Annotated in this window: 53 protein-coding genes, 1 tRNA gene and 1 pseudogene (1 of these 55 cut by a window edge); 27 read left to right on the top strand and 28 right to left on the bottom strand. The window is 62.7% G+C overall.

Annotated features, from left to right (window positions below; genetic code table 11):
- The 3 genes from BMX61_RS17250 to BMX61_RS17240 all read left to right on the top strand — a co-directional run.
- On the top strand, window positions 1-96 hold the 3' end of the coding sequence (locus BMX61_RS17250) for an acetyl-CoA carboxylase carboxyltransferase subunit alpha (RefSeq protein WP_075625865.1). It extends 858 nt beyond the left edge of the window; 96 of the gene's 954 nt are visible here — the last part of the coding sequence; the start codon falls outside the window, past its left edge; the stop codon is at window positions 94-96.
- A 344-nt stretch (window positions 97-440) separates the two neighbouring features.
- Window positions 441-1,985 carry a L,D-transpeptidase family protein gene (locus BMX61_RS17245; protein ID WP_075625935.1) on the top strand — a complete coding sequence of 515 codons (1,545 nt, stop codon included), beginning with the start codon at window positions 441-443 and terminating at the stop codon, window positions 1,983-1,985.
- A 38-nt stretch (window positions 1,986-2,023) separates the two neighbouring features.
- Complete coding sequence (locus BMX61_RS17240; protein WP_267890819.1) at window positions 2,024-2,287, top strand: sulfurtransferase TusA family protein; 264 nt, start codon at window positions 2,024-2,026, stop codon at window positions 2,285-2,287.
- Between the two features lie 81 nt (window positions 2,288-2,368).
- Here the strand turns inward: BMX61_RS17240 and BMX61_RS17235 are convergent, their stop codons facing one another.
- Window positions 2,369-3,532, bottom strand: coding sequence for a CobW family GTP-binding protein (locus BMX61_RS17235; protein ID WP_075625864.1), 1,164 nt, complete (start codon window positions 3,530-3,532; stop codon window positions 2,369-2,371).
- An 88-nt stretch (window positions 3,533-3,620) separates the two neighbouring features.
- Window positions 3,621-4,682 (bottom strand): D-alanyl-D-alanine carboxypeptidase family protein, encoded by a 1,062-nt coding sequence (locus BMX61_RS17230; RefSeq protein WP_075625863.1) that lies wholly within the window; start codon window positions 4,680-4,682, stop codon window positions 3,621-3,623.
- Window positions 4,683-4,941: 259 nt separating this feature from the next.
- Here BMX61_RS17230 and BMX61_RS17225 point away from each other — a divergent pair, with 259 nt between their 5' ends.
- The gene (locus BMX61_RS17225; protein WP_075625862.1) at window positions 4,942-6,108 is read left to right on the top strand and encodes a M20 aminoacylase family protein; all 1,167 of its coding nucleotides are present in this window, start codon (window positions 4,942-4,944) and stop codon (window positions 6,106-6,108) included.
- Complete coding sequence (locus BMX61_RS17220) at window positions 6,105-6,575, top strand: Lrp/AsnC ligand binding domain-containing protein (protein WP_075625861.1); 471 nt, start codon at window positions 6,105-6,107, stop codon at window positions 6,573-6,575. The genes BMX61_RS17225 and BMX61_RS17220 overlap by 4 nt, the downstream gene beginning before the upstream one ends.
- A gap of 72 nt (window positions 6,576-6,647) precedes the next feature.
- On the opposite strand, the gene BMX61_RS17215 is transcribed toward BMX61_RS17220, so the two are convergent.
- Complete coding sequence (locus BMX61_RS17215) at window positions 6,648-7,685, bottom strand: NAD(P)-dependent alcohol dehydrogenase (protein WP_075625860.1); 1,038 nt, start codon at window positions 7,683-7,685, stop codon at window positions 6,648-6,650.
- 304 nt (window positions 7,686-7,989) lie between these two features.
- Here BMX61_RS17215 and BMX61_RS17210 point away from each other — a divergent pair, with 304 nt between their 5' ends.
- Window positions 7,990-8,235 (top strand): BrnT family toxin, encoded by a 246-nt coding sequence (locus BMX61_RS17210; RefSeq protein ID WP_075625859.1) that lies wholly within the window; start codon window positions 7,990-7,992, stop codon window positions 8,233-8,235.
- Window positions 8,232-8,522 carry a BrnA antitoxin family protein gene (locus tag BMX61_RS17205; protein WP_075625858.1) on the top strand — a complete coding sequence of 97 codons (291 nt, stop codon included), beginning with the start codon at window positions 8,232-8,234 and terminating at the stop codon, window positions 8,520-8,522. The genes BMX61_RS17210 and BMX61_RS17205 overlap by 4 nt, the downstream gene beginning before the upstream one ends.
- A gap of 15 nt (window positions 8,523-8,537) precedes the next feature.
- Here the strand turns inward: BMX61_RS17205 and BMX61_RS17200 are convergent, their stop codons facing one another.
- Window positions 8,538-9,569 (bottom strand): trans-3-hydroxy-L-proline dehydratase, encoded by a 1,032-nt coding sequence (locus BMX61_RS17200; RefSeq protein ID WP_075625857.1) that lies wholly within the window; start codon window positions 9,567-9,569, stop codon window positions 8,538-8,540.
- A gap of 20 nt (window positions 9,570-9,589) precedes the next feature.
- Entirely contained in the window at window positions 9,590-10,291 is a 702-nt protein-coding gene (locus BMX61_RS17195; RefSeq protein ID WP_075625856.1) for a GntR family transcriptional regulator, read from the bottom strand.
- Between the two features lie 109 nt (window positions 10,292-10,400).
- Between BMX61_RS17195 and BMX61_RS17190 the strand changes: the two genes are divergently transcribed.
- Complete coding sequence (locus BMX61_RS17190) at window positions 10,401-11,330, top strand: dihydrodipicolinate synthase family protein (RefSeq protein ID WP_075625855.1); 930 nt, start codon at window positions 10,401-10,403, stop codon at window positions 11,328-11,330.
- A 226-nt stretch (window positions 11,331-11,556) separates the two neighbouring features.
- The gene (locus BMX61_RS17185; protein ID WP_075625854.1) at window positions 11,557-12,570 is read left to right on the top strand and encodes an Ldh family oxidoreductase; all 1,014 of its coding nucleotides are present in this window, start codon (window positions 11,557-11,559) and stop codon (window positions 12,568-12,570) included.
- A gap of 93 nt (window positions 12,571-12,663) precedes the next feature.
- Here the strand turns inward: BMX61_RS17185 and BMX61_RS17180 are convergent, their stop codons facing one another.
- From BMX61_RS17180 to cyoA, 5 genes are all read right to left on the bottom strand, one after another.
- The gene (locus BMX61_RS17180; RefSeq protein WP_075625853.1) at window positions 12,664-13,392 is read right to left on the bottom strand and encodes an SURF1 family protein; all 729 of its coding nucleotides are present in this window, start codon (window positions 13,390-13,392) and stop codon (window positions 12,664-12,666) included.
- Window positions 13,382-13,783 (bottom strand): cytochrome o ubiquinol oxidase subunit IV, encoded by a 402-nt coding sequence (cyoD, locus tag BMX61_RS17175; protein ID WP_075625852.1) that lies wholly within the window; start codon window positions 13,781-13,783, stop codon window positions 13,382-13,384. Before cyoD ends, BMX61_RS17180 begins: the two co-directional genes overlap by 11 nt.
- Window positions 13,780-14,400 (bottom strand): cytochrome o ubiquinol oxidase subunit III, encoded by a 621-nt coding sequence (gene cyoC / locus BMX61_RS17170; RefSeq protein ID WP_075625851.1) that lies wholly within the window; start codon window positions 14,398-14,400, stop codon window positions 13,780-13,782. The genes cyoD and cyoC overlap by 4 nt, the downstream gene beginning before the upstream one ends.
- Window positions 14,401-14,404: 4 nt before the next feature.
- Window positions 14,405-16,408 (bottom strand): cytochrome o ubiquinol oxidase subunit I, encoded by a 2,004-nt coding sequence (gene cyoB, locus BMX61_RS17165; protein WP_075625850.1) that lies wholly within the window; start codon window positions 16,406-16,408, stop codon window positions 14,405-14,407.
- Window positions 16,409-16,469: 61 nt separating this feature from the next.
- Entirely contained in the window at window positions 16,470-17,660 is a 1,191-nt protein-coding gene (cyoA, locus tag BMX61_RS17160; RefSeq protein ID WP_075625849.1) for a ubiquinol oxidase subunit II, read from the bottom strand.
- 343 nt (window positions 17,661-18,003) lie between these two features.
- On the opposite strand from cyoA, the gene BMX61_RS17155 reads away from it, so the two are divergent.
- On the top strand, window positions 18,004-19,338 hold the full coding sequence (locus BMX61_RS17155; RefSeq protein ID WP_075625933.1) for an MFS transporter: 1,335 nt from the start codon (window positions 18,004-18,006) through the stop codon (window positions 19,336-19,338).
- Window positions 19,339-19,533: 195 nt separating this feature from the next.
- Here BMX61_RS17155 and BMX61_RS17150 read toward each other — a convergent pair whose 3' ends face one another.
- The 7 genes from BMX61_RS17150 to BMX61_RS17120 form a co-directional block, all read right to left on the bottom strand.
- Window positions 19,534-20,565 (bottom strand): UDP-glucuronic acid decarboxylase family protein, encoded by a 1,032-nt coding sequence (locus tag BMX61_RS17150; RefSeq protein ID WP_075625848.1) that lies wholly within the window; start codon window positions 20,563-20,565, stop codon window positions 19,534-19,536.
- 86 nt (window positions 20,566-20,651) lie between these two features.
- Window positions 20,652-21,752 carry a CgeB family protein gene (locus BMX61_RS17145; protein ID WP_075625847.1) on the bottom strand — a complete coding sequence of 367 codons (1,101 nt, stop codon included), beginning with the start codon at window positions 21,750-21,752 and terminating at the stop codon, window positions 20,652-20,654.
- Window positions 21,749-22,849, bottom strand: coding sequence for a CgeB family protein (locus BMX61_RS17140; protein WP_075625846.1), 1,101 nt, complete (start codon window positions 22,847-22,849; stop codon window positions 21,749-21,751). The genes BMX61_RS17145 and BMX61_RS17140 overlap by 4 nt, the downstream gene beginning before the upstream one ends.
- Window positions 22,846-23,994, bottom strand: coding sequence for a CgeB family protein (locus BMX61_RS17135; RefSeq protein ID WP_075625845.1), 1,149 nt, complete (start codon window positions 23,992-23,994; stop codon window positions 22,846-22,848). Before BMX61_RS17135 ends, BMX61_RS17140 begins: the two co-directional genes overlap by 4 nt.
- A gap of 6 nt (window positions 23,995-24,000) precedes the next feature.
- Window positions 24,001-25,197, bottom strand: coding sequence for a glycosyltransferase family 4 protein (locus BMX61_RS17130; RefSeq protein WP_075625844.1), 1,197 nt, complete (start codon window positions 25,195-25,197; stop codon window positions 24,001-24,003).
- Complete coding sequence (locus BMX61_RS17125; RefSeq protein ID WP_075625843.1) at window positions 25,194-27,221, bottom strand: NAD-dependent epimerase/dehydratase family protein; 2,028 nt, start codon at window positions 27,219-27,221, stop codon at window positions 25,194-25,196. Before BMX61_RS17125 ends, BMX61_RS17130 begins: the two co-directional genes overlap by 4 nt.
- Window positions 27,218-28,324 (bottom strand): NAD-dependent epimerase/dehydratase family protein, encoded by a 1,107-nt coding sequence (locus BMX61_RS17120; RefSeq protein WP_075625842.1) that lies wholly within the window; start codon window positions 28,322-28,324, stop codon window positions 27,218-27,220. Before BMX61_RS17120 ends, BMX61_RS17125 begins: the two co-directional genes overlap by 4 nt.
- Window positions 28,325-28,679: 355 nt before the next feature.
- Here BMX61_RS17120 and BMX61_RS17115 point away from each other — a divergent pair, with 355 nt between their 5' ends.
- Window positions 28,680-29,690 (top strand): MDR/zinc-dependent alcohol dehydrogenase-like family protein, encoded by a 1,011-nt coding sequence (locus BMX61_RS17115; RefSeq protein ID WP_075625841.1) that lies wholly within the window; start codon window positions 28,680-28,682, stop codon window positions 29,688-29,690.
- Entirely contained in the window at window positions 29,687-30,742 is a 1,056-nt protein-coding gene (locus tag BMX61_RS17110) for a Gfo/Idh/MocA family protein (protein ID WP_075625840.1), read from the top strand. Before BMX61_RS17115 ends, BMX61_RS17110 begins: the two co-directional genes overlap by 4 nt.
- A 191-nt stretch (window positions 30,743-30,933) precedes the next feature.
- Here BMX61_RS17110 and BMX61_RS17105 read toward each other — a convergent pair whose 3' ends face one another.
- Window positions 30,934-31,824, bottom strand: coding sequence for a BON domain-containing protein (locus tag BMX61_RS17105; RefSeq protein WP_075625839.1), 891 nt, complete (start codon window positions 31,822-31,824; stop codon window positions 30,934-30,936).
- Window positions 31,825-31,954: 130 nt separating this feature from the next.
- On the bottom strand, window positions 31,955-32,764 hold the full coding sequence (locus tag BMX61_RS17100) for an SDR family NAD(P)-dependent oxidoreductase (RefSeq protein WP_075625838.1): 810 nt from the start codon (window positions 32,762-32,764) through the stop codon (window positions 31,955-31,957).
- 244 nt (window positions 32,765-33,008) lie between these two features.
- On the opposite strand from BMX61_RS17100, the gene BMX61_RS17095 reads away from it, so the two are divergent.
- From BMX61_RS17095 to BMX61_RS17070, 6 genes are all read left to right on the top strand, one after another.
- The gene (locus BMX61_RS17095) at window positions 33,009-33,515 is read left to right on the top strand and encodes a (2Fe-2S)-binding protein (protein ID WP_075625837.1); all 507 of its coding nucleotides are present in this window, start codon (window positions 33,009-33,011) and stop codon (window positions 33,513-33,515) included.
- The gene (locus BMX61_RS17090; protein ID WP_075625836.1) at window positions 33,512-34,525 is read left to right on the top strand and encodes an FAD binding domain-containing protein; all 1,014 of its coding nucleotides are present in this window, start codon (window positions 33,512-33,514) and stop codon (window positions 34,523-34,525) included. The genes BMX61_RS17095 and BMX61_RS17090 overlap by 4 nt, the downstream gene beginning before the upstream one ends.
- 20 nt (window positions 34,526-34,545) lie before the next feature.
- On the top strand, window positions 34,546-36,810 hold the full coding sequence (locus BMX61_RS17085) for a xanthine dehydrogenase family protein molybdopterin-binding subunit (protein WP_075625835.1): 2,265 nt from the start codon (window positions 34,546-34,548) through the stop codon (window positions 36,808-36,810).
- Window positions 36,811-36,828: 18 nt separating this feature from the next.
- Window positions 36,829-38,001, top strand: a complete 1,173-nt coding sequence (locus BMX61_RS17080) for a catalase family protein (RefSeq protein ID WP_075625834.1) — start codon at window positions 36,829-36,831, stop codon at window positions 37,999-38,001.
- A 120-nt stretch (window positions 38,002-38,121) separates the two neighbouring features.
- Entirely contained in the window at window positions 38,122-39,222 is a 1,101-nt protein-coding gene (locus BMX61_RS17075) for a D-TA family PLP-dependent enzyme (RefSeq protein WP_075625833.1), read from the top strand.
- Window positions 39,223-39,562: 340 nt separating this feature from the next.
- Window positions 39,563-39,748 carry a hypothetical protein gene (locus BMX61_RS17070; RefSeq protein ID WP_075625832.1) on the top strand — a complete coding sequence of 62 codons (186 nt, stop codon included), beginning with the start codon at window positions 39,563-39,565 and terminating at the stop codon, window positions 39,746-39,748.
- Window positions 39,749-40,283: 535 nt separating this feature from the next.
- Here BMX61_RS17070 and BMX61_RS17065 read toward each other — a convergent pair.
- The 4 genes from BMX61_RS17065 to BMX61_RS17050 form a co-directional block, all read right to left on the bottom strand.
- Window positions 40,284-40,484, bottom strand: a complete 201-nt coding sequence (locus BMX61_RS17065; protein ID WP_075625831.1) for a hypothetical protein — start codon at window positions 40,482-40,484, stop codon at window positions 40,284-40,286.
- A 419-nt stretch (window positions 40,485-40,903) separates the two neighbouring features.
- Window positions 40,904-40,980 (bottom strand) — tRNA-Met (locus tag BMX61_RS17060).
- A 243-nt stretch (window positions 40,981-41,223) separates the two neighbouring features.
- The gene (gene mnmA / locus BMX61_RS17055) at window positions 41,224-42,420 is read right to left on the bottom strand and encodes a tRNA 2-thiouridine(34) synthase MnmA (protein ID WP_075625830.1); all 1,197 of its coding nucleotides are present in this window, start codon (window positions 42,418-42,420) and stop codon (window positions 41,224-41,226) included.
- Window positions 42,421-42,651: 231 nt separating this feature from the next.
- Window positions 42,652-43,392, bottom strand: a complete 741-nt coding sequence (locus tag BMX61_RS17050; protein ID WP_075625829.1) for a helix-turn-helix transcriptional regulator — start codon at window positions 43,390-43,392, stop codon at window positions 42,652-42,654.
- Between the two features lie 386 nt (window positions 43,393-43,778).
- On the opposite strand from BMX61_RS17050, the gene sciP reads away from it, so the two are divergent.
- Window positions 43,779-44,054, top strand: a complete 276-nt coding sequence (gene sciP, locus BMX61_RS17045) for a CtrA inhibitor SciP (RefSeq protein ID WP_075625828.1) — start codon at window positions 43,779-43,781, stop codon at window positions 44,052-44,054.
- 1,028 nt (window positions 44,055-45,082) lie between these two features.
- Here the strand turns inward: sciP and BMX61_RS17040 are convergent.
- The gene (locus BMX61_RS17040) at window positions 45,083-45,433 is read right to left on the bottom strand and encodes a flagellar export protein FliJ (protein WP_075625827.1); all 351 of its coding nucleotides are present in this window, start codon (window positions 45,431-45,433) and stop codon (window positions 45,083-45,085) included.
- Window positions 45,434-45,871: 438 nt separating this feature from the next.
- Here BMX61_RS17040 and ctrA point away from each other — a divergent pair, with 438 nt between their 5' ends.
- Window positions 45,872-46,570, top strand: a complete 699-nt coding sequence (ctrA, locus tag BMX61_RS17035; RefSeq protein WP_075625826.1) for a response regulator transcription factor CtrA — start codon at window positions 45,872-45,874, stop codon at window positions 46,568-46,570.
- A 765-nt stretch (window positions 46,571-47,335) separates the two neighbouring features.
- Here ctrA and BMX61_RS17030 read toward each other — a convergent pair.
- Window positions 47,336-47,698: a response regulator gene (locus BMX61_RS17030; RefSeq protein WP_075625825.1), complete on the bottom strand. Its 363-nt coding sequence runs from the start codon at window positions 47,696-47,698 to the stop codon at window positions 47,336-47,338.
- 214 nt (window positions 47,699-47,912) lie between these two features.
- Window positions 47,913-48,566 carry a histidine phosphotransferase ChpT gene (gene chpT / locus BMX61_RS17025; RefSeq protein WP_075625824.1) on the bottom strand — a complete coding sequence of 218 codons (654 nt, stop codon included), beginning with the start codon at window positions 48,564-48,566 and terminating at the stop codon, window positions 47,913-47,915.
- Between the two features lie 450 nt (window positions 48,567-49,016).
- On the opposite strand from chpT, the gene BMX61_RS17020 reads away from it, so the two are divergent.
- Together BMX61_RS17020 and BMX61_RS17015 are read left to right on the top strand one after the other, a co-directional pair.
- Window positions 49,017-49,553, top strand: coding sequence for a DUF1134 domain-containing protein (locus tag BMX61_RS17020; protein ID WP_075625932.1), 537 nt, complete (start codon window positions 49,017-49,019; stop codon window positions 49,551-49,553).
- Between the two features lie 276 nt (window positions 49,554-49,829).
- On the top strand, window positions 49,830-50,804 hold the full coding sequence (locus BMX61_RS17015; RefSeq protein WP_075625823.1) for a DUF4200 domain-containing protein: 975 nt from the start codon (window positions 49,830-49,832) through the stop codon (window positions 50,802-50,804).
- Between the two features lie 108 nt (window positions 50,805-50,912).
- Here the strand turns inward: BMX61_RS17015 and BMX61_RS17010 are convergent, their stop codons facing one another.
- Window positions 50,913-51,737, bottom strand: coding sequence for a TrmH family RNA methyltransferase (locus BMX61_RS17010; protein ID WP_075625822.1), 825 nt, complete (start codon window positions 51,735-51,737; stop codon window positions 50,913-50,915).
- Window positions 51,738-51,764: 27 nt separating this feature from the next.
- The gene (locus BMX61_RS17005) at window positions 51,765-52,148 is read right to left on the bottom strand and encodes a hypothetical protein (protein WP_075625821.1); all 384 of its coding nucleotides are present in this window, start codon (window positions 52,146-52,148) and stop codon (window positions 51,765-51,767) included.
- 34 nt (window positions 52,149-52,182) lie between these two features.
- Here BMX61_RS17005 and BMX61_RS17000 point away from each other — a divergent pair, with 34 nt between their 5' ends.
- The 5 genes and pseudogenes from BMX61_RS17000 to BMX61_RS16980 all read left to right on the top strand — a co-directional run.
- On the top strand, window positions 52,183-53,205 hold the full coding sequence (locus BMX61_RS17000) for an RluA family pseudouridine synthase (protein WP_075625820.1): 1,023 nt from the start codon (window positions 52,183-52,185) through the stop codon (window positions 53,203-53,205).
- A 135-nt stretch (window positions 53,206-53,340) separates the two neighbouring features.
- A complete protein-coding gene (locus BMX61_RS16995; protein WP_075625819.1) occupies window positions 53,341-53,601 on the top strand; it encodes a DUF2171 domain-containing protein in 261 nt (86 codons plus the stop codon).
- A gap of 219 nt (window positions 53,602-53,820) precedes the next feature.
- Window positions 53,821-54,726: an RNA polymerase sigma factor RpoH gene (gene rpoH / locus BMX61_RS16990; RefSeq protein ID WP_075625931.1), complete on the top strand. Its 906-nt coding sequence runs from the start codon at window positions 53,821-53,823 to the stop codon at window positions 54,724-54,726.
- A gap of 299 nt (window positions 54,727-55,025) precedes the next feature.
- Window positions 55,026-55,964 (top strand): zinc-dependent alcohol dehydrogenase family protein, encoded by a 939-nt coding sequence (locus BMX61_RS16985; RefSeq protein WP_210186290.1) that lies wholly within the window; start codon window positions 55,026-55,028, stop codon window positions 55,962-55,964.
- 182 nt (window positions 55,965-56,146) lie between these two features.
- Window positions 56,147-56,407, top strand: a pseudogene (locus BMX61_RS16980) (IS630 family transposase); the annotation flags it as partial.

The following is a 56,407-nucleotide window of genomic DNA, read 5'->3' as shown; positions in this document are numbered from 1 at the left end:
ATCGCTGCGGCCCTTGCCGATCTTCTGCCGGTCGAGCGCGCAACGCTGCGCAAGAATCGCCGGGAAAAATATCTGGCAATCGGCCGCTCGCTCTGAACCAGGCCTAGAAGCAGGCAGGAACCGGTCAGCAGACGGTATTTCCCGCATTCGGCGCTCGATACGACACGAGCGTCGAACGTCCTGCAGCTGCAAGTAAGGAAGCTATTCCTTACATTTTTAGTCGGAGCCCCGCTCCGGGCATCGAAACATCTGGTCAGATGCCGCAAGCTTGGTTAAAACCACGCTGTCATGCGCCTGCATGGAGGGCCGGCACGATCGGATGCGGGCATTGACGGTTAAGTTTGCGTAAAGCTTAACGATCTATTGATGGAGCGGCTGCGCTTGCGTCTTGCCGACACCGCGCATGCGCTACCCACGTGGATGATGATGGGCTTTTCTCGATGCGCCTGACCAATCTTGCCGCCACCGCCGCCGTTGCGCTCCTGCTTGCGGGCTGCACCAATGAGACGCTCGATACGGTCGACAAGGCCGATGTCGACCTGCGCACGGTCAAGAGCAAGACCGGCTACGAACTGTCCGGCCGCATTGTCGACAAGATGCGCACGCTCGATATGCCGCGCACCTCGCCGATCATGCTGCGCATTCTCAAGGAAGAGGGGCTGCTGGAGGTCTGGAAGGCCGATAGCGCCAACCGCTTCCAGAAGCTGCGCCAATACGCCATCTGCGCCTGGTCCGGCAAGCTGGGACCGAAGGTCAAGGAAGGCGACCGGCAGGCGCCCGAAGGCTTCTATCCCCTTGCGCCGGGGCAGATGAACCCCAATTCCAGCTATTACCTGGCGATCAACACCGGCTTTCCCAACGCCTTCGACCGCGCCAATGGCCGTTTCGGCACCAATCTGATGATCCACGGCGCCTGCTCCTCCTCCGGCTGTTATTCGATGACGGACGAGCAGATGCAGGAAATCTTCGCGCTGGCGCGTGACGCCTTCAAGGGCGGACAGAAGACCATCCAGCTTCAGGCTTTGCCCTTCCGCATGACGGCGGAAAACATGGCGCGCCACAAGGACAATCCGAACTACGACTTCTGGAAGAACCTCAAGGCCGGCTACGATCAGTTCGAGATCACCAAGCGTCCGCCCGAGATCGGCTTTTGCGACCGCAAATATGTCTTCAACCAGCAGGGCAGCGTCATGAATCCGACCGGCGCCTGCCCGGCGGATATGTCGACGCCGCCGGCGCTGAGCGCCGCGCTCTCGGCCTATAACCGGAAATATGACGAGGATTACGCCAAGGCACTGAGCAAGTTCAAAGGCATGGCTTGGTACGAGCCGAGTGAGGCGGAGCGCAAGGCCGTTGTCGCCAAGACGCGCGAGGGCCGTGACCTTGCCTATGCGCCCACCGGCAGTTCGCTGGCAGCCGGCAAGCTGATGAAGGTCACCGAGCTTGAAAAGAAGGAGAGCCTGCGCGCCGAGATCGAGGAAGCCCGCAAGGCGGCCGAGGTGCAGAAGGCCGAGCTGGACAAAATCTCCAAGAGCGGACGGGCGGTTCCCGTTCCTGCCGCCAATCCCCTGCCCCGTCCCGAATTGCCATCGACCATGACCGCCGCCGCGCCGCCGGCCAAGACCGGCAGCCTGTTTGCCGCGCTGTTCAAGCGCACCGAACCGGAGGCGCCGCCTGTCGATCCCAAGATCACCGAGGTGTCACCAGACCCGGCCGCCCAGGCAACCGCCTCGACCCCGGTGCATAAGCCTGCCCCTCATGGCACGCAGCCTGTCGCCGCTCGTGGCATGCCGCTGGGCGGCGCCCAGGGCTCGACCCCGCCGCCGGCGTCCGGCAAGTCGGCGCGCGCGGGCGCAACGGCTGCGGCCCCGGTTCCGACGCCGAACCCGGCCGAGGTTGCCGCTTCGCCGAATGGCGATGCCCCGGCAGGCGAAGCGCCAGCCGACAAGCCGAAAAAGCCGTTCTGGAAGATCTGGGCCAATTGAGCGGCAAGACGAAGGATCTGTCTGAGGCATCGACAGGCGTGGACGCGCCCGCAGCGACGCCTGACGGCGACGTGCTCCACTACGACCTGCGCGGCCTGAAATGCCCGTTGCCGGCCATGAAGACCCGGCGGCGGCTAAAGGATTTGTCGCCTGGTGCGTTGATCGCCGTGACCACGAGCGATCCGCTCGCCATTATCGACATTCCGCATCTCTGCCGCGAGGATGGCCATTTGCTTGTGAAACAGGATGCGCTGCCGGATACGCCCGGCCAGCACCGCTTTCTCATTCGCAAAGGCGGCTGACCGCTCTCAAACAACCGAGAAATCGCGCCTGCGCAGCATGTCCCGATAGCCTTGGTCAAACGGACAAATGCCCGCGCTTGATCAGAAGCGCATTCCCGGCACCGCCAGCGGATTGTCCGAAAGAGCGGCGGCATCTGGTCGGTCTAGAACCGGGCGGCCGGTGAAGGCGTCGAAGAGATCGCGCACGAAGTGCTCCTCCAGCCCCTTGGTGATCAGCACCATGCGCGTACGGCGATCGGTCGGATCAGGCCAGGCGGCGAGCCGCTGCGGCGGGTGAAAGATCGATTGCACGCCATGCAGGATCAAGGGCCGCTCCGGGCGGTCCGTCGTGCAGACGATGCCCTTCATCCGCAGGAGCTTGTCGCCATGTGCCGAGCGCAAGAGGTCGATGAACATGGAGATCGCCGCCGGGGCCACCGGCTGGTCGTGCAGGATCGAAAAGCTGCGAATATCGTCCGCATGGCGATGCCCGTCATGGTGGCCATGGTGATGGGCGTGGCCGCGATGGTCGTCGGCATGGGCGTGATCGTGGTCATGACCATGATGGTGGTGTTCATGGGACGCATCATGGCCCGCTTCGTCCTGCAGCCAGCGCCCGACATCGGGAATCTTTGAGCCGGGGTCGAACAGGCCGCATTGGAAAAGCGTCGCCTGACCGGCTTCCGGCGCCTGCGAATCGATCAACAGCGCGCGGGGATTGAGCCCGGCAAGCGCGGCCTTCAGCCCTGCCTGACCAGCCGCATCGGCCAAATCACGCTTTGTCACCACGATCCGGTCGGCCACCGCCACCTGGCGCCGCGCCTCTTCGTGTGCGGCCAGCGTCGCCTCGCCATGCACGGCATCCACCACGGCGATCACGCCATCGAGCCGATAACTTTGGGCGAGCGCCGGATGGCCCATGATCGACTGCAGCACCGGCGCCGGATCGGCAAGGCCCGTGGTCTCGATCACGACGCGGTTCAAGGCCTTGATCTTGCCGGTCTGCATCCGGTCCATCAGGTCGCCCAGTGTATCCACCAGCTCGCCGCGCACCGTGCAGCAGATGCAGCCATCCGAAAGTTCAATAATGCCGTCGCCGGAGCTTTCGACCAGAAGATGATCGACCGAGACCTCGCCGAACTCGTTGATGATCACGGCGGTGTCGGCCAGCGCTGCCTGCTTCAGCAGACGGTTCAAGAGCGTGGTCTTGCCCGCGCCAAGAAAGCCGGTGAGGACGGAAACGGGAACGGCGTCGAAGGCGGACATGATCATTTCTCTGATGGATGCGGGCGGCCAGCCCTAAGGCGGCGGCCATCGAGATCAGGGGCCGGGCAAGATGCGCCCGGCTCTCTGTTCAGTAACCGGGCTTCGGCACCGGGATCGGAATGTTGCTCCTGGCGCCGGCCGCCGCCGTCTTGGCGCCGGGCTTTTCCTCGACCCCTTCGGTGCCAGGGATCAGCCCGGCATACACCAGGTTCAGCGGCCTGTTGATTTCGTGGATGAAAGGCGAGAGCAGCTTCTGCCGGCCAGCCTCGTCGCGGCCTTCGCTACGGATCTTGGCGGCGTCCTTCGAGCAGATCGCCTGCGAAATATCGGCCACCACATCACGCGTCTCCCCATAAGGGGCAATCTGCGACAGCGTCGGCTTGTTCATGCCGCCGTCCGTCAAGGCCATCTGCAGGAGGCGGGCCGATTCGTCCGCGCGTCCGCCAAGACTGTCTGCGCCGAGCACGACCGAGACGACCGAGCGCCCGCCCCGCGTGGCCGAGGACACCTGATTGAAACCCGAGGCGCAGATGAAGCCCGTCTTCATGCCATCGGCGCCATCGAAGCGGCCGATCAGCATGTTGTAATTCGGGAAATTCTTCTTGCCGGTGGTGAACCCTTCATAGGAGAAATAGGGCGCGAACTCCGGAAATTCCCGCTTGATCGAAATGGTCAGCACGGCAAGATCGCGCGCCGTCGTATATTGCCCCGGCTCCGGCAGGCCATTGGGATTGACGAAATGCGAGGACGACATGCCCAGGCGCTGAGCCTCGGCATTCATCATCTCGACAAAAGCGGGCTCCGAGCCGCCGACCGTCTCGGCAATCGCCACCGCAATGTCATTGGCCGATTTGATCAGCATCATCTTCAGCGCGCTGTCGAGCGTCATCGCCTGGCCGGGCTTGAAAAACATCTTGCTCGGCGGCTCGGCGGCGGCATGCTTGGACATGACCACCTGGCTCTGCAGCGTCAGCTTGCCGGCTTTGAGCGCGCGGAAAGTGGTATAGGCCGTCATCAGCTTGGTCAGCGAGGCGGGATACCATTTCTGGAAAATATCCTGCTGCTCATAGACCTTGAGCGTGTTGACATCCACGACCAGGCGCGGATTGGCCAGCGCGGGCTGAACCGCGAGCCCCAGGAAAGCGGCCATCAGAACAAGGGCGCGCGGACCTCTGGCTGTCCGGCCTTTGGCCGACCGGCGGCGAACAGGCAGGGCAAGCGAGCGGTTGGCGGAATCTGTCACTATCATGAACCTCGGCAAATCGGGCATTGCGTCGTCAGAAGCGGCTATTTAACCTATATGGCGCCGTGATGGCAAAGACGATCGACCGTCTCCGGCCGAGCGTCCTGTCGTTCCCTCCACCCCTGCCCGCCGCTTCGCGCGCCGGGCCGCAGGATATGTGTGCATCATGCCGATCTTGAACCGCGCCGCCGAACTTGCCCCGGATGTGACCGAATGGCGCCGTGCCCTGCACCGCAAGCCCGAGCTTCTTTTCGCCGTGCAGGAAACCGCCGCCTTCGTCGCGGCCAAGCTGAAGGAATTCGGCGTCGACGAGATCGTCACCGGCCTTGGGCGCACCGGCGTGGTCGGGCTGATCCGCGGCACGCTGGGCGATGGGCCGGTGATCGGCCTGCGCGCCGACATGGACGCCCTGCCGATGACGGAAACCTCCGGCAAGCCCTGGGCCTCGCAAGTTGCCGGCAAGATGCATGCCTGCGGCCATGACGGCCATACCGCCATGCTGCTCGGCGCCGCCAAATATCTCAGCGAGACCCGCCGCTTTCGTGGCGCGGTCGCCGTGATCTTCCAGCCGGCCGAGGAAGGCGGCGGCGGCGGCAATGAAATGGTCAAGGACGGGATGATGGAGCGCTTCGGCATTCGCGAGGTCTATGGCATGCACAATATGCCGGGCATGCCCGTCGGCCAGTTTGGCACCCGCGTCGGCCCCATCATGGCCTCGACGGATGAGTTTTCCATCACGATCGAGGGACGCGGCGGCCATGCCGCCCAGCCGCACCGCACCATTGATCCGATTGTCATCGGCGCCCAGCTCGTCGGCGCAATGCAGACGATCGCGTCGCGCACCGCCGATCCGCTGTCCTCGGTCGTCGTCTCGGTTACCAAGTTCAATGCTGGATTTGCCCATAACGTCATTCCCGAGCAGGCGGTTCTCGCCGGCACGGTCCGCTCGCTGAAGGACGAGACGCGCGACATGGCCGAAACCCGCATCCGCGCGCTGGCCGAGGGCATTGCAAGCGCCCATGGCGCAACGGCCCGGGTGCGCTACGAGCGCAACTATCCCGTGACCGCCAATCACCAGAGCGAAACCCAGCATGCGATCGAGGCGGCACGCGACATCGCAGGTGCCGGTAATGTCAACGGCACGATCGATCCGATGATGGGCGGCGAGGATTTTTCCTACATGCTCAACGCCCGCCCCGGCGCCTTCATCTTCATCGGCAATGGCGACAGCGCCGGCCTGCACAATCCCGGCTATGATTTCAACGACGAGGTCATCCCGCACGGCATTTCCTACTGGGTGAAGCTGGCGGAAAGCCGGCTCAACGCCCAATGAGCCTCGAGGATATCGACAAGATCGATAGGCGCATCCTGTCCATTCTCCAGGGCGACGGGCGCATCACTAATCTGGATCTGGCCGAGCGGATCGGCCTTTCGCCCACCGCGACCAGCGAGCGGCTGCGGCGCCTGACCAAGGAAGGCTATATTGCGGGCTTTTCCGCCCGGCTCGATCCGCAGAAGCTCGGCTTCGGCCTTCTGGTCTTCATCGAGGTGATGCTCGACAAGACAACGCCTGACGTCTTCGACCAGTTCGCCGAGGCCGTGCGCAAGGCCCCCTCGGTCCTGGAATGCCATATGGTGGCCGGCGGCTTCGATTATCTGGTCAAGACGCGCTTTGCCGACATGCAGGCCTATCGCAACTTTCTCGGCCAGGTGCTGTGGACGCTGCCGGGCGTGCGCGAAACGCGGACCTATGCGGTGATGGAAGAGATCAAGAACGACGGGCCGCTGCCACTCGGCTGACTGGCAGCCGATTTCATAGAAAAGGCGCGCCCCGAAGAGCGCGCCCGACCGGCATCATCGCTGCTTAAGATCTTACAGCGTGGCCATATCGATGACGAAGCGGTAGCGCACGTCGCTCTTCAGAACGCGTTCATAGGCTTCGTTGATCTGGTCCGCCCGGATGATCTCGATCTCCGAGGCGATGTTGTGCTCACCGCAGAAATCGAGCATTTCCTGGGTTTCCTTGATCGAGCCGATCATGGAGCCCGAGAGCGAGCGGCGGCCGCCGACAAGGCCGAAGGCATGGATGGAGGCCGGCTTTTCCGGCAGACCAACGAGAACCATAGCACCATCGACCTTGAGCAGGCCGAGGAAGGCGTTGAGATCCATGTCGGCGCTGACGGTGCTGATGATCAGGTCGAACTGAGCCGCCAGCGTCTTGAAGGTCTCGGCATCCTTGGTCGCGTAATAATGCGTGGCGCCGAGCTTCAGCCCATCTTCCTTCTTCGACAGCGACTGGGACAGCACCGTGACCTCTGCGCCCATGGCGGCGGCGATCTTCACGCCCATATGGCCGAGACCGCCCATGCCGACGATGGCGACCTTCTTGCCGGGGCCGGCCTTCCAGTGCTTCAGCGGCGAATAGAGCGTGATGCCGGCGCAGAGCAGCGGGGCTGCGGCATCCAGCGGCAGGTTTTCGGGAATGGAGAGGACATAGCCTTCCTTGACCACGATCTGGTCGGAATAGCCGCCCATGGTCGGCGTGCCATCGGCTTCGCGGCCATTATAGGTGGGCACCAGGCCGGGCATATATTGCTCGAGGTCGAGATCGCGGGCAGCGCAGCCGACGCAGCTGTCGACGAAGCAGCCGACGCCGACGTGATCGCCGACCTTGAACTTCGTCACCGCAGATCCGACGGCGGTGACCACGCCGGCGATCTCGTGGCCGGGCACCATCGGATAGATCGACCCGCCCCATTCGTCGCGAACCTGATGAATGTCGGAATGGCAGATGCCGCAATATTTGATGTCGATGACGACATCGTCGGCGTGCGGTTCGCGCCGTTCGAAGGTGAAGGGTTCAAGCGGCTTGGACGCATCCGTCGCCGCATATCCTCGGGCCATGGCCATGGAGCACTCCTTGGGAATGGTGCTGTGGAGAAATGACTGTGAAACGCTGTTCCGGACGAGGACTTATGAAGACCGGGGAGGTCTTCAAGAGACGGGTCCCTCGCGGGCAGAGCGTGGCCATAAAGCCGGTGCTTATATGGGACGTCCAATGTTGAATTTCAGCGGGGCTGGAAAGAGAAGGCCAGAATTCGGGGTAGGCGCTCTGCTCCAGGCATGAGCGGAAATCTAAATAAACGAACGATGCAATATCGCTTTGGGATCCTTCTCGAATATCGCCAAAGCGGAATTTTTGTGATACAAAAATATGAAGATTACCTTCGATGAGACCAAGCGCGCGAAAACTCTGCGGGAACGCCAACTGGACATGGCCCACCTGACGATTGACTTTTTCGAGCACGCCACGGTCTTCGAAGCACGCGATGACAGATTCATGGCGATCGGTGAGTTCGATGGCTTGGCAGTGACGGTCATCTTCAAATTCCTGGGCACGGAAGCGATCTCCGTTATTTCGTTCCGCCGAGCCTCTCGCAAAGAAAGGACGTGGATATGAGCAGCTTACCTGATCATTTGCGAACCGTGACAGACGAGGAAGAAGCAGACATCCAACGACAAATCGCTGCGGACCCCGAAGACGAGGAACTCAGTGACGAGGCGGCAAAAAAGCCCATGAGCTTTTTTGAAGCGCACAAGCGTGGTCGGCCGACACTCCAGATTTCCAAGCAGCAGATATCAATCCGTCTGGATCCCGATATCATCGAACATTACAGGGCCACGGGCAAAAGCTGGCAAAGCAAGATCAACGATGATCTGCGCAAAGCTGCGGGCCTCAAAGGCTAAGCGGCATAAAAGCGCTCACCCCAGATCCGGCCAGGTATCCGACAACCGATAGCCCTCCGCAAAAGGATCCTCCGGATCCAGCATCCACTGCATGGTGCCGGTGATCCAGGCGCGGCCGGAGATCGAGGGGCGGATGGCGGGGCGGCCGGCGACGGTGGTAAGCGCCTCCAGCCTGCAGTCGAAGCGCGTGCCGAGGATCGAGCGGCCGATGAAGCGGTCTCCTACACCGAGTTCACCCTTGGCATGAAGAACCGCCATGCGGGCCGAACAGCCGGTGCCGGTCGGGGAGCGGTCGATCTTGCCGGGGCGTATGGCCACGGCATTGGCGCCCGTCAGCACCCCCTCCTCGCGCGTCACGGGTGCTGCAAACTGGCAGAAGGAGAAATGGTCCCATTCCGGATTTTCCGGATGGGAAAAGCCAATCTGCTCGTCCGCAGCCTTGGTGATGCGCATGCCGAGCGCGGCGAGATCGGCCGCCTCGTCGGGGCGGATGGCGAAGCCGAGCGCCTCGGCATCGACGATGACGAAACTGTCGCCGCCATAGGCGGTATCGACCACCAGCGTGCCGAGCCCCTCTACCTCCAAAGGGGCCGAGAGCCGATCGGCGAAGGACGGCACATTGGTGACGGTAATCCGTTCGGCCTTGCCGTTGCGGCAGGTGGCGACCACGTCGATCACCCCGCCCGGCGCCTCCAGCACCATGCGCGTCTCCGGCTCGACCATCTCGACGATGCCGCTGTCGAGCAGCACCGTTGCCACGCAGACCGAATTCGACCCGGACATGGGCGGGGTATCGGCAGGCTCCATGATGATGAAGCCCATTTGCGCGCGCGGGTCCTTGGGCGGAACCAGAAGATTGACGTGACGGAAGACGCCGCCGCGCGGCTCGTTGAGCAGGAAGCGGCGCAGCGTCTCGTCCCGCGCGATGAAGCGTGACTGGGCCCAGAGCGTTTCGCCCGGCGGCGGCGCGACCCCGCCGACGATCACGTCGCCGACTTCGCCCTCGGCATGGCAGCCGATCACGTGGATGATCTTTCCCGTCCGCATCGACGTCTCCGCTCTAATTATCAATCATCCTGCCGGGCCGACAGAAACTCGGCAAGCGAGCTGGCGGCATGGGAAATATGCTCGCCGAGCAGCGTGACCGCCTCGCCGATGCGTCCGGCGGCGCAGAGCTTGACCAGCAGGCGATGTTCGGCCTGCGCGCGCTCCATGCTGCCGCTCAAGGAGAGCTGCAGACGCGTATGCCGGTCGCATTCCTGCAGGAGATTGCTGACGAGCGCCAGCGAGCGCGGACGTTCGGCATGGGCATAGAGTCGCATATGCAAGGCGTTGTTGAGCGGACCCCAGCGTCTGGCATGGCCGGCTGCGCTCTCCGCCTCGAATTCGGCGAGAATGGCATCAAGCGCCTCGAAATCCTCTGCTCTCAGTTTTGGCGCAGACAGCCGCAGGAGCCGGGGCTCCAAGAGACTGCGCAGCTCGAACAGCTCGTTGATTTCGTCAAGCGAGAGTTCGGAGACGACGGCCCCGCGATGCGGCAGGATCTTCACCAGCCCCTCGGCTTCGAGCTGCATCAGCGCCTCGCGCACGGGAATGCGGCTGACCCCGAATTCGTCGGCAAGCGCGTCCTGGCGCAGCTGCATTCCACTTTCGAAACTACCTTCGAGAATGCGCTCACGCAACGCCTCCGTCACGGCGGAGGAGATGGTGCGATGGACCAGCGACTTGCGGACCGGGCGGGACGTCGGGGCGGCGATCTTGGCGGGCATGGCACAGGCCTAAGGCTGGACGGATGAGGGGTCAAGACGCAGGAAACTGCTTGACTGGATATTTTATACAATCTACAAAGCTAGTCATCAAGCCTTCAGGAGACATGACATGGCACCCAAAGTCAGCTGGTCCGGCGTTTTCCCGGCCGTCACCACCCAGTTCAAGCCCGATCTCTCGCTCGACATCGATGCCACCAAGAAGGTTCTTGATGGCCTCGTTCGCGATGGCGTCTCCGGCCTGATCGTCTGCGGCACGGTTGGTGAGAACACCTCGCTGACCCGCGAGGAGAAGATTGCCGTGATGGAAGCGGCCAAGGATGCCGCCAGGGGCCGCGTGCCCGTCATCTGCGGTGTCGCCGAATTCACCACCCAGGGCGCCACCGAAGTTGCCCGCGAAGCCGCCCGCGTTGGGCTGGATGGCGTGATGGTCATGCCGGCTCTGGTCTATTCCTCCAAGCCGCATGAAACCGCCGCCCATTTCCGCGGCGTTGCCAAGGCCACCGACCTGCCCGTCATGGTCTATAACAACCCGCCGATCTACAAGAACGATGTGACGCCTGCGATCCTGGCCTCGCTTGCCGATTGCGAGACGGTCGTCTGCTTCAAGGATTCGTCGGGCGACACCCGCCGCTTCACTGATGTGAAGAACATGGTCGGTGACCGTTTCGTGCTGTTCGCGGGCCTGGATGACGTGGTCGTCGAAAGCGTCATGCTCGGCGCTGTCGGCTGGATTTCCGGCATGTCCAATGCCTTCCCGCAGGAAGGCGAGACGCTGTTCCGCCTGGCCAAGGCCGGCCGTTATGCCGAAGCGCTGGAGCTCTATGCCTGGTTCATGCCGCTCCTGCATCTCGACGCTCGTCCCGATCTCGTCCAGTGCATCAAGCTCTGCGAGGAAATCATGGGCCGCGGCACCTCGCTGACCCGCCCGCCGCGCCTGGCGCTGAGCGAGGCCGAGCGAGCCGAAGTCCAGGCGATCATGGATCACGCGCTGAAGAACCGGCCGGTTCTTCCCGATGTCGGCCTGATCAAGGCCGCCTGATTGCCGGGCCCTTCGCCCGACGCATAACCCGCTTTGATGAACCGGCCGGCGCTGCATGCTCTTCACCGACATGCGGCGCCGGCGGCGTTTTAGGCTATCGGCGCGGGCGGAATTGGGCTGAAGGCCAAGATTTACCGTCGCCAACAGACGGGCCCGGCTCTAGAAAGGACCAGAACGCCGCGCCACAGTCTTGCGCGCAAGACCACGAAATCCTTCGGAGACTGGAATGACCGAGACCGTTACCCTCAGCCTGGACGAGGCCGCCAACCTTGCCCGCGCCGCTTTTCTCACCTCAGGCGTGACCGATGCGCATGCCGATGCGCTGACGGCCACGGTGATGGCCGGCCAGGCGGATGAATGCCACAGCCACGGGCTTTATCGCGTGCTTGGCTGTGTGCGCTCGGTCAAAGAAGGCAAGGTGAACCCGGTGGCCGAGCCCGTGGTCACGGAGCCGGCACCTGCCATCGTCAAGGTCGACGCGAATTATGGCTTTTCGCCGCTGGCCTTCCGCACCGGCCTGCCGAGGTTGGTCGAGAAAGCCAAAGCCCAGGGACTTGCCGCACTTGCCATCAACCGCTGCTTCCATTTCTCCGCGCTCTGGCCCGAGGTGGAAGCGGTGGCGGCCCATGGACTCGCGGCGCTGGCGCTAACGCCGAGCCATGCCTGGGTGGCGCCGGCGGGCGGCACGAAGGGCGTCTTCGGCACCAACCCCATCGCCTTCGCCTGGCCACGCCCGGGCGGCTTCCCCTTTGTCTTCGACTTTGCCACCAGCGCAGCGGCACGTGGCGAGATCGAGCTGCACCGCCGCGCCGGTAAACAGATCCCCGAGGGCTGGGCAATCGATGCGGATGGACAGCCGACGACCGATCCGACGGCGGCCATGGCCGGCGCGATGCTGACCTTCGGCGGCCATAAGGGGTCGGCGCTCTCCGCCATGGTCGAATTGATGGCCGGGCCGCTGATCGGCGACATGACGAGCATGGAATCCATGGCCTTCGACGAAGGCGCCGGCGCAGCACCCTGCCATGGCGAACTTATCCTCGCTTTCGACCCGGAACGCTTCCTCGGCGCTGACGCCGTGAACCACGTAGCCCGCGCGGAGACCCTGTTCGACGCCATCGTCGGCCAGGGCGCCCGCCTGCCCTCGCAGCGCCGCTTTGCCGCGCGCCAGCGGACGGTCATCGACGGCGTAACCATTCCCAAGCCGCTCTATGACGACATCAAGGCGCTGCTCGGCTGAGCTTGCCGGCGTGAACGAGACAATGCAGAACGGGCGGCGCAATCTTATCTGCGCCGCCTATTTCATGGCTGGCACAGGTTTCGTGATCGCCGCTCAGATTTGCCGGCGGCGATAGAGCACGATGATAACGGCCATCAGCATGCCGGCCAGCGAATACCAGGTGATGGCATAGACGAGGTGGTTGTTGGGAAAGACGACCTGCGTCAGGCCGCCCACAGGGTAGCCACCGGGATTGGGCGTCTTGTCCGCATCAATGAAGAAGGGCGCAACCTTGTCGGCCGGCAGACCCTTGGCCTCGGCAATCGCTTGAACATCGCGCGAATACCATCGGCCTGTGGCGGCATCATTGCTGCGCAGGAAAGCGCCTTTCGGCTCGCTGAGGCGCAGCAGGCCGACCACATCGACGGTGCCGGACGGATTGCCGTCCGTACGCGTTGCCGGGTCGCGCCGGTCCGGCGGCACAAAGCCCCGATTGATGAGAATGACGCTGCCGTCGGCCTGGATCAGAGGCGTGAGCACCCAGAAGCCGGGGCCGAGAATCGTATTGGCCTGCGCCAGTACTTCCTTGTCGTGAAGGAACGTGCCGGACAGCCTGATATGCCGATATTCCTGCGTGGCAGGGTCGAAATCCGACCATTCATCTGGTGCGGGGATCGCTCCCGGCGGCGCCTGAACGCGCGCTTCAACGCGGGCAATCAGGTCCAGCTTCCAGAACAGCCGCTTGACCTGCCAGGTGCCGAGGGCGAGAAGGCCCGCCGTCACGAGGACGGCGAGCAGAAGCGTGACGACCGTCCGGGGACGGACGCGGGTATCAGGGGGCATTGCGCATCATATCCGGGCTGACCGGCATCATGTTGATGTTCAGATGGTGCATGACCCAGAGCGAACCGGACAGGGCGATGACCAGGATCACGAAGGTGAAGATCAGGGCCAGCAGCGTCCAGCCGCCTTCCGACCGGCTGTTCATGTGCAGGAAGTAGACCATGTGCACGACGATCTGAATCGCCGCGAACACCATGATCAGGGCAACGGTGACGGCCTTGCTCGAGAACACGTCCCCCATCACCAGCCAGAAGGGCACGGCGGTGAGGATGACCGACAGGATGAAGCCGGTCATATAGCTCTTCATCGAACCATGACCTGCGTCATGGCCATCGCTGTGGCCGTGATGGGCCTGATGCGCGTCTTCGTGATGCGTGATGTGGGTGGTCATCCGACGACTCCGATCAGATAGACGAGAGAGAAAACGCCGATCCAGACGACGTCGAGGAAGTGCCAGAACATCGACAGGCACATCAGGCGCCGGCGGTTCTCCGGGATCAGCCCGTGCAGCGACACCTGGACCATCAGCGTCACCAGCCAGATACAGCCGAAGGTGACGTGCAGCCCGTGCGTGCCAACCAGGGTGAAGAACGACGACAGGAAGGCCGACCGGTCAGGGCCTGCACCCTCGAGGATCAGGTGGTGGAACTCGTAAAGTTCGAGGAACAGGAAGGCGAGGCCGAAGATGCCGGTGATCGCCAGCCAGCCGAGCGTCGCCTTCTTGTTGTTCTTCTCCATGGCGAGCATGGCGAAGCCGTAGGTGATCGACGAGAACAGGAGCATCGCCGTGTTGATGGCGACCAGCGTCAGGTCGAACAGGTCCGCCGGCGCAGGCCCGGCCGCATAGGAGCGGCCAAGCACGGCGTAGGTGGCGAACAGCATCGCGAAGATGAGGCAGTCGCTCATCAGATAGATCCAGAAACCCAGAAGCGTGCTGTTTTCCGGATGATGGTCTTCCTGAAGGTAGAAGACCGGCTCGCCCTTGGTATCGAGAGGGGTGCTGCTCATCAGGTCAGGCCTTCCTGGTCAGAAGCTGGGTGCGTTCGGCTTCGGTGGCCACCACCTCATCGGCGGGGATGTAGAAGTCGCGCTTATAGTTGAAGGTGTGGACGATCGATACGACGATGATCGCCACGAGCGACAGGGCGGCGAGCCACCACATGTACCAGATCAGCCCGAAGCCGAGGGCGACGGAGAGACCGGCGAGGATCACCCCGGTGCCGGTGTTCTTCGGCATGTGGATCGGCCGGAAGCCTTCCAGCGGGCGGGTATAGCCGCGGCGCTTCATGTCGTACCAGCTGTCATGATCGTGGATCACGGGCGTGAAGGCGAAGTTGTAATCCGGCGGCGGCGAAGAGGTCGACCATTCCAGCGTCCGGCCGTTCCACGGATCGCCCGTAAGGTCACGCAGTTCTTCGCGCTTCATGAAGCTGACGATCAGCTGGATGATGAAGGACGCGATACCGAGCGCGATCAGGAAGGCGCCGAAGGCGGCGATGATGAACCAGATCTGCAGGGAAGGATCCTCGAACTGGCTGACGCGGCGGGTCACGCCCATCAGGCCGAGAACGTAGAGCGGCATGAAGGCGAAGTAGAAGCCGACGAGCCAGAACCAGAAGGACATCTTGCCCCAGAAGGCGTCCAGGCGGAAGCCGAAAGCCTTCGGGAACCAGTAGTTGAAGCCGGCCAGCACACCGAAGACCACGCCACCGATGATGACGTTGTGGAAGTGGGCGATGAGGAACAGCGAATTGTGCAGCACGAAGTCAGCCGGCGGGACCGCCAGCATGACGCCGGTCATGCCGCCGATGACGAAGGTGACCATGAAGCCGATCGTCCACAGCATCGGCACTTCGAAGCGGATGCGGCCGCGATACATGGTGAAGAGCCAGTTGAAGATCTTCGCGCCCGTTGGGATCGAGATGATCATCGTGGTGATGCCGAAGAAGGCGTTGACGCTGGCGCCCGAGCCCATGGTGAAGAAGTGGTGCAGCCAGACGAGGTAGGACAGGATCATGATCACGCAGGTGGCGTAGACCATCGACGCATAGCCGAACAGGCGCTTGCCACAGAAGGTGGCGACGATTTCGGAGAAGATGCCGAAAGCCGGCAGGATCAGGATGTAGACTTCCGGATGGCCCCAGATCCAGATGAGGTTGACGTACATCATCGGATTTCCACCAAGGTCGTTGGTGAAGAAATGGGTGCCGACATAGCGGTCGAGCGACAAGAGCGCCAAGGTGGCGGTCAGGATCGGGAAGCTGGCGACGATCAGGATGTTGGTGCAGAAGGAGGTCCAGGTGAAGATCGGCATCTTCATCATGGTCATGCCCGGCGCGCGCATCTTGACGATGGTGGCGATCAGGTTGATGCCCGACAGCGTCGTGCCGACACCGGCCACCTGCAGGCCCCAGATATAGTAATCCACCCCGACGCCTGGGCTGTAATCCGCGCCCGAGAGCGGCGGATAGGCAAGCCAGCCCGTGCGCGCGAACTCGCCGACGAAGAGCGAGATCATGATCAGCGCGGCGCCTGCGGCCGTCATCCAGAAGGAGAAGTTGTTGAGGAAGGGGAAGGACACGTCGCGCGCGCCGATCTGCAGCGGCACGACGAAGTTCATCAGCCCGGTGACGAAAGGCATGGCCATGAAGAAGATCATGATCACGCCATGGGCGGTGAAGATCTGGTCGTAGTGGTGCGGCGGAAAGATGCCCTCATTGCCGTTGAAGGCAATGGCCTGCTGCGTGCGCATCATCAGCGCGTCGGCAAAGCCGCGCAGCAGCATGATGATCGCCAGAACGATATACATGATGCCGATCTTCTTGTGATCGACGCTGGTGAACCACTCCTTCCAGAGATAACCCCAGAGGCGGAAATAGGTGAGCGCGCCGACAACCGCGATGCCGCCGAGCGCCACCGCGATGAAGGTCGCCACCAGGATCGGCTCATGAATCGGGAAAGCGCCCAGATCGAGCCTCCCGAAGATCAGCGATTTTGTGTCCAGATGCGAAAACATGGTTTGTACCTGCGTTCTTTAAGAGCGGTCGGCGCGGCGCGTCAGGCGCGCCAGCCCGTTCCTAGTTGGCCTGGTTGAGCTGCTTGGGGGCGATACCGCCCTCGCCTTCAGGCGCGGGGTTCCCGTGGGTGTCCTGGCCGCCCATGTTGCCCATGTCGTGGCCTTGCATGCCGTTTTCGGCCGGCGCCGCATGCGGCTGTTCCTGATTCGGCGATTCCGGGCTGCGTGCGTCATTGCCATGGGCCGGGAAGGTGGCGGCGTTGGTGCCCGCGCCCTCGTCGGCATGGCGGGTGTCGTAGCGCAGCTTCTCGCGGTTCTCGTGGCTCTCCTTGCCGGCGCCGCCCATCATGTCGATATGCATCATGTCCTTGGCGCACATCTGGCCCGGCTTGACGCAGAGATTGACGATGGCATCGAAGAGATTGTCCTCGACATTGGCGAACTGGCGCTTCGGCTCACGCTCGCTCGGCTTCTCGAATTCGAGATAGGCGGCGCGGTCGAAGGTCGTGTTACCCGCCTTCGTCTTGGCAACCCAGGCATCGAAATCGGCTTGGGACGTGCCGTTGAAGGTGAAGGTCATGTGGGAGAAGCCGGCACCGCTGTAATTGGCCGAAAATCCATTGTAAGCGCCGGCCTGGTTGATGACCGCATGCAGCTTGGTGCGCATGCCGGGCATGGCATAGACCTGGCCGGCAAGTGCGGGAATGTAGAAGGAGTTCATCACCGAAGAGGCGGTGATCTCGAAATTGATCGGCACGTCGACGGGCGCATAGAGCTCGTTGACGGTGGCCAAGCCCTGTTCGGGATAGATGAACAGCCATTTCCAGTCGAGCGCGACGACCTGCACCGTCAGCGGCTTGACATCGGCCGGCAGCGGACGTTGCGCGTCGATCCGATCGAGCGGACGATAGGGATCGAGCTTGTGCGTCGAGATCCAGGTGATGGCGCCGAGCGCGATGATGATGGCCAGCGGCGCGGCCCAGATCACCACTTCCAGACGGGTCGAATGGTGCCATTCGGGATCGTAGGTCGCTGCCGTATTGGCTGCGCGATAGCGCCAGGCGAAGAACAGGGTCAAACAGATCACCGGAATGATGATCAGAAGCATCAGCAGCGTCGAGATGACGATCAAGTCGCGCTGCTGGGCCGCGATATCGCCGAACGGGGACATGACCACCATGTTGCAGCCAGCCAGCATTCCCAGCAGCGGGAGGAGGAGCAGGCTCCTCGGAAATTTCACGGGTTTCATCATGGCATGATGTTCTTTCGTTTCGATGTCCTGCGACTAATGCCACCCGCGCAGGAACGGTATGAGGTGTTTGGTCGCACCGCCGCGCCGCTGCTGCGGCAGGGCCAAATTATGGGCCTAAATGTCCGATTTGTCCCGCCATTAAACGATTGCGGCCAAAAGTCGAGCACCGGCTTGCGCCAGGTGAATGGCTGCCATGCGTGCAGTGCAAGGCAGAATGCTGCGTCGCGACGACGAATTTTAGCCTTCGCCCACTTGATAAGAAACATTGGGCGCTCAAGATCGTTCTGGGGGCGGCGTGGCACGGCGTGCCGCCGGAACGGAAGGAGGCGTTATCATGGCCAGTATGGCAGTTTCCCGGGGAATGACCCCATCGTCGTCCAGCATGGAGCGCGATGCGCGCACGATTCATGACGACAAGCCGGTTTCGGCCGGCAACATCGCCATCGGTGTGATCATCGGCCGGATGTCGGAGTTTTTCGACTTCTTCGTCTTCGGCCTGGCCTCGGTGCTGGTCTTTCCGCAACTGATCTTTCCCTTCGCGCCTGACCGCCTGACGGGCACGCTTTATTCCTTTGCGATCTTCTCGCTTGCCTTCATCGCCCGGCCGCTCGGCTCGGTCGTCTTCACCGCGATCGACCGCAACTACGGTCGGGGCACCAAACTGACGATCGCGCTGTTTGTTCTCGGCAGCTCGACAGTCTGCATGGGTTTCCTGCCGGGCTATGACACCATCGGTGTCTGGGCGATCTATCTTCTCGCTCTCTTTCGTCTGGGCCAGGGGTTCGCGCTGGGCGGCGCCTGGGACGGCCTGGCATCGCTCCTGGCCATGAACGCGCCGGAGCGGCATCGCGGCTGGTATGCCATGGTGCCCCAGCTCGGCGCGCCCATCGGCTTTGCACTGGCCAGCCTGCTCTTCGGCTATTTCGTTGCCAACCTCTCTAACGAGGATTTCTTAAGCTGGGGTTGGCGCTACCCCTTCTTCGTCGCTTTCGCGATCAATGTCGTGGCGCTTTTCGCGCGGCTGCGTCTCGTCGTGTCCAAGGAATTCGGCACGGCGCTGGAGCAGCACGAGCTGCAGCCCGTCCGGCTTCGCAACCTGCTCTCCGTCCATGGGCGCGATATTCTGATCGGTGCCTTCGTGCCGCTGGCCAGCTTCGCCATGTTCCACCTCGTCACGATCTTCCCGCTCGGCTGGACCAATCTCTACGGCGACCAGGCTATCGGCGCCTTCATGATGGTGCAGGTCGTCGGCGCGCTCTGTGGTATCGCCACCATCATCGCGTCCGGCCTGCTCGCCGACCGCATCGGCCGGCGCAGCCAGCTGGGCGTTGCCGCCATCATCATCGCGATCTTCAGCTTTGTCGGCCCGATCCTGATTTCCTCCGGTTCGGCTGGTATCGACGCCTTCGTCATTATCGGCTTCGGCGTTCTCGGCCTGTCCTTCGGCCAGGCCTCCGGTTCGGTGTCCTTCCGCTTCGGGAAGGCCTATCGCTACACCGGCTCGGCCTTCACCTCGGACCTCGCCTGGCTGGTCGGCGCCGGGTTTGCGCCGCTGATCGTGCTGTATCTCTCCAGCCATTTCGGCGTGACCTATATCGGGCTCTATCTCCTGTCCGGCGCTCTGTGCACGCTGGCTGCCTTGTTCTTCAACAAGCGCATCGAACCAGCCACGGACTGACCGCGCCGGGATCGCTTGCCGCAAGGCCATGGCCTTGCGGCAACCCGTCCCGCAACACAGGACGGGTTGCCGGAACGAACAAACCCCGGCGCAAATCCGGGGTTGTGAAGACGATCAGGACACGTCTAATAGATTCTCGTCCCATGAATCGATCACACATGGGGACGAGGTTTTGTGTTTGGCGCCGCTGGCCCTTCAGGCCGTTGCGCCAAAGGCCGCTTGCGGCGCCGAATGGCTCTGCGCCCTGCGGCGCGATGCCTTGATCGCGGTGCGGAACCAGTCGATGGTCACGGGCAGGCCCTCGGCCAGACTGACCTGAGGCGCCCAGCCAAGGACCGACTGCGCCCGGGAAATATCCGGACGACGACGCTGGGGATCATCCTTCGGCAGAGGCCGGTGAACAATGCGCGAGGCGGTCGGCAGCCGGTCCAGGACCATTTCGGCCAGTTCCAGAATGGTGAATTCACCCGGATTGCCGATGTTGACGGGCATGCCGGGATTGGGATCGACGGCCATCAGCCGCCGCAGCCCTTCCACCAGATCCGAGACATAGCAGAAGGACCGTGTCTGCGATCCGTCGCCATAGATGGTCAGAGGCTCGTTCCTCAACGCCTGGACGATGAGGTTCGAGACGATGCGTCCATCATCGGGCTGCATGCGCGGGCCATAGGTGTTGAAGATGCGCACCACGCGCGCGTCCACCTGCCCCAGGCGCAGGCTGTCGAAGCAGAGCGCTTCTGCCGCGCGCTTGCCCTCGTCATAGCAGGCGCGCGGGCCCGTGCAGTTGACATTGCCCCAGTAGTCCTCGCGCTGCGGATGCTCCAGGGGATCGCCATAGACCTCGCTGGTCGAGGCCTGGAGAAAGCGTGCGCCATGCCGGGCGGCCAGTTGCAGGAGAGTGCCGGTGCCGACCACGCTGGTCATCATCGTATGAAAGGGATCGGCCTGATAAAGCGGCGGCGACGCGGGACAGGCCAGATTGTAAATTTCGTCCACCGCCTCCTCGATGACGAGCGGGGTGCAGATATCCTGCTCGATCAGGCGAAAGTTCGGGTGATTGCCGAGGGGCCTGATATTGTCAGGCGTACTGGTAAGGTAGCTGTCGACACAGAGCACGCGATGGCCGTCCGCCAGGAGCCGATCGCACAGATGCGAGCCGACGAAGCCGGCGCCGCCGGCCACGAGGCTTGTTTTCCGTTGCCGGATGGTTTTGGGTCTGTCGAGCATAGGCTCTCTCCTTTTTGCGGGTCGCAAGGCATGAGCGCGCAAGCCGGCTGTGGCTGGGACGGCGCCGAGGATGAAGCGTGAAGGGCTTACGCCCGCCGTCGCGCAGCCGGTTGCGCGGGAAGGCTATCGAGCACGGCCAGGAGATCGCCGGCGCGGGCGCGGCCGGTGTGATCGGCGAGCACGCGCGTCATCGCCCCGTTAGCGAGGCGGTCGCGCGCCTCGCTCGTCATCTCCGTCAAGGCGACGATCACATCCTCGCTGGTTTCTGCCACCAGCACGGCTTCACCATCCGGCAAGACTTCGGCAAGGCCTTCCCAACGGTCGCTGATGATCGCCGTGCGGCAGGCCGCCGCTTCGAAAAGCCGCACGCTCGGCGACCAGCCAGCCGCGATCATATCGGCCCGGGTGACGTTCAGGGTAAAGCGCTGGCGGCTGTAGAAGGCGGCATGATCGGCGGGTGCGAGATGGTCGATCCGTTCGACATTGGCAGGCCAGTCGATGTCATCGGGATATTGCGGCCCAGCCACGGCGAAGCGGCAACGCGGCAGGCGTCGCGCGGGCTCGATCAGCAGCCGCTCCAAAGTCGGCTGCCGATCCGGGCTGTAGGTGCCGAGATAGCCAAGGTCGATATCGGGCGTAGCACCCGTGTGGCGATAGCGTGTCTCGTCCACGGAGCAATAGAGCGCCTCTGCCCGCCGCGCGCCAAAATCCGTCTCCAGACGGTCGAGCACGCGACCGCCGGAAAAGGAGAAATAGACATCGAAGAGCGGCACCTGCCGGCGCTGAAGATACTCTTCCTCGCCGCGCGACAACTTGGCCATGGTGACGGGCGTGTCGATGTCATAAAAGCACAGGGCCTTGACGCCAAGCGCGTGGACCGCATCGATCACGGCAGGCCCTTCGGGCACATAGGAGCCGATGATGACGGCATCCGCCGCTTGAAGCTCAGGCCCAAACCGCGCGATCAGCTCGCCAGTGTCCTGATAAAGAGCCAGCCGGCAGAAATCAGGGTCCGGCAGGTCGCGCGCATTGGCGTACCAGGGCACGTCGCGTTCCAGGAACAGCACGTCCTCGCCTTTTTCGTGCAGCCCGCGCAACAGCGCGCGGAACGTCGTAGCGTGGCCATTGCCCCAGGAGGAGGACAGCGACAGGCCAATGAAGACCAGCTTGCGGGGTGTCGTGGTCATGCCGCCTGCTCCCCCGCCCTGCGCTTCAGCGTGCCCGCATCCTTCAGGATTCCGTCAAGTCTCGCCGCGCGATCGGCATAGGTATGATCTCTGAGCACGCGGGTCAGCGCAGCCTGGCCGATGGCCTTGGCACGGTCTTTGGTGAGGCCTGCCAGAATCTCGGCCACATCCTGCCCATCCCGCGCCACCAGCACTTCCGGGCCCGGTTCCAGAAACAGCGGAATGCCTTCCCAATGGTCGGTGATCAGGCACGCACCGGCACCGGCGGCCTCGAAGACGCGGGTTGCCGGGGAAAAGCCGGTTTCCGCCATGCTGGCCCGGGAGATGTTCAACACCGCCTTCGGCGTGACGTTGAAGGCATTGTGGTCGCGCGTCGGCACATGGCCGATGTCGCGGACATTGGCGCTCATCATTTTGTCGCCCCAGCCGGATCCGCCGATCATAAAGCGCTGATCGGCAAGACGCGCCGCGGGTTCCAGGAAAAAGGTTTCGACCCGCGCTTCGCGATCGGGCAGGCGATTGCCGAGGAAACCAAGATCGCAAGCAAAGCGCAGATCAGGCGCCACCGGGTGATGCGTCTCTGGATCGAGCGCGTTGTAGATGGGAATGCAGGCGCGCGCACCGAGCGCGCGATAGGCAGAGACCACCGGATCGCCGCCGCCATAAGTCAGCACCATGTCCAGCGCCGGCAAAGCCCGGCGCAGCGGATGATCGGGTGCCGCCCGCAGCTCGGCCAGGGTTGCCGGCGCATCCACATCCCAGAAGATCCTGAGCGCCTGCGGCCGCGCGGCGGCCATGACCTCGGCCAAGAGCAGGTCGTCCTCGAAGCCGACGCCGCTGGCCTTGACGACCACATCGGCGTGCACAGCCTCGGCGGCGGCCTGGCGTAGCGCGGCGACCGTGCCGTCGTAGACGACCACCCGCGCCCAATCGGGCGGGTCTATGTCACGGTTCTTCTGCCGGTCATAGACGTCTGGCTCATAGAAGGTCACCTGATGACCGAGCGCCGCCAGAGCGCGGATCATCCCGCGATAATAGGTCGCCGCACCGTTCCAATAGGCGGAGGTCAGGCTGGATCCGTAGAAGGCGATCTTCATGCGGCGGCGTCCTTGGACAAAGAGGGAGCGGGAGCGGCGAGACCGTCGCGAACCTGCCGCGTGCCATGGGCGGCAAGAATGGCGAGCAGCTCGTCGACGCGGTGGCGGCAGGTATGGCGGGAAAGCACGGTGCGTCGGCCATGCTCGGCAAGCTCCCGCGCCATGTCGGGATCGGACAACAGAACCCGCATCAGCCGCGTCATCTCGCCGCCATCGCGAGCAAAGAGAAAATCGCGGCCGAAAGCAAAGAGCCCCTCGGAATCGTCCCAGGGGGCGGAAATCAGCGGGATGCCGCAGGCGAGCGCCTCGAACATGCGGATGGTCGGAATGCCCGGCAAATTCTCCACATAAGGTCGTCTCGGAATGTGCACCGTCAGCCGATGCGCGGCGAAAGCCTCGGGCGCCAGTGCATTGGCGATCCAGCCGCCATATTGGATGCCGGCCGCCTGGAGGGCATCGAGAGCAGCCTGCGGATAGCGCACGCCGCGCACGGTTGCTGAAAGGCCCAATGCGCTGACGGGTTCGATCAGAAAAGAACCGATCTCGGCAGACCGCTCGTCATCGCCCCAATTGCCGATCCAGATCACATCGCCCGTCCTGGCGATCTCGGGCATGGGATGAAACAGCGCGTCGTCGGCCGCTTCATGCCAGGTAAAGACCGAGCGACCCCAGCCAGCGTCGAGATAGCGCTGGCGCAATGTTTCGCCAAAGGCGAGCACCAGATCATAGCCGGAGAGATCGAGCCCGGCGATCTCGCCTTCGGCCGAGACGGCGCGATGATGGGTATCGTGGAAGATCAGCGTGAAGCGGCCGCCGGCCTGGCGGGCACGGCCGATCCGGGCGACGAGTGCGGGATCGGTCCATTCATGGACGATCACCACATCCGCCGCATCCAGTGCCGCTTCGTGATCGAAATCGGCGCCATGGGCGGTCGAACCGAGCATCGGAAAGGCGCGGGAAAAATTGTCCAGTGCGCCCTGCCCCTGATCGGCCAGAAGATTTTGCAGGCTCCAGGCGTCCTCTGGCTCCAAGGCCACGACGCCGTGGCCGCGCCGGATCAGATCGCGGCAGAGCCCGCGCAGGAAATGGGCATTGCCATGGTTCCAGTCGGACACCAGGGAATGGGTGTAAAAAAGAAATCGCATCGGCTACTACTCCGCGGCGGAACTTGGGGACAGGAAGGCACGCGCGCCGGCGCCGGCCCGAGACATGATGGAGGACGAGACGCTATCTGTCGGCTTGGCTGCCGGCACCGCCGGATCTCTGGCGTCAACCAACTGCCAATAGAGCGCGGCCATGGCATCGGCCTGCGCCTGAGGCGTGAAGCGACGCGCGCGCAGGCGCGCCCGTTCGCCCAGTTCACCGCGCAGATCGGAATCGAGGGTCAGGCGGTTGATGGCGCGCGCGAAAGCCTGCGGATCGTCCGGCGGGGCAAAGAGCGCCGCGTCATCCCACAGCTCGCGATAGGTCGGTATATCGGAGAGCACCAGCGCCGCACCGGAACGGGCGCCTTCGAGCGCTGCCAGACCGAAGGGCTCGTAAAGCGAGGGGGACGCGACGATGCCGGCGGAGGCAAGCCGGGCCATGGCACCGCAATGCGGCAGGACGCCGAGGCCCTTTGCATGGGAGAGCGTCAGGCTCTGGCCATTCGGTCCGGTGAGAGGCCCGGCCATTTCCACGCTCCAGAGCGCCATGGCGGCGGCCTCGTCGAGCATGGCGCCGTTCTTGCCCTCATCCCACCAGCGGCCGGCCGCAAAGACACGCTGGTCTCTCGGCAGGATGGTCTCGTTGAGGCGCGTTGCGTTTTCCACCACCGTCGCCTTGATCTCTGCCCCATAGGTGAACCCAAGTGCGCGCGCATGAGATGCACTTGGACTGACCACCGCATCCGCACGGAGCAGGCCTTCACGGTTCATCGCGACATGCCAGTCCCAACCCTGAGGCGGGCCGCTGCCGCGTACGGCGGCAAACCAGGTCGGCACGCAGGAGTGCGAGACCACGAGCACGGGCCGCGCGGTATCGAGCCCGACGGCCTGGGTGGGCAGGTTCAGGTGAAGGACATCGACATTGTGGATCTCCGCCAGGCGTGACAGGGCCGGACCGACGCCCGACAGGGCCTGCGGCCCTTCGCACAGCCAGTCGAGCGATTCGTCAAGCCAGACCAGCTCGCCGATCGCCTGGGCCTGCCGCCGCTCGCTCCCGCCTGGCGGGGGGCCGAAGCCGACGAAGACGGTGGCTACGCCTTGGACCTTGAGTTCGCTCGCCAGATCCATTGCATAGCGCCAGACGCCGCCGACCGCGTCGAGCGTCATCAGCAGCCTGAGCGGGCGGGCGCCGGCGGCGCTCATGCCGGAACCTTCATCGCAGGCGCGCGCTCGCCGCCGGACACGCGGTTCGTCACCAGCCAGTCATGCAAGTCGCGCACGCCGTCGCGCCATTTCATCTGCGCCCGCCAGCCGAGCACATCCGTCAGCTTGCGGGTATCGGCGACGAAATAGAGCTGGTCACCGGCGCGCCAAGCGCCATGCTCGAGCTTGAGCGGACTTCCGGTCAGACGCTCGATTTCGCGCAGCACCATCTGGATGCTGACGGAATTGATCGGGCCTCCGCCGAGGTTGAACGCCTGGCCTTTCACGCCGTCAATGCCTGAAAGCACCGCACGATAGGCAGCAACGGCATCGTTGACGTGGAGGATGTCGCGCACCTGCTTGCCATCGCCATAGATCGAGATCGGCGCCCCTTTCAGCGCGCTGATCAGGAAATGCGCCACCCAGCCCTGATCCTCCGTCCCGAACTGGCGGGGACCGTAGATGCAGCTCATCCGGAGCACGGCGGTGCGTAAGCCGAAGGACTTGGCGTAGTCGAGCACATACTGGTCGGCCACGCCCTTGGAGCAGCCATAGGGCGTGCAGAAATCGAGCGGCCGGCCTTCGCCGATCCCATGAGCGCGTACGATCTCATCGCCGGGAATATAGCGGTCGTCATGCTCGACCATCGCCATATCGTCGAGCCCGCCGTAAACCTTGTTGGTCGAGGCGAAGATCACGGGCGTCTGACGGCCCGCCTTGCGCACGGCTTCCAGCACATTGAGCGTGCCGCGCGCATTGGCCTCGAAATCGTCGATGGGCGAGACGAGGCTGGTGGTCACCGCCGTCTGGGCAGCGAAGTGAAAAACCGCCTTGGCATCCTTGATCGAGGATTCCAGGCTCAGGAGATCGCGCACATCGCCGAGAACGGGGTGAACATGCGGCCCATGCCGATCCATCAGCCAATGGAGATTCTGATCGACGCCGGCGCGGCTCAGATTGTCGAGCACGACCACATCCTCGCCCTCAGCCAGGAAGCTTTCCGCCAGATTGGAGCCGATAAAGCCGGAGCCGCCGATGATGACAACAGGCTTGGCCTGGCCGGTCAGCACGGGGGCAGCGAGCTTGGTCACCGCCTCCAGCTTCTCCACACCGCCTTCCGTCAGGAGCCGGGCCAGGAGCTTCGGCTGGTCATTGGCATCGACGGCGCCCAAGTGATAGTGGCGTGGGTCGAACCATAGCCCCTCCTGCACCGGCACATCGCGCGGAATATCGCGCCAGGCATACCAATACATCCGGTCGGCCGGCACGCTCAGCGCTTTCATGAAGCGCCGCGCCTGCTCGACCTCGTCATTGCGCCAGGTGGAATAGCCTGTTTCGGTGATCCAGATTTCCGACTGCGGATTGTAGCGGTCGAGGATCGTGCGCATTTCGCCCAGATGCAGGTCCCATCCGCCCCAGGTGCCAGCTTCGCTGTCCCAGGTGCCGGGGAAACCATGAAAACCGACGGCATCGACCACCTGCAGCACGCCGCGCTCGCCCATCAGGTTCAGCCAATAGGGATCGAACGGGCAAGGGCCGCCCAGCACCGGCTTCCAGCCGCGCTCGCCGGCCCAATAGGCCGCGCCGCCGACCATCTCGCAGAAGAGCGCGAAATCCTGATCGGCCCGCCAATCCCAGTCGAGCAGATTATTGGGTTCGTTCCAGAGTTCGATATGGGTGAAATGCTCGCCATAGCGCGTGAGCACATGATCGACGAAATCGGCGTAATCCTTCAGCACGTGCGGCGCGCCGGAGGAGCGTCCATTGCGCGAGAGCGATGGCGGCGTGTAGTGGATGCAGGGCAGCAGATCGAAATCGCGGCCGAGCTGCGGGATCAGCCAGTCGAACCAGGCCTCGCCGCCATCCGCCAGATATTCCGCCCAGGAAAGATGGGTGCGCAAAAAGCTGGCGCCGGCAGCGCGCAGTTGCGGCAGCACGGTTTGGGCGCGCTCGTATTCGCCGGGGCGAAACCATTCGACAAAGCCATAAGGCCGGCTGGAAAGCCTGGAGCTGGCATCGTTCACGAGACAAGCCCCCTTTCTTCCAGCTGCCGGCGCATCTCAGCGCCCCGGTCGATGGCGCCGGACGCGCGCACCCACTCGGCGAAGGGGCCGAGGCTGTTTTCCAAACGATGTTGCGGCTCGAAGCCCAACAGATCATGCGCCTTGCCGATATCGGCGAAGCAGTTGCGGATATCGCCCGAGCGTGCCTTGCCAAGAATTTCCGGCGCGATTTCCGGCACGCCCATCGCATCGGCCAGAAGGCGGGCAACCTCGGCGATCGTATAGGCCTGGCCGCTGCCGATATTGATGACGTGGCCGCCGGCATGCGGCTGCTCCAGCGCCAGACGGAAGGCGCGCGCGACATCGCGGACATGGACGAAGTCCCGCCGCTGTTCGCCATCCTCGAAGATCGTCGGCGGCTGGCCATTGGCGATCCGCGAGGCGAAATTGGCGAGAACGCCGGTATAAGGATTGGAGAGCGCCTGGCCGGCACCGAAAACATTGAAGAGCCTGAGCGCTACGGCTTCGACGCCATAGGCCTCGCCGAAGATCAGAACCTGTTTTTCCTGGGCATATTTGGTCAGCGCGTAGATCGAAGCGAGATCGACGGGCTTCTCCTCGTCGGTCGCCACAGGCGTCAGCACCTCACCATCGGGGCCTTCCGGATTCCAGCGGCCGGCCTTGATCTCGCTCGACCGGCGACGCACAGCGCCAAAGCGCCTGCCATCCGGCCCGGTATAGAGACCTTCGCCATAGACGCTCATCGAGGAGGCGACGACGATGCGCCGGATCGGCCGATCGATCATGGCTTCCAGAAGCACAGCCGTGCCGAGATCATTGCCACCGACATAGCGGGCGATTTCGTACATGGACTGACCGACGCCGACCTCTGCCGCCAGATGGACCACGGCATCCACGCCATCAAGCGCTGTCGAAACGGCGGACTTGTCGCGCACATCGGCCCGGACGATCTCGGCGGCCTCGGGAAGCTCGGCTTCGGCATCGCCATGGACCTGATCGATCATCGCATCGAGGATGCGGACCTCATAGCCATGATCGAGCAGTTCCTCCGCGACATGACGGCCAATAAAGCCGCAGCCTCCGGTAACAAGAATCTTTGACATGGATCACCCGGTGCTCATAAAGTATAACAACGGGCACTCCAACAAGGCGATCTCACCAAAGTTCCTTCATCTAGAACATCTTTTTCCTCCTCATCATCAACTACCCATTATTCGCTCTTCGCCATAAAAGATAATAGAATTTAGGATCTCCCTATAAAGCGCAATTGCGCAGATGTCAGAAAAGATCAACTTCTTGTTCTTCTTCTGCAACTCCTTCTTCCGACGACAGTTAGGCGCATCCGACCCGCAAGCAACTCAGCAGGCAGCCATCCATGCGCCGAGGAGCGCTGGCCTCGCTTGGGGCCTGCGGCAAGCCAGACATTTCCGGAATTCGAAGACCAAGGAGACCGCCGCCATGACCATCGCCACCTTCAAGGAGCAGAGGACGGAGCAGCGCGTGATTCAGGCGGCCGTGGTCACAGCGCCCGGCCGCGTCGAGATCCACGATGGCGCGGTGGCGGAGCCCGGCCCCGGTCAGGTTCGCATCCGCCTGGAAGGCTGCGGCGTATGCGCTTCCAACCTCACACCCTGGTCCGGACCGGACTGGATGACCTTCCCGACGGAGCCAGGCGGTCTCGGCCATGAAGGCTGGGGCATGGTGGAGGCCGTTGGCCCCGGCGTCGAAGGCATTGCGATCGGCGACCGCGTCGGCGCGCTCAGCTATCACGCCTATGCCACCCATGATCTTGCCGATGCCGAGGCCGTGGTCGTTCTGCCGGACGCTCTCGCCGACCGCCCCTTCCCGGCCGAGCCGCTTGGCTGCGCCATGAACATCTTCGCCCGCAGCGGCATAAAGGGCGGCGACACCGTCGCGATAATCGGCATCGGCTTTCTCGGCGCGCTCCTGACCCAGCTGGCTACAGCGGCCGGCGCGCGGGTCATCGCCATCGGCAGGCGTGCCTTCGCACTGGATCTGGCCCGACAGGCCGGAGCGGCAGAGACCATTGCGATGATCGATCACTGGGAGATCATCGAGGAGGTCAGGCGGCTGACCGAAGGACAATTCTGCGATGTCGTGATCGAAGCCGTCGGCAGCCAGTGGCCGCTCGATCTTGCGGCCGAACTCACCCGCGAACGGGGCCGGCTCGTCATTGCCGGCTATCATCAGGATGGCGCGCGACAGGTGAACATGCAGATGTGGAACTGGCGCGGCCTGGACGTGATCAATGCCCATGAGCGCGATCCGAAAATCTACTTGCAAGGCATGCGGGCCGCCGTCGATGCCGTGGTCGATGGCCGCCTGAAGCCGGACGCGCTCTACACCCATCGCTACGCGCTGAGCGAACTCGACCAAGCGCTCGACGCCACGCGCGACCGGCCGGATGGGTTCATGAAGGCGCTGATCATGATGGAGGATGTGCGATGAGCCAGTCCTTTGCCGCCATATCCACGGCTGCCGCGTTGAAGCAGGCCGAACGGCCATCGACGCAACGCCGTCCCCGCCTCGGCTTTCTCGGCGTCGGCTGGATCGGCCGTAACCGCATGGAGGCCATCGTCGCGACGGGAATGGCCGAAATCGCCGCCATTGCCGATCCCTCGCAGGCGATGCGGGACGAAGCTTTGGCACTGGCGCCGGGCGCGCAGGCCGCCGCCTCGCTGGAAGACCTGTTGGCGCAGGATCTCGACGGTCTTGTCATCGCCAGCCCCAGCGCGCTGCATGCAGCGCAAAGCATTGCCGCGCTCAAACGAGGCGTGGCGGTGTTCTGTCAAAAGCCGCTTGGCCGGTCGAAGGCGGAGGTGCAGGCGGTTCTCGATGCTGCCCGCGAGGCCGACCGGCTCATCGGCGTCGATCTCTCTTATCGCGAGGTGGAAGCGGTGAAGGCCGTCCGTGCGCTGGTGCGCAAAGGAGACCTTGGTCGGATCTTCTCGATCGACCTGACGTTCCACAATGCCTATGGGCCGGACAAACCCTGGTTTTACGACAAGATGCTGTCGGGCGGCGGCTGCGTGATGGATCTCGGCGTGCACATGGTCGACATGGCCTTGTGGGCCTTGGATTTTCCACAGATCGAGGCAGTCGAGGGACAGCTCTTCGCCGGCGGGCGGCCGATCGCGGCCGAAAGCGCCGAGGTCGAGGATTTCGCGCTGGCGACCATTCGGATCAAGGATGGTCCCGTCATTCGGCTGGCCTGCTCATGGAAACTTCAGGCCGGGCAGGACGCGGTGATCGAGGCGAAGATCTACGGTACGCAAGGCGGCGCAGCCTTTCGCAATGCCGGCGGGTCCTTCTACGATTTCACCGCCGATCTCTTCCACGGAACGCGAACGGAACGGCTGATCGATCCGCCGGATGCCTGGGGTGGCCGCATGGCGGCGCGCTGGGCCGAGCAACTGGCGACCAGCAACCGCTTCGACCCGGAATCCGAACATCTGGCCGACGTCACCGATGTCCTCGACAGGGTCTACGGGCGCGGCTAAGGACCAAAAAAAGCAGGCTATGACGCCGGATCAAGGCTTTGCCTCACACCTTCCGTGAGGCGAGCGCCGAAAGGTCCACACGTCGTCCACGCTAAGGCTCACTGAAATGCCTCTGTGTTACAAACCAGAAAACCCTCGGACCTTGAGGCCCGAGGGTGCAGAGACGTCATCAGCCTATGCGGTTGACGCGTTTAGCTGTTCAGCCGACCAGCCGTGCTCGCGGTGCTGCCGCTGACATTGGTGGTCGTTGCACGATCCGTGTCGGACAGGAGATCGACCGAGGATTTGACGCGCAGATTGTTCTGGACATGCTTCACGCCAGACACGGCTTCCGCCAGATCCTCGGCATAACGCTTGTCCTGGCGCGAGGTGACCGTGCCGCTCAGTGTGACTTCACCGGAGGCAACGGTCGCTTCGATGTCGGAGGCATCCAGCCGGCCGTCATCGGCAAGCCGGTCGTTCAGGTCGTCGCGGATGCGATCGTCGGAGCGGGTATAGCCCTTTGGCCCCTTGCCGCGATGCTGGTCCATCATCCGGCGGCGCTCGGCATCTTCATTGCCGAACCAGGACGCCACCTCATCGGTCGCGCGATCCATGAAACCGCGCTTCTCGCCGCTGCGGCCACGCTCATCGCTGCGCCAGGACGAGCGGTCCTCACCTGTGTTGCCGCCGTAGCCACCGGCGCTCCAGCGGTCATCACGACCCGAGCTGCGGCCGTAATCGGAGCCATAATCGTTGCTGTTGCCATAGCTTGCGCCAAAAGACGAGCGGGACGGCGATCCCTGGCGACCATAGCCGCGATCATCGTCCGAGCCACGGTTCTCGCGGCTGAAGTCGCGGCGATATCCGCCGTAGCTGCCATCGTCGCCATAGCCATGATCGTCGCTGCGCCAGGTCGAACGGTCGCCGCCCTGGTAGCGGTCCTGCGTGCTATCGCGGTCGGAGCCACTCCATGCCGAATAGTCGCCCTGGCGGCGGTCGTCGTCCCGGCCGAACGTCTCGCGGCCGTACTGGCTGGAAAAACGATTGCGGTCCATATCGCCGAAACGATCATTGTTACGCGTGTAGTTCCCATTTGCCATGATGTGTTTCCTCCTGGTTATCTCTGGTTAAACACATGGAACGCTCGACTAATGACCCGCAGGATTCTTTGTTCCGAAAAGAATGATCACGTCGTCGCGCACGCAAGGACAAGGCTTTACTGATGCATGATCAACCGGCGGAGCCGGGTTCGGCCATTTTCCGGTGCTGGCTGGCCAGCACACCGGACGGGGTGACACTGGCGATCGCGGTCTGCAGCTTGTTCTTCCAACCGCTGACGACATCGCCCTCGCCCGCCATCATCGCGTCGAAGCCGACGCGGGCGACCATGGCGGGATCGTCCTTCTTGCCTTGGCCGACAGCCGTATCTTCCAGATGGGCGCGCTCGAAGAAATCGGTGTCCGTTGGGCCCGGCATCAGACAGCTGACCGTCACGCCTGTATCCTTCAACTCGTCGCGCAGAGCGAAGGAGAAGCTGTTGATGAAGGATTTCGAGGCGTTATAAACCGCCTGAAAGCTGCCGGGCATGAAGCCGGCGATCGAGCCGGTAAACAGGATGCGGCCTTTCGAGCGCGCGCGCATCGCCCCCGCAATCGGATGGACCAGCGCCAGCATGCCCATGACATTGGTTTCGACGACCCGTCTGATCTCGCCGAGATCCTGATCCACGAAGCCATGGCCGAGGCCGCGCCCGGCATTGGCCATCAGCAGATCGACCGGGCGATTATGCGCGGCGATTGCCGCCAGAAGCGCTTCGACGCCTTCGGATGTCGCGAGATCCGTCTCGATCGGCTCGACCGTATGGCCATAGGCACGCAGCCGGTCCGCTGCCTGACGGATTGCCGGTTCGTCCGCCACGACGATCAGGTCATATCCCGCCTCCGCGGCGCATTTGGCCAGCTCGTAGCCGATGCCTGTCGAGGCGCCTGTGACGAGCGCGAGCCCCTTTCCCTCGCTTCGGCTTTCATCATTCGCGCTCATCGCTCATCTCCTTCGCCTCGTCCTGCCTGCGACCCACCACGCGCCTTATGATGGCCCGTGCTTGCCGGTCGAACAGGGAGAAGGGGGCAAAGTTCCGGCCGCCGCGGCTGGGAAGCGATGCGCGCTGCGACCTCAGCGAGCGCCTTCATCGTCCTCATCGAAGGCGACACAACCCATGCTGAGCGGAACAAAGGCGGAGCTGGGGAATTCCCGCCGCAGGCAAAGCCCAGCGAAAGGACCTGCCATGCCCAGCGCACCGCCATCGCTTAGGACCATCCCCATCACGCTCACCATCAATGGCAGGCGGCACGATCTCGACGTCGCCCCCTGGACGAGCCTGCTCGATCTGCTGCGCGAAGACCTGAAGCTTTGCGGCACCAAGAAGGGTTGCGATCACGGACAGTGCGGCGCCTGCACGGTGCTGGTCGATGGCGTCAGGATCAATTCCTGCCTGTCTCTGGCCGTGATGCGCGACGGCGCCGAGATCACAACCATCGAAGGCTTGGGGACGCCGGAGCGCCTGCATCCAATGCAGCGCGCGTTCATGGAGCACGACGCTCTGCAATGCGGCTATTGCACGCCGGGACAGATCTGTTCCGCCGTGGGCTTGGTCTCCGAAGGCCATGCCCACAGCCGCGCCGAGATCCGCGAACTGATGAGCGGTAACCTCTGTCGTTGCGGCGCTTACACCAACATCGCCGACGCGGTGGAGGATATTCTGGAACAGCAACAGAAGGCGGCCGCAGAATGAAGCGCTTCGATTATCTCAAGGCGGCCTCCATCCGCGAGGCGGTCTCGGCTCTTGCCGGCGATCCGAAAGCCCGCATGATCGCGGGCGGTACGAACCTAGTCGATTTGATGAAATACGACGTCGAAGCGCCCGGCCTGCTGGTCGACATCAACGGCCTCGACCTCAAGCGGATCGAGGAGACCGAGACGGGCTATAGGATCGGTGCGCTGGTGACCAACAGCGATCTGGCTTATCACCCCGGCGTCGTCAGGCGCTTCCCCCTGCTCGCCAGCGCCATTCTGGCCGGCGCTTCGCCGCAGCTGCGCAATGCCGCGACGACCGGCGGCAATATCAACCAGCGCACCCGCTGCTATTATTTCTACGATCCGGCCACTCGCTGCAACAAACGCCAGCCCGGCAGCGGCTGCGATGCGATCGGCGGCGTCACCCGCATCCACGCCATTCTCGGCGCCAGCGAAGCGTGCATCGCCACACACCCCTCGGATATGTGTGTCGCCCTTGCCGCGCTCGATGCCGTGGTGGAGGTGGAAGGGCCCGAGGGCCGGCGCGACATCGCGTTTCTCGACTATCACCGCCTGCCCGGCGATACGCCCGAGCGCGACAACACGCTGCGTCATGGCGAGATCGTCACCGCGATCCGGCTGGAAGGCGAAGCCGCCGCGCGCCATCACACCTATCTGAAGCTGCGCGACCGTTTGTCCTACGCTTTCGCGCTCGTCTCGGCCGCCGTGGATCTGAAGATCGAGAATGGCAAGATCAGCCGGGCACGCGTGGCGCTGGGCGGCGTTGCCCACAAGCCGTGGCGTGACCTCGACGCGGAAGGGATGCTGGTTGGTCGCGAACCCTCGGCGGAGGCGACCGACGCCTTTGCCGCCCGGCTTCTGGCCGGGGCCAAGGGCCAGGGCGGCAATGATTTCAAGATCACGCTGGCCGAGCGGGTCATCCGTCGGGCGCTGCGCCAGGCGGCGGCCGGCACGCCCCAGATCCAGCATGAAAAAGCCATTGCCTGAAGCACGGAAAGGACGCGACCATGCTGACCAATGAACGCCGCCAAGTGGGCCGCGCCATGCCGCGCATCGATGCGCCCTTGAAGGTGACCGGTCGTGCCGCTTATGCGGCTGAGCATTCCGAACCCGATATGCTGCACGGCGCAGCCGTCTCGGCAACCATTGCGCGCGGCCGAATTCTCGAAATCGACAGCCGCGCCGCCAAGGCGGCCTTTCCCGGCATCGCCGCGATCTACACCCATGAGAACCGGCCAAACGCCGCCTGGCTCGATCGGTCCTGGCAGGACGAAACCGCACCGCCCGGCCATACCTATCGTCCGCTCCAGAACGACCGCGTGCTCTTTGACGGACAACCGGTGGCCTTTGTCGTCGCCGACAGTTTTGAGAACGCCCGCGATGCCGCCGCCATGATCACCGTGCGCTACGAGGTGGAAACGCCGGAAACCGACCTGACCACCAAGCTGGCCGAGCGCTACGTGCCGCCGAAGAAGCGCAGCGGCATCTCGCCGCCGCCCGATCCGCGCGGTCAACCGGAAGAGGCCTTCAAGGAGGCACATTTCCGGATTTCGGGCGACTATCTGATCGAGAACGAGCATCACAATCCGATGGAGCTCTTCGCGACCACGGTTCTCTATGGCGCGGACGGGGTGCTGGCGATCCATGACAAGACGCAGGGTTCGCAGAACGTCCAGAAATTCGTCTGCAACGTGTTCAGCCTGAGCCAGGACAAGGTCAACGTCATCAATGCCTATGTCGGCGGCGCTTTCGGTTCCGGCCTTCGTCCGCGCCACCAGCTGTTTTTCGCGGTCATGGCCAGCCTGGATCTCAAGCGCTCGGTGAAATTCGAGATCGCGCGCAGCGATATGTTCTATCTGAGCTACCGGCCTGCCATGTATCAAACGGTGTCGCTCGGTGCGGATGCACAGGGGCGCCTGACGGCCGTTCTGCATGATACGGTCCAAGTCACCTCCCGCTACGAGGACTATCAGGAGGTCGTGGTCAACTGGTCGGGACTTGCTTATCGTTGCGACAATGTCGCACTGACCTATGCGCTAACCAAGCTCGATGCAGCAACGCCGGGCGACATGCGCGCGCCGGGTGCGGCTTCTGGCCTGTTCGCGCTGGAATCGGCTATGGATGAGCTGTCCTACGAAGTCGGCATCGACCCTCTGGAATTGCGTCGGCGCAATTTCGTGCATTTCGATCAGAATGAAAACAAGCAGCTGACCAGCAAGGCCTTGCGCGCCTGCTACCGCGAAGGGGCCGCACGCTTTGGCTGGGAACGGCGCCAGGCCAAGCCGCGCTCCATGCATGAAGGCCATGAGCTGATCGGCTGGGGCATGGCAACCGGCATCTGGGAAGCGCAGCTGCAATCGGCCAAGGCTCGCGTGCGCATGAGTGCCAATGGCCAGGTCATCGTCCAGGCCGCTGCCAGCGATATCGGCACCGGCACCTATACGATCCTGGCCCAGATCGCGGCTGAAGCGCTTGATGTGCCGGCCGAGGACGTCAGCGTACAGATCGGCCAGAGCGACCTGCCGGAAACCAGTGTCGAAGGTGGTTCCTGGACGGCCGCCTCCTCCGGCTCCGCGGTCGACGCCGCCTGCCTCGCCATTCGTCAGCGGCTGCTGGATATGGCCCAGAAGGACGATGCTTCACCGTTGAAGGACGCCACCGTTGAAGAAGTTGTGATCCGCGATGGCCATCTGCGCCTGGACACAGATCCGAGGGCGGGCGTTGCGATCTCTGAACTGATGGCCCGCGCTGGCGAAACCGCTATCGAGGAAGAAGGCAAGGCCGGGCCGGATGCAAAGCAGATGAAGTCGTTTGCGAGCTACACCCATTCCGCCGTCTTCGTGGAGGTGCGCGTGGACGAGGAGCTGGGCCTTGCCCGGGTTACCCGCGTCGTCAGCGCTGTCGCCGCGGGCCGTATTCTCAATCCCAAGACTGCACGCAGCCAGATTCTCGGCGGTGTGGTCATGGGCCTTGGCATGGCGCTGCACGAGGAAAGCATGATCGACCATCGCTCTGGCCGGATCATGAACCACAATCTCGCTGAATATCATGTGCCTGCTCATGCCGACATCCAGGATATCGATGTGCATTTCGTCCAGGAATTTGACGACAAGGCGAGCCCGATCGGAGTCAAGGGCCTGGGCGAGATCGGGGTCTGCGGCGTGGCGGCTGCGGTTGCCAATGCCATCTTCCACGCCACCGGCAAGCGCATCCGCCATCTGCCGATAACGATTGACAAGATCCTTGGCGAAACGGTCGGTAAAGCCGCCTGAACCCGGAGACGACGCCTCATGACCGCTTCCTTGCCCGATAGCCTGCAGCGCTATCGCGACGATCTTGAACAGGTGGAAAAGGACGAGCCGGAGACGGCTCGCGCCCTTGCCGAAGCCATGATGTCGATCGCCTACAAGACTTACGGGGATAGCGGCCACGCGATCCGCACCGTCCATGCCAAGAGCCATGGCCTGCTTGAAGCCGAACTGGAGGTCTATCCCGACCTGGCAGCGCCGCTGGCACAGGGCCTTTTTGCAAGGCCGGGGCGTTACCGCGCCGTCATCCGCCTGTCGACCACGCCAGGCGACATTCTCCATGACAGCGTTTCGACACCGCGCGGCTTCGCCCTGAAGATCCTCGATGTCGAAGGCGAGAGGTTGAACCCCGAGGAGGCCAGCCGTTCGCAGGACTTCGTCATGGCCAATGGCAAGCAGTTCAATGCGCCAAGCGCCAAGGCCTTTTTGAAAAACCTCAAGCTGCTGGCGGCCACCACCGACAAGGCCGAAGGGCTGAAGCAGGCTTTCTCCAAGGTATTGCGCGGTGTGGAAGGGCTGGTGGAAAAGCTTGGTGGAGAAAGTGCGGCCCTCAAGTCCATGGGCGGCCAGCCGGAAACCCATATTCTCGGCGAGAGCTTCTTCGGCCAGCTGCCGATGCGTTATGGCGACTATGTTGCCAAGCTGAGTGTGGTGCCCGTTTCCCCTGAACTCACGGCTCTGACCGGCGCGCATTTGGAACTGGATGAGGACAAGGACGCCTTGCGCCATGCGGTGGAGGAGTTCTTCCGCATGAATGGCGGCACATGGGAGTTCAGAGTCCAGCTCTGCACCGATGCCGAACGCATGCCGATCGAAGATGCCGCCGCTATATGGAGCGAAGAGGAAAGCCCCTTCATTCCCGTGGCACGCATCCATGCCGAACCGCAAACGGCCTGGAGCGAGGAAAAGGCGCTGAAGATCGACGATGGCATGAGCTTTCGGCCCTTCAACGGGCTTGCCGCCCACCGCCCGCTTGGCAGCATGATGCGCATGCGCAAGCTGGCCTATCAGCGCTCGGCCGGCTTCCGCTCGGAGCGCAACGAGCCCGGCATCGACGAGCTGGACAAGACGGGCGAACGCCTGAATCCAGACGTGGCACGACGCGTGACGACCCCCTCCCAGGCGCCACGCGACGCAGGCGGCACTGCATTTTGACAGGCAGGGCACGCATGACGTAAGCCTTCGGGGCCGGCACCTGAACACGGTGCCGGCTTTTTTGTGTGCCCAGCCTACCCTGTCCGCACACAGGCTCGCAGGACTTTCGGAGATCATCTCATGGACCATTCGCCCTTCCGCGTATCCGCCCGCCCCGGCGACCATATCGCTGATCTCTCCACCCCACGCCCGATCATCGATGAAGGGCGTCTGGCCGCGAATATCGCGCGCGCGCAGGCCTATTTCGACGAACATGGCATTGCCTTCCGCCCTCATATCAAAACGCACAAGATCCCGGCTTTGGCTCAGGCCCAGGTCGAGGCCGGCGCCAGGGGCATCAATTGCCAGAAGATCACGGAGGCCGAAGTCTTCGCCGATGCCGGCTTCGAGGACATTCTGATCACCTTCAACATTCTCGGCCACGAGAAGATCGAGCGGCTGCAGGCCTTGAACCAGCGCATCGCCGAGCTGAAAGTGACCGCAGACAGCGCTGAAACCGTCAGCGGACTGGCGGCATGCTTCTCGGCCGAGCGCCCACTGCGCGTGATGGTGGAATGCGACACCGGCGCCGGTCGCTGTGGCGTGCAGACGCCGGACGCCGCCGCGGAACTGGCCGGCCTGATCGCCGCCCAGCCGGGCCTGCGCTTTGCCGGACTGATGACCTATCCCCGCCCGGCCGCGCATGAGGCCGTGCAGGCCTTCTTCACCAAGGCGCTGGCCCGCCTCAAAGAAGCCGGCCTTGAATGCCCCGCAGTCAGCAGCGGCGGCACGCCCTCCCTCTTCGAAGCGCATCTGGCACCTGTGGTCACCGAACACCGTGCCGGCACCTACATCTACAATGATCGCTCGATGATCCGCGCCGGCCATTGCGGCCAAGGCGACTGCGCCATGCATATTCTGGCGACGATCGTCTCCCGCCCCACCTCCGACCGCGCCGTGATCGATGCCGGCTCAAAGGCGCTGACCTCCGACCTGCTCGGCTTTTCCGACCACGGCATGGTGGTCGGCTATCCGGAGGCCGTCATCGCCGCGCTTTCGGAAGAGCATGGCGTCATCGATCTCTCCGCCTGCGGGGCGGAGCGGCCAAAGATCGGGCAAAAGGTCCTGATCATTCCCAACCACACCTGCGTCGTTTCCAATCTCTTCGACGAAATGGTCTTCCACCGCGATGGTGTGGTAACGCGCGTCGAGCCCGTCGCCGCGCGCGGCCTCGTCTGGTAGATCCAAAGTGGCATCTGTTCCGGCATCGAGCTCGCTCGACGAGATACTGCTGAAGCAGACATGGAGACGACGGCATTGGCGAAAAGACGATGCCGTCGTGTTGCTTAGGCCGCGCGAAAGGAGTCTCTCGACCGGGCTCTGCAGATGTTTCGGGCACAGCCGCACAGCGCTGTTGCTATACGGGACGGCACATGTGGTGCGCAGAGCGTGTGCTGGCGTGCGCGATGTAACGCCGATGCTCTTTTGAGGATGCCGATTGAGACGAGGTCCCAGGCCTGGGCGCGACTGCGGAACAAAAGTGTTAACGATCGAGTTGACCGGCACAACAGGGAGAATTGCCATGTCAACCCGCAGCTTCTTCTTCGCATTCACCTATGCCGCCGCCACGCTGCTCTTCGTCAGCCTCGCTTACCTCACTGCGCCGATGGCGCCGACAGTCTCCATGAGTTCCGTTGAACTGCCCAAGACCAACCGGGTTCTGCCGGGCGCGGAACAGGGCGGCTTTCTGGAAGAGCGCTTTGGTTGAGATTGGTCGACAGCGCAGACATGAATGCGGCGCGGCCTCTGCGCCGCAGGAGTGTGTTGATCTGATGAGATGGCGGCGCTCAATCAGTCCCGCGTAGACAAAGTGGACCCCATGCAAAGTTATGCATGTGCATTGTCGCAAGCGCGCCTACAAGTAATATTCATCCAAGAATGGGATAATGAGCGTCAGGACGATTGCTTGCTTCCCGAGTGTGAAGCCCCAATAGTGAAAAATCCAGCAACCAAAACGTGGGAATGCTTCCTGCGGGCTATTTAGTTTGCAGGATAAGCAGCTAGGTTGACTAGGAGCTGCCATTATTCGGCGTCAGTATTCAGTGCGGATGACACAAGCCACCTCGTCCGCGACGTTTCAAGAAGACCTCGCCACTTCGTATCGTGGACCGCCACACCCGCCCTTATGGTGGACGGTGAGCATCCGCATTTCTCCAAATATTTATCTGGATGAAAGCCATGCAGTGGCGCGCACCCAATTCTCCTCCCCAGGATCAAGGTTGCGCAGCCGCTGACCGCTGTCTTTAAAGAACCGACTTGATGGCGAGGGCGATGCCGGCCCAAAGCGTGGCCGAAACGGCGACTGCGCCAACAAGCGATTTGGCGCGTGTCGACGGCGCGAAACCACGAACCTTGTCAGCCTTCGCCGAATCGATGTGCGGAAGATGCGCACCTTGAACTGTGCTCCAATGCGCGGTGCGCACGGCGGTGCTCTGCATGCTCATTGATGTTCCTCCATGAGGATTGATGCTCCCACATCATAGCCCTCGACCAACAAACCTTCCGTTGAGATATTCGTTCCAATTTTAACCATTGGACCGGCTGCCCTTCCCTGGCAAACCGTCTCGAATCTCCTCCACGATTCATTGAGACAGAGTTTGCTCATACGCGCAAGGGTTCCTCATGAAACTGAGGATAGCCGACCATGTTTCTTCTGAATGGAGATTGTCGCCGCTGGCGCAGATGAAGGCGTCACAGCGCGCGCGACATGCTGTCGATCACAGCGGTTCGATGTCGCCACCAAGAAAATTCAGCAAGAGCGGAAGTTTGCGGTAAGATAATTCAGAAGGAAAAAGCCTGGGCGCGAGGCTATGTCACCGCATCGATGATAGGATATAAACGCCTCAACCATCAACTGAGAGGATGGTAGCGGAGGAGGGATTTGAACCCCCGACACAAGGATTATGATTCCTCTGCTCTGACCACCTGAGCTACTCCGCCACTGCACGAATGCGAGGGCCATGGCCGCCGCGTCGCCGTCAGTGGGCGGCTTATAAGGCGGGGTTCCCGGCTGTGTCAAGCGAGGCCTGGGGAAAAATCATCCCGGCCTCTGCTTTTGTCGCGAATGCCAGCAAGGGAGAGGCCCTTCCCTTGGCAGTTCAAGGGCTTGGCGCAAAAAGCCCGGTCGGCGCCAGGGCTGACGGATGCTCAAGGCGCTTTCACACTGTTAGGCCTGCTAGAGGATCAGGCCATCGCCTCAGCGCGCAAAAGGTTTTGCAACGCAGCCTCCGCTGCCGGCTCGCGCTCGGAGCGCAGGATGAAGCCGCCGCCGTAAACGCGTGCATTCTCGCCGATCCCGGAATAGAGCGCGCAGGCTTGGCCCGGCGCCACCCCGGCCTCGCCTTCCTCAAGCTCGACGCGAACGCCGTGGGCGTCGGCATAGAGCATGGCCGGCGCCGGCGCGCGGGTGGAGCGCACCTTGGCGAAGCAGGCAAAACCCTTGTCGCCAAGCGTGTGGAGCGGCTCATCGCCCAGCCAGTTGACATCGCGCAGATAGAGCCGGCGCGTCGCCAGTGCGTCCTTGGGACCGACGATCACGCGGCGGGCCCGCGCATCGAGGTGCACCACATAAAGCGGCTCGCCCGTCGCAATGCCGATGCCCCGCCGCTGGCCGATCGTATAGTGCAGAATGCCCTCATGGCTGCCCAGCACACGCCCATCGAGATGGACGACCTCGCCCGCCAGCGCGGCATTCGGCTTCAGCTTAGCGACGATATCGCTGTATTTACCCTGGGGCACGAAACAGATGTCCTGACTATCGGCCTTCTTGGCAACGACGAGGCCCATCTCCTCGGCCAGGGCGCGGGTTTCCGCCTTGGTCAGGTGGCCGAGCGGAAAGCGCAGATAATCGATCTGATCCTGTGTAGTGGCGAAGAGAAAATAGCTCTGGTCCCGATCGGAATCGGCCGGACGGTAGAGCGCGCGCCGCTGCGGCGCGCCCGGCCTTGGATTGGGCCGGGAGCGGATATAGTGACCTGTGGCCAGCGCATCGGCGCCGAGATCGCGGGCCGTGGCCAGGAGATCGGCGAATTTGACGGTCTGGTTGCAGGCCACGCAGGGGATCGGCGTTTCGCCCACCACATAGCTTTCCGCAAAGGGGTTGATCACCGTCTCGCGAAAGCGCTGCTCGTAATCCAGCACATAATGCGGGATGCCGAGGGTCTCGCAGACCCGGCGGGCGTCGTCGATATCTTGCCCGGCGCAGCAGGAGCCGGCGCGATGCACGGCAGCACCGTGATCGTAGAGCTGCAAGGTGATGCCCAGCACATCGTAGCCCTGGCGCGCCAGCAGGCCGGCCACCACCGAGCTATCCACGCCGCCCGACATGGCCACCACCACCCGCGTATCCTCGGGCCTGCGATCAAAATCCAAACTGTTCACCAGAATCGTCCGCTTCGAAGCCGGCCCGTTCCTTGAGGACCGAAGATAAATCTGACCGGGATGGTCATGACGGGACCTTCCCATCAAGCCGCCTGCCACTGGAATGAGCCGGCCTTGGCGCCCGGAGATAGCATTCAAGCTTACATATAGATGGCGCGACTGGCCCAAACAAGCAGATCGCTCAGGCGGCGCTGGAGGCAGGTCTCACCGCATGGGCAAAAGCGGGCGTCGTCAGATCAGCTTCAGCCGCATCGCGCGGGCTATGGCCTGCATGCGATTGACCGCATCGAGCTTCTTGGTGGCCGTCTTGAAATAGCTGCTGACGGTATAGGCGGAAATGCCCAGAATGACGGCGATCTCGTCGCTGCTCTTGCCGGCAGCCGCCCAACGCAGACATTCGATCTCGCGCGCCGAGAGTTTTTCGCGTGGCGCCATGCCGCTCTCCATGGAGCGGCAGAGCCGTTCGAACAGATGCAGCAAAATGAAATGCAGCCAGGCGGCCTCCTGCGCGTCTGGATCCTGCCGGTTTCCCGACAGTGTCACGACGAAGCTTTCTCCATCCACGGAGACGAACATCGTCCCATAGGTGGACAGGGGCAGCGCCGCATTGGCATTTTCTTCACCCACCTCTTCGACCGGAAAATCCAAGAGGGTTTGCGATACGCCGAATACGGGAAGCTTGGTCAGCCGCAGCATGTCCACCAGCCGGCTCGTGGCAAAAACGCCCGCGCGATCATAGCGTCGCACGAGGTCGGCAGGCCAGTTCGACAAGACGAGCCTTTCGGCAAAGCGATAGTCCTCGCCAAAAGGCAGGCGGGCGACCATGAAATGCAGAAAGCCAAATTCCGTCGCCACACGCCGCATGACACGAAGAATCTCATACTCCGACGTGACTGAAGGATCCTTCACCGCCAACAGTAGATCGGCAAAATCCCCTTGCGCCGTCATAGCATCCTGCTTGTCATCCAACATGGGTTTTCGGCATCATGGGTATCGGGGTTGTGCTGCTGTGCCGGGGCTTATCTTGGAAACCCACAGGGCCGCTTTTTCTTTCGATAGAACGAAACGCCCGAGGCCTCATAGCGTCCGGGTCGCACCTCATAACAAGTCGGCAAGCGAGAAATCACGCCACATCAGGAAGCCAGGCGAGAGATCTTGTCATATCATGAGTGCCGTTCGAAAGAAAGGCCTAACCCGGGATTGGTCATGAAACTGCACGTCAGACGGGCAGCCGGCGCAGTTCGGCTCTCAAGGAACGACTGACATATGAATAAATTGAGCGTGATGGGTTTAGGCAAATCTTAAATCTGCGGCGCTAGCGTAAGCTCATATTGGTCTTGATGTGTGTAGAGAGTACAATGACCGAATTGATGCGTCCGCGCGTGAAATATGTCATCGGCCCCGATGGTAGTCCTTTGACGATTGCCGATCTGCCGCCGGCCAACACCCGTCGGTGGGTGATCCGTCGTAAAGCAGAGGTTGTCGCTGCGGTTCGTGGCGGTTTGTTGAGCCTGGAAGAAGCCTGCGAGCGTTACACGCTGACGGTGGAAGAATTCCTGTCCTGGCAGTCATCGATTGCCGACCATGGCCTCGCCGGCCTGCGCACCACGCGCATCCAGCAATATCGCCACTAAAGGCCCGTGCTGTCGCCAAGAACAAGGATCCCGCATCCGTGGGATCGACATTTCCTGGGTGAACAGAAACAGCATGGCAAGCTTCCGACAAAGCATGTGAAACGCAGAGCGGTGAATTAAGCCAAGACCGCTCAGCGCATTCCCACGTATCTGATATCAGGTTTGACGCGGCTATTCTTGCTGATGATGCATCGGTCCGATAGACGTCGGCCTCATGCGTTCAGTTCGCACATCTCTGCGCGACGGCTTTCGCTTGGCGCCGCCTGCCGACTCCACAAGCGTCGTGTCGGCCAGCCTGCACATGGCAGCGGCGCGCGACAGCATAGGTGAGACCTTCCCCCGATAGTCCCGATTTTCGAATTTTCAGCAAAGCCGTAGCCGGATCTGGTGACGGCTGCGAGCCATGCGCGTTCCTTTCGCACAGGACGCGACAAAGAGCAGGCTCGTCCCGCATCAACACGTGAAGACCTCAAGCCACTTCAGCGGAAAATTGTGCTGCCGGCCTGGCGTGGGACAGCGCTTTCGCGCCCTTGCATCAGGTGCATGGCGCGACAAGAATGCGATCCTGATCTGATGCGAAAGCGCTTGGATGTTCGATCAGCGGGCGTGCACCCGTCGTCGCAGATCCCGGCAGGGACACCCTTACCACCGGTTTGTCACCGCATTTACCTGCATGGACAAGCGCCCTCCCCCGCGCCCTCTTCGCACAACCGACGGGCGACAACGCTTTCTTGGTGCCAAAATCCCTTCAATCGGCCAGCGCAATTTGCCCTCACGACGGAGGCTATTCGGTCAAGGCAACGCGCTGTAGGGCACTCACGTCAAAACCGGCCGGCGCAAAGCACCGGCCGGTCGAACTGCCGGGCAAACGCGTCGAGGCATCGATCTGGATGCGCGACCTGAGGCCAGAAATGCGCAGAAAACTCCGCAGCCGGATACGGCGCGAAGCAATGGGCGCAGTCACAGCCAGGGTGCTGCAGACGATCAGCGATTCGGAGGCTTAAGGACGATTGGGGACGGACCTGCCATCAGGCGCGCGCGCGCACCGATCCATCGCGCTCCTCCAGCGCCGATGCCTTGGCATATTCCGCCTTCACCTCTTCCAGTGCAATTTCTGCAGCATCCTGTTGAACTTTCAGTTCCCTTATCGATACCTGAAGATTCTCCGCCCGCTGCCGTGCAGCCTTGGCGAATGTCGGATAAGCAAAATGTGTCGGATCGCCAATGCCGGATTTTTTTTCCTCGAAGGCGATCTGCTGCTCCAGCTCTTTGGTCATTCTGTCGAACTCAGCCATCATCATTTGCAGCTGGTTCAACTGTCTTTGCTTCTCCTTAACCTGAAATTCTTTCAGGCGGACAAGGCTCTCGCGTGACTTCATACGCAATACTCCCATGATGCGAGACCGCGGTTACTACCCCGCCCGCGCGCCGCGACCGTCATGGTCCGACGCTAACACCGAGAGAAATCTTTAACGATTTGCGCTCGGCGGTAACCTTTCGTTTACGGGCATGGTTAATTCTATGGACGAGGTTTTAAGGCTCGGTAAATGCCGTCAGCGATTTTTCGGGAGGCGGCGTTTTTGCGAGTCGTTAGAGTCGGATAGGGTCATTTCCTCACAATCAGGAGGAAGTTAACCCTTATCTATTATCCAATGGAATCAACGTCATGCCATCAGGCGCTAACATTTTCTGCCCACCTTGCCAGGAGGAATCAGAATTTGTTAACCATTTGCTGGCAACCTCCAAATCAGGCAACGACTGATCCGTATCGCGTCGGGAAGCCTCACTACCTTTCGGCGGCGGAAAAGGGGACAATAATGCGGGTTCTTCTCATCGAGGATGACAGCGCGACGGCGCAGAGCATCGAGCTGATGCTCAAGTCGGAGAGCTTCAACGTCTATACGACCGATCTGGGCGAAGAAGGCGTCGACCTCGGCAAGCTTTACGACTACGATATCATCCTTCTCGACCTGAACCTGCCTGACATGTCCGGCTACGAGGTTCTGCGCACGCTGCGCCTGTCCAAGGTCAAGACGCCAATCCTGATTCTCTCCGGCATGGCCGGCATCGAGGACAAGGTGCGCGGCCTGGGCTTCGGCGCCGACGACTATATGACCAAGCCGTTCCACAAGGACGAGCTGGTAGCGCGCATCCACGCGATCGTCCGCCGGTCCAAGGGCCACGCCCAGTCGGTCATCGCTACCGGCGAACTGGTCGTCAATCTCGACGCCAAGACCGTTGAAGTCGGCGGCCAGCGCGTGCATCTGACCGGCAAGGAATACCAGATGCTGGAGCTGCTCTCGCTGCGCAAGGGCACGACGCTCACCAAGGAAATGTTCCTCAACCACCTTTATGGCGGCATGGACGAGCCTGAACTGAAGATCATCGACGTCTTCATCTGCAAGCTGCGCAAGAAGCTGGCCAATGCTGCCGGCGGCGCGAACTATATCGAAACCGTCTGGGGCCGCGGCTACGTGCTGCGCGAGCCCGATGGCGACCTGGCCGAAAGCGCCTGATCCAAGGGGTGACGGGCGGCCCGCTCCGCCCTCCCCTTATCCTGCAGCATTCCCCGCAAACTGATCAGCCCGCCCTCAAAAGGCGGGTTTTTTCGCGTCCGTGCCGCGAGAACATGTTCGGCGTAATGCGCGGCATCATGAAGGGCAGCAAAGGTTTCAGCCCCATGCCAAGAGGCAGATGCTCTGTGCCCACGCATTCCCATCACCCCTTCCATCGCCACCCGGTCACTCGCCCAAGCGTCCCGTATTCCACCTGCGCGGCCCTGCCCAAGAGCATGTTCTTGTTTTGTTCGTTTCACCATAACAGGCTTGCCTGATTCGGCAATCCCCGACTTCCCTTTTTTCTGCCTCGTCCGGCACTGCCAAGCGTCTCGGCGGGACCGAGCCGATGCGACGGGAACTCGCGCTGACACTTTGCTGATCAGTTGCGCGATGCAGCCAGCGCTGCTCCTGACATATCAAGAGAAGCGCAATCGCCTCATCGCGGGTCCTCGGCTCGTCAGACACGGCAGATCGCCTGATTGCGGCCGGCAGACGGTGCCGCCGACGAAAAGCGCTTGGGATGATGTAAGGAAGCCTTGGGGAGCCCATTGCCCGGCGTCACAAGAGCTTCGCAGCCGCCTGTTGCTATCATTCGGCTGAGCGCGGCAAGCCGAAGGCATGAACTCGCGTCAGGCCGATCGACATGCATGTCTCGATCAATCTTGGCGGCATGGCGTCTCTGGTTGTTCAGGTCGAAGATGCCGAGCCCAAGTGCCGTCAGGCTCAGGCGGCGGCAGCCAGGCTGCCGAATACGCTGGTCAGGATCTTGCGGTCGAAGGGCTTCAGCAGGAAGTCGTCCGCGCCGGCGCGCTTACCGGCCATCATCTTTTTCAGGTCGGCTTCCACGACGCAGTAATAGATGCGGATCGAGCGGCCATTCGGCAGGTGGCGCAGATTGGCGATCAGCTGCAGGGCGCCATCGAGAGAGGCATCGACGATGATGATGTTCGGCAGCTCGGCCTGGCAGCGCGCGAGAGCCTCGAGCCCATTGCTGGCTTCGCTGACGAGGAAACCCATTCCGCCGAGAATGCGCTTGCCAACCTTGCGAACCACATCGGACTCATCGGCAATCATCAGACGCTGCATGTCTTGCTCCCCTACCGCACCAATCCTGGGCGACATCGGCCCTTCGAACAACAAGATTAGGAGATTCTAGCAAATAAGACGTTACCGACGCACGACCATGTTTCATGATGTTTCCGGAGCCTGATGCGCCCGCGTGGGTCGGATGATCCTGTCACGGATCAGGACCAGCGCAGAGGAGGCTGCGCTGGCGCAAAATGCGGGTCACCTTCGGCAATCAGGCTTCGCTGGACACCATGCGCGCGGTGAAGATGATCTCTTCGCCGGTGGAGCGAACGTCGATCTCCATGCCGGCCTCCTCGGCGAGCACGACCGTGTAATAGGGCTGGATCGTATGGGCGTCGATCGCCTCTTCCAGCGTGCCCGACAGCAGTTCCACAAGCTTCGGCGGCACGCGCATCATCCGGCCCTTGGCGGTCAGCGTGAAGACGGCGTCATATTCAGGATTGTCGAGCACGATATCGACCGAGCCGCCGCGCGGGATCGATCCATAAGCGATCAGGAACAGATTGAGCAGCAGCTTGACCCTGTTCTTGGCGATGATGACGCGCGGGCCGGTCCAGCTGATTTCCGTCTTTTTTTCGACGGCAGCGAAATCGCGCGCCGCCTTTTCGGCCTCGCCCGTGTCGATCGAGGCGCCGACGGAGCCGGACGCGCCGAAGGCGAGACGGGCGAATTTCAGGCGAACCGATGCGTTGAGGGCGCTGGCGCGGATCAGTTCCATGGCGTCGGCATCTGCGCCGCCCTCATCGAGAAGCTCCAGTCCGTTGTTGATGGCGCCAACGGGGGAGATGATGTCGTGGCAGACCCGGCTGCACAGAAGCGCTGCGAGATCGGGACCGCTCAGCGTCAGATTGATGTTTTTCGCCATGATCTTTCCTTGAAAAAGCAAATGCTGGAAAGGCGCCGCATGCCAGGGCTCAGCGCCGGTGACAGGACTAGCTGCTCGACCCGGCTTTTTTTGGCATGGGTGCCGAAGATGTCAGATCCGGGCTCGCCGTCATCGGCGTCGCAGAAGAGGCGCCTTTTACCGGGACCGTCACCCCGGTCATTGATGGGCTTGCTCGGCTTTACTGTCTTCCGTCGCTCCTGCGATCATAAAGACACCATATTTGGTAAACCGATTGTTAAGGTGGGCCAGTCAAATTGCAATCAAAGCGCCCGATTACATGCTGGCGCGCACCCCACCCGGCGACCTGACGGGTGCGGACCCTTCGCGCGCGCCAGGAGACGGTGGCGGCGCCGATCAAGGAGGACGACAATGCCATCCCTGCCCCGTTCCATCCGGGCTCTTGCCCGGCCGCTGCTGTTCTGCTTGGCCATGATCGCGCTGTTTGTCGGCCCTGCCCGGCAGGCCAGCGCCCAGGCCTCGGGAAATCAATACAGCCTGCAGGAAATCGTCGATGCCGGCCATGGCTTCTTCGGCTCCACCTCCGGCGGCCTGGCCAAGGTGGTCGAACGCGCATTCCAGAGCTATGGCCTGCCCAACGGCTATATTCTCGGCCAGGAAGGGTCCGGCGCCTTCGTGGCCGGCCTCACCTATGGCGAAGGCAATCTCTACACGAAGAATGCCGGCCAGCATAACGTCTACTGGCAGGGGCCTTCGCTGGGGCTGGATGCCGGAGGCCAGGGCAGCCGCATCATGATGCTGGTTTACAATCTGCCGAGCGTGCCGGCGCTCTACAAGCGCTTTGGCGGCGTATCCGGTTCGGCCTATGTGGTCGCCGGCGTCGGCATGACGGTGCTGACCGATGAAAAAGTGGTTCTCGTGCCGATCCGCACCGGTGTCGGCGCCCGCCTCGGGATCAATGTCGGCTATCTCAAGCTGACCGAACAGCCGACCTGGAACCCCTTCTGACGCGTCCTGGCCGAAAGGCAGGAAGCCGGCCGCTCGACCTCCTGAGGCCTGTGCGCAGCAAGAGGGCAGATCAAACCGCCAAAGTGAGGCCATGCATGGCTTGGCTCTTGTGCCGCAGGCTCGACCTATGGGAAGGAGCGAGGGCGCAGACTGCATTTTGATCCGGCGACATCGGCGCGGTGGAGCAGGATGCCATGGCCGATCCAAGGCGCGCCATAGGATGAGAGCAGCCCCGGCCGCATCTGGCGACCGGACAGGCCCGAGAGGACGACCCGGTTGATCGAATATGCTCTTCTCTTCGCGCTCGGCTTTCTCACTGCCGCCCTTCTCGGCTTGCTGCTGGCGCCGGTCATTCAGCGGCGGATCGTCTATTTTGCCGAAAAGCGCCTGATTTCCACCATGCCGATTTCACCGCAGGAAGTGCGTGCGCAAAAGGATGCGGCACGCGCCGAACATGCCGCGGAAGCCGCTCGCCTCAGCCATAAGATCCAGCGCGAGCGAGACCGCGCGACGGCGGAAATGCTGAAAACCGCCGAGGCCGAGCAAAAGCTGGCGCAGGCACGCGCACGGCACGACGCGCTGGAAGCCGATGTCGCGGAGCTCACCGCACGGGTGGAGCATCTGACGCAGGTTATAGTGGCAGCTGAGGCGGAACTTGAAAGATTGCGGCCGCCGGCAGACGACCTGTCCGACGAGCAGACACCGCCTCCGCCGGACGGCAACGATACAGGAACAGAACGCGCCGACGCGTCATTCGACGCTGCGAAAGCCGATGCCCCTGCCCCCGCGACTATGCCGGAAGCGGTAGGGTCCGATGTCCCGGATGCCGCCATGGCCGATCGGTTTACCGATCTGAAGGAGCGGCTCGGCGTCTTCGCCCCTCTCCGGCCGCTGCCTTTCGCTGCGGCCAAGCAAACGGTCGCGGTCGCTGCAAGCACGGTTATAGCCCGCGCCGACAGTGAGCCAGGGCCTGACAGCGCCGCAGCAACCATTATCGCGCCACCTTCCACCGACGAGATCGACGCCTTCATCAACAGGCTGCTGGAAGCTGCCAATCCCGAGCAGGATGAAGCTTTGCGCGCGCAACTTGCCGATCTCGCCGCCCGCATGGTGGCCGCCACGGCGCTGGAGGAAGGACCGTCCTCTCCGCTCCCCGCCCTTCTGGATGCCGTGGACAGCGACCCGCCCGAAGGCAGGCTGAGCCTTGCCGGGTGCGCGCGCAGATTGCTTGCGAAAGACGCCGAGGCATAAGGCAAAGGTTAGGCTCTTGCTCCGGCGCCATGCGGCTTGCCATCGCTGTCCGGCTCGCCCAGCCGCCGGGACGCCCCCCCGTCTGCATCTTTGTCAGGGCCGGCAGGCTCAGCCGATCAGGCCATTGACCATGGCGATACGATGGAGCGCGATGGCGGCGGCCGTGGCCACGTTCAGGCTATCGAGGCCGGGCGCCTGGGCGATGCGGGCCGTGTCGATGGCCGCCATGATTTCGGCGGGCAGCCCCTCGCCCTCCGTGCCCACCAGCAGGGCGGTGCGCGGCGAGGGCGGAATGGCATCGAGCGGCACCCGTCCGCGTGGCGATAGCCCCCACAGCGCATAGCCTTGCGCCTTCAGCCGACCGATCACCTCGCCGATCGTTCCCTCGCGGGCAAAGGGCACAGTAAGGACGGCGCCGACGGAGACACGGATCGCCTTGCGATAGGTTGGATCGCAGGAGCCCCGATCCATCACCACCGCGCCTGCCCCAAAGGCAGCGGCATTGCGAAACAGTGCGCCCATATTGTCGTGGTTGGAGAGGCCGCACGCGGCCAGCACCAGCGATGGGGCGTTGTTCAGTACCCCGTCGAGATCGGGCGCGCCCTGTCTTCGGCCGATCGCCAGGACGCCGCGATGCATGTCGAAGCCAGCAATGGCGTTGAAAACCGGCGCTTCGGCCACGTAGACCGGCACGTCAGGTGGCAAGCGATCCAGAATCTCGGCAACCCCCGCAAGCCGGGCTTGCAGGATCAGCACGGCCTCGGCGTAGAAGCCCCTGTCTTGCCCATGTGCGGCGGCCAGCATCCGCAGAACCACCGTTCCCTCGGCGATGAAGCGCCCCTCCCGGCCCGTCAGATCCCGCTCCCGGATGGAGAGGAAAGCGGCAATCCGAGGATCGGCGGGATCGGTGATGTCAACGGGCAAGGCAGCCATGCGGGGCTCTTCCGTCCTCAAGCCTGCTCAGGGTGCGATACGGACATTGGCGATGATGCGGCCAGCCGCATAATCGAAAACAATCGCATGCCGGGCGCCGCCTTCAGCCGTGCCATAAAAGAGAATCTGGCGACCGGACAGGGCGACCTGGATGACGGAAAAGCCGGAAGGCAGGGCGGCCACCGCTTCCACCGGCACACCGGCGGGAATGGAGGATGCTTCCAGGTTCTCAACAGGCGCACCAGCGGGCGGACGGGTCACCTTGTAGACAATCGCCGCCAGCACCGCCATAAACATCACCATCATGATGCCGCCGGAGACGATTTGAAGACGCATCATCTTGCGGCGAACATTCTCCATGGCCGGATCGAGCGGCTTGTCTTCCTGTTCGTCTGGTTCCTGAAGCGACATCAAGCGGCCTTTTCTATCCTGCATATGGTGAGCAATGAACGACCCCTTTAACGAAGCCACGGCAAAGAAGAAAGTGGTGAAGGCCGAGGAGGCCGCCAGCGGCCGCATGGACGCCTTTCTTGCCGAGGCTCTAGACGGGGCCCTGTCGCGCAACCGCATCAAGAGCCTGATCGAAGACGGCGCCGTGCATGTGAACGGCAAGCCGGTGACCGAACCGAAGCGCAAGGTGGTCCCAGGCGATCTCTTCGAAATCCTGCTGCCGGAGCCGGAAGATGCCGAACCCGCCGCCGAAGACATCCCCTTGCAGGTTCTTCATGAGGATGCCGACCTCATTGTCCTGGTCAAGCCGCCGGGCCTGGTCGTTCACCCCGGAGCGGGCAACTGGAGCGGCACGCTGGTCAATGCGCTGATCCACCATTGCGGCGCCAGCCTGTCCGGCATTGGCGGCGTGCGCCGGCCCGGAATCGTTCACCGGCTGGACAAGGACACCAGCGGCGTCATGGTCGTTGCCAAGAACGATCTTGCCCACCGTCATCTGTCGGATCAATTTGCCGATCACGGGCGCACCGGTCCCTTGGAGCGAGCCTATCAGGCCATCGTCTGGGGCAGGCCGCGCAGCCTGAAAGGCACGATCGATGCACCGCTGGGCCGTGCCAACGACCGGGTGAAGCGCGCGGTCAAGCGCGAGGATGCCGACGATGCGCGCGAGGCGATCACACATTACGAGGTGGTCGAGCGCTATCACGAAAAGCCGGATGCAACCTCCCTGGCCTCGATGGTCGAATGCAGGCTGGAAACCGGCCGCACTCACCAGATCCGCGTGCATATGGCCCATATCGGACATCCGCTGATCGGAGATCCGGATTATGGCGCGGCCTTTCGCACCAAGGCCAATCTTCTTCCCGAACGCGGGCGCGACGCGGTGCTCGGCTTTCATCGGCAGGCGCTGCACGCCTTTCTCCTGGCGTTCGAGCATCCTTCAACCGGCGAAACCATGCATTTCGAGGCGCCGATGCCGGAAGACATGCGCCTGCTGGCCCGCGCGCTTTCCGAATAAAGAGCGGCTTACACGTAAAAGCTGCATGCAGGACGGCAAATTTCTCGAAAAACTTTCTGCATCTTTTTCCCCCATCGGGCGTTTGTCGAACAGTCGGAACGAACCGGCACACGAACAGGAACGGGAGAAAGACCCATGATCAACGCTTCTGAAATTCGCGAGCATTCCGAAGTCATCGGCGCCGACGGCATGCATGTCGGTACGGTCGACCGTGTCGAAGGCGACCGCATCAAGCTGACCAAGAAGGACAGCGGCTCCGCTCATGACGGCCACCATCATTTCATTCCTCTCAATCTCGTCGAGAGCGTGGACGACAACCGCGTCCGCCTGTCCCGCTCCGCCGGCGATGCGCTGGCCTCCGAGCAGGAGCAGGATGGAACGTCTATCCGCCACTAGTCTGAAGCGGCGGAAATTGGGCCATAGGCCTTGAACTTCCGCTTGCAGGCCCAATGTATGGCCGAAATCCGCAAAAGGGACTGGCGGCAACCCGTGCCGCCGGCCCTTGAACCGTGTCTATGCCATACCTATCTTGAGGACCGTGCGGTTTGATGAAACGCACGGATGCCCGGCGGCCGAGCCTTTGGCGCCGGCATTGCCGAGAACAGGGGGTGCTTCATGGCCCGGAATAACTTGCCCAGCATTGCCGCCGGCGAAGGCGGCCTGAACCGTTATCTCGACGAGATCCGCCGGTTTCCGATGCTGGAACCGCAGCAGGAATATATGCTCGCGAAGCGCTATCACGAGCACGGCGACCTCAAGGCCGCGCATGAGCTGGTGACCAGCCATTTGCGCCTCGTTGCCAAAATTGCCATGGGCTATCGCGGCTATGGCCTGCCGATCGGCGAAGTGGTCTCGGAAGGCAATGTCGGGCTGATGCAGGCGGTCAAGAAGTTCGACCCCGAGCGTGGCTTTCGTCTTGCGACCTATGCCATGTGGTGGATCAAGGCCTCGATCCAAGAATATATCCTGCGGTCCTGGTCGCTGGTGAAAATGGGCACGACCGCCAACCAGAAGCGGCTGTTCTTCAATCTCCGCCGCCTCAAGGGCAAGATTCAGGCGCTCGAGGAAGGCGATCTGAAGCCTGAACAGGTCAAGCAGATCGCGACGACGCTGAATGTCTCGGAAGAAGAAGTCGTGTCGATGAACCAGCGCCTTTCCGGCGATGCATCGCTCAATGCGCCGATCAAGGCCAGTGAGGGCGATTCAGGCCAGTGGCAGGATTGGCTGGTAGACGAGCATGACAGCCAGGAGACCATGCTGATCGAGCAGGACGAACTGCAAGATCGCCGCTCTCTCCTTTCCGGCGCGATGAAGACGCTGAACGACCGCGAACGTCGCATCTTCGAGGCGCGCCGCCTGGCAGAGGATCCGGTGACGCTGGAGGAACTGTCCAGCGAATTCGAGATCAGCCGCGAGCGCGTGCGCCAGATCGAGGTGCGCGCTTTCGAGAAGGTGCAGGACGCCGTCCGCAAGGCAGCTTCCGCCCGCGACAACGCCTTGCGCGTTGTCGAAGACGCATAACGGCCGCGTATCGCCCGCTCTTTTCCGCCCGCGCTGTCGCGGGCGGCTTGTTTTATTGGGCTGAAAGGATGGCTACTGCCCGTCGTTTGACGCCAGTCCGATGGCGCTGCCTGACGCCGCGCGCATTTTCGTGTCGCGATCGCCCAACATATCCTTTCCACCTCTCAGAGTTTGACCGCCTTTATGCGCGCTGTGCCGATTGCTAACAACCGGCCAAGTGCGAGGCAGAGGCATAAGATGGCGGGGAACGAGGCGTGGAAGAGGTTGATGCAACGCGGGGAGGCCAGCGGCGTCGGAGCTTGATTTTCCGCCGCTTCGGGCCGCCGGAACAGGTGCTGAACCTTGAAGAAGAGGATCTGCCGCCGCTCGCGCCGGACAGTTTGCGTGTTCGGATGATCGCCGCGCCGATCAACCCCTCCGACCTGATCCCGATCACGGGCGCCTACGCCTATCGGGTTCGGCCACCACGCGCGGCGGGCTATGAAGGCGTGGGGCAAGTGGTGGAAACCGGGCGGGAGCGCCGCGCCTGGCTCGGCCGGCGCGTTCTGCCGTTGAGAGGGGACGGCACCTGGCAGACGGTTCTTGACTGCGCTGCCTCGCGGGCTGTGCCGGTGCCGGACAGCCTCCCCTTCGATCAGGCGGCCCGCGCCTATATCAATCCTCTTACAGCGTCCGCTCTTCTCAAAAACACGCATGTTTCCGGCCTGCGGGTGATGCTCACGGCTGCCGGCTCTGAAATGACAATGCTGCTGGCGCATCAGGCCCGCGCGGCGGGCACTGCGGCGCTGACCGGCATTTATCGTTCGCATGGGCGGAAAGCATGTCTGGAAACATGGGGCATGCACCCGATCCATCTGGATGATGTCGATGAGATTGCCCGTGCGGCCGTATCGACCGATCTGGTTTTCGATGCCGTCGGCGGACGTCTTGCGGATCTGATCCTGACGCATCTGCCGGCGCGGGCTAGGTTCGTGTCCTACGGCCTGCTCTCCGGCCATCCGATCAAACGGCAGGACCTGCCCGTCCGCCCTGCCCGTTTCCACCTGCGCGACCATATCGCCACCCTGTCGGATCAGGATTGGCTCAGGGGCTTTGCGCCCATCTGGCCCATGCTGCGTGACAGCCCGCTGGGACCGGTCACGACCTTTCCGATGCAGCGGTGGCGCGAGGCTTTGGACTATGCCGCCACCCCGGGCCGTGCGACAAAGCCGCTCCTCACCTTCAACGATGATGGATGAGCCAAATCGGCCGGATCAACGAACATCCGGCTTCGTATTGCGGTCCTGTGAAACCACAGATCTATGCAACAATCCGATACGCACTGCGACGTGACGGCTTAAAGCGTGTCGCTGTAAACCTGATTCATGGTTCCAGTTTGTCTTGCTCTGTGATTCACTTTGCCCATGGAAGGAGATGCACCATGGGCAAGCCGCATCCGATCGAGTTGCGTGAGCGTGTCGTTGCGTTTGTGAATGAAGGGCATAGCAACCGTGAAGCCGCTCGGCATTTCCGGGTTTCGCCTCGGTTCGTCAACAATATGATGATGCTGCATCGGTCATCCGGTTCTCTGGCCGCGGCCAAGCAGGGCCACCCGCCTGGTGGTGGGAAGCTTATGGCCCATGGTGACTGGGTCCGCGAGCGGATGTCGGCCCATGGCGAAACGACTTTGGACGAACTGTGC

Source organism: Xaviernesmea oryzae, from assembly GCF_900109605.1.
Lineage (GTDB): Bacteria > Pseudomonadota > Alphaproteobacteria > Rhizobiales > Rhizobiaceae > Xaviernesmea > Xaviernesmea oryzae.
Note: the sequence above shows the minus strand (reverse complement) of the source record. Positions and strands in the feature narration are given on the sequence as shown.

Coding starts and splice junctions, on each gene's coding strand:
- BMX61_RS17180 (WP_075625853.1), bottom strand. CDS start 13,392: ATGCCCCCTGATACCCGCGTCCGTCCCCGGACGGTCGTCACGCTTCTG.
- sciP (WP_075625828.1), top strand. CDS start 43,779: ATGACCGAATTGATGCGTCCGCGCGTGAAATATGTCATCGGCCCCGAT.
- BMX61_RS17065 (WP_075625831.1), bottom strand. CDS start 40,484: ATGAGCATGCAGAGCACCGCCGTGCGCACCGCGCATTGGAGCACAGTT.
- BMX61_RS17020 (WP_075625932.1), top strand. CDS start 49,017: ATGATCGCGCTGTTTGTCGGCCCTGCCCGGCAGGCCAGCGCCCAGGCC.
- BMX61_RS17200 (WP_075625857.1), bottom strand. CDS start 9,569: ATGCGGACGGGAAAGATCATCCACGTGATCGGCTGCCATGCCGAGGGC.
- ctrA (WP_075625826.1), top strand. CDS start 45,872: ATGCGGGTTCTTCTCATCGAGGATGACAGCGCGACGGCGCAGAGCATC.
- BMX61_RS17195 (WP_075625856.1), bottom strand. CDS start 10,291: ATGCCCGCCAAGATCGCCGCCCCGACGTCCCGCCCGGTCCGCAAGTCG.
- rpoH (WP_075625931.1), top strand. CDS start 53,821: ATGGCCCGGAATAACTTGCCCAGCATTGCCGCCGGCGAAGGCGGCCTG.
- BMX61_RS17095 (WP_075625837.1), top strand. CDS start 33,009: ATGCCCAGCGCACCGCCATCGCTTAGGACCATCCCCATCACGCTCACC.
- BMX61_RS17150 (WP_075625848.1), bottom strand. CDS start 20,565: ATGCTCGACAGACCCAAAACCATCCGGCAACGGAAAACAAGCCTCGTG.
- BMX61_RS17030 (WP_075625825.1), bottom strand. CDS start 47,698: ATGCAGCGTCTGATGATTGCCGATGAGTCCGATGTGGTTCGCAAGGTT.
- cyoA (WP_075625849.1), bottom strand. CDS start 17,660: ATGATGAAACCCGTGAAATTTCCGAGGAGCCTGCTCCTCCTCCCGCTG.
- BMX61_RS17155 (WP_075625933.1), top strand. CDS start 18,004: ATGGCAGTTTCCCGGGGAATGACCCCATCGTCGTCCAGCATGGAGCGC.
- BMX61_RS17210 (WP_075625859.1), top strand. CDS start 7,990: ATGAAGATTACCTTCGATGAGACCAAGCGCGCGAAAACTCTGCGGGAA.
- BMX61_RS17110 (WP_075625840.1), top strand. CDS start 29,687: ATGAGCCAGTCCTTTGCCGCCATATCCACGGCTGCCGCGTTGAAGCAG.
- BMX61_RS17105 (WP_075625839.1), bottom strand. CDS start 31,824: ATGGCAAATGGGAACTACACGCGTAACAATGATCGTTTCGGCGATATG.
- BMX61_RS17235 (WP_075625864.1), bottom strand. CDS start 3,532: ATGTCCGCCTTCGACGCCGTTCCCGTTTCCGTCCTCACCGGCTTTCTT.
- BMX61_RS17135 (WP_075625845.1), bottom strand. CDS start 23,994: ATGCGATTTCTTTTTTACACCCATTCCCTGGTGTCCGACTGGAACCAT.
- BMX61_RS17050 (WP_075625829.1), bottom strand. CDS start 43,392: ATGTTGGATGACAAGCAGGATGCTATGACGGCGCAAGGGGATTTTGCC.
- BMX61_RS17115 (WP_075625841.1), top strand. CDS start 28,680: ATGACCATCGCCACCTTCAAGGAGCAGAGGACGGAGCAGCGCGTGATT.
- BMX61_RS17245 (WP_075625935.1), top strand. CDS start 441: ATGCGCCTGACCAATCTTGCCGCCACCGCCGCCGTTGCGCTCCTGCTT.
- BMX61_RS17075 (WP_075625833.1), top strand. CDS start 38,122: ATGGACCATTCGCCCTTCCGCGTATCCGCCCGCCCCGGCGACCATATC.
- BMX61_RS17005 (WP_075625821.1), bottom strand. CDS start 52,148: ATGTCGCTTCAGGAACCAGACGAACAGGAAGACAAGCCGCTCGATCCG.
- BMX61_RS17230 (WP_075625863.1), bottom strand. CDS start 4,682: ATGGCCGCTTTCCTGGGGCTCGCGGTTCAGCCCGCGCTGGCCAATCCG.
- BMX61_RS17080 (WP_075625834.1), top strand. CDS start 36,829: ATGACCGCTTCCTTGCCCGATAGCCTGCAGCGCTATCGCGACGATCTT.
- BMX61_RS17205 (WP_075625858.1), top strand. CDS start 8,232: ATGAGCAGCTTACCTGATCATTTGCGAACCGTGACAGACGAGGAAGAA.
- BMX61_RS17220 (WP_075625861.1), top strand. CDS start 6,105: ATGAGCCTCGAGGATATCGACAAGATCGATAGGCGCATCCTGTCCATT.
- BMX61_RS17010 (WP_075625822.1), bottom strand. CDS start 51,737: ATGGCTGCCTTGCCCGTTGACATCACCGATCCCGCCGATCCTCGGATT.
- cyoC (WP_075625851.1), bottom strand. CDS start 14,400: ATGAGCAGCACCCCTCTCGATACCAAGGGCGAGCCGGTCTTCTACCTT.
- BMX61_RS17215 (WP_075625860.1), bottom strand. CDS start 7,685: ATGGCCATGGCCCGAGGATATGCGGCGACGGATGCGTCCAAGCCGCTT.
- cyoD (WP_075625852.1), bottom strand. CDS start 13,783: ATGACCACCCACATCACGCATCACGAAGACGCGCATCAGGCCCATCAC.
- BMX61_RS17100 (WP_075625838.1), bottom strand. CDS start 32,764: ATGAGCGCGAATGATGAAAGCCGAAGCGAGGGAAAGGGGCTCGCGCTC.
- BMX61_RS17000 (WP_075625820.1), top strand. CDS start 52,183: ATGAACGACCCCTTTAACGAAGCCACGGCAAAGAAGAAAGTGGTGAAG.
- BMX61_RS16995 (WP_075625819.1), top strand. CDS start 53,341: ATGATCAACGCTTCTGAAATTCGCGAGCATTCCGAAGTCATCGGCGCC.
- BMX61_RS17070 (WP_075625832.1), top strand. CDS start 39,563: ATGTCAACCCGCAGCTTCTTCTTCGCATTCACCTATGCCGCCGCCACG.
- BMX61_RS17145 (WP_075625847.1), bottom strand. CDS start 21,752: ATGACCACGACACCCCGCAAGCTGGTCTTCATTGGCCTGTCGCTGTCC.
- BMX61_RS17225 (WP_075625862.1), top strand. CDS start 4,942: ATGCCGATCTTGAACCGCGCCGCCGAACTTGCCCCGGATGTGACCGAA.
- chpT (WP_075625824.1), bottom strand. CDS start 48,566: ATGGCGAAAAACATCAATCTGACGCTGAGCGGTCCCGATCTCGCAGCG.
- BMX61_RS17085 (WP_075625835.1), top strand. CDS start 34,546: ATGCTGACCAATGAACGCCGCCAAGTGGGCCGCGCCATGCCGCGCATC.
- BMX61_RS17120 (WP_075625842.1), bottom strand. CDS start 28,324: ATGTCAAAGATTCTTGTTACCGGAGGCTGCGGCTTTATTGGCCGTCAT.
- BMX61_RS17190 (WP_075625855.1), top strand. CDS start 10,401: ATGGCACCCAAAGTCAGCTGGTCCGGCGTTTTCCCGGCCGTCACCACC.
- BMX61_RS17140 (WP_075625846.1), bottom strand. CDS start 22,849: ATGAAGATCGCCTTCTACGGATCCAGCCTGACCTCCGCCTATTGGAAC.
- BMX61_RS17130 (WP_075625844.1), bottom strand. CDS start 25,197: ATGAGCGCCGCCGGCGCCCGCCCGCTCAGGCTGCTGATGACGCTCGAC.
- BMX61_RS17040 (WP_075625827.1), bottom strand. CDS start 45,433: ATGAAGTCACGCGAGAGCCTTGTCCGCCTGAAAGAATTTCAGGTTAAG.
- cyoB (WP_075625850.1), bottom strand. CDS start 16,408: ATGTTTTCGCATCTGGACACAAAATCGCTGATCTTCGGGAGGCTCGAT.
- BMX61_RS17185 (WP_075625854.1), top strand. CDS start 11,557: ATGACCGAGACCGTTACCCTCAGCCTGGACGAGGCCGCCAACCTTGCC.
- BMX61_RS17090 (WP_075625836.1), top strand. CDS start 33,512: ATGAAGCGCTTCGATTATCTCAAGGCGGCCTCCATCCGCGAGGCGGTC.